Source organism: Glycomyces sp. YM15 (genome assembly GCF_016918015.1).
GTDB lineage: Bacteria > Actinomycetota > Actinomycetes > Mycobacteriales > Micromonosporaceae > Glycomyces.
In genome coordinates this window covers 121,264-177,761 of record NZ_JAERMK010000004.1, presented here as the reverse complement: position 1 = coordinate 177,761, position 56,498 = coordinate 121,264, and the positions used below count along the sequence as shown (strand labels likewise).

Here is a 56,498-nt window from a genome sequence, read left to right as displayed (position 1 = left end):
GACGTACCAGGTGAAGACGTACGGCTGTCAGATGAACGTGCACGACTCCGAGCGCATCGGGGGCCTGCTCGAAGCGGCCGGGTACGTGCCGGTCGCCGCCGACGCCGCGCCCGACCTCGTCGTGTTCAACACCTGCGCGGTGCGCGAGAACGCCGACAACAAGCTCTACGGCAACCTCAGCCACCTCGCCCCCGCGAAGCGTGAGAACCCGGACATGCAGATCGCCGTCGGCGGCTGCCTCGCCCAGAAGGACCGCGGCGAGATCGTCAAGCGCGCCCCCTGGGTCGACGCCGTGTTCGGGACCCACAACATCGGCTCGCTGCCGGTGCTCCTGGAACGCGCCCGCCACAACCAGGAGGCCGAGGTCGAGATCCTCGAGACCCTCGAGACGTTCCCCTCCGCCCTCCCCACCAAGCGTGACTCCAACTACTCCGGTTGGGTCTCGATCTCGGTGGGCTGCAACAACACCTGCACGTTCTGCATCGTGCCGAGCCTGCGCGGCAAGGAGAAGGACCGCCGTCCCGGCGAGATCCTCGCCGAGGTCCAGGCCCTCGTCGACGAAGGCGTCACCGAAGTGACCCTGCTGGGCCAGAACGTCAACACCTATGGCGTCGAGTTCGGCGACAAGCTCGCGTTCGGCAAGCTCCTGCGCGCGTGCGGCGCGATCGAGGGCCTCGAGCGCGTGCGATTCACCAGCCCGCACCCGAAGAACTTCACCGGCGACGTGATCGCCGCGATGGCCGAGACCCCGAACGTCTGCCACTCGCTCCACATGCCGCTTCAGTCCGGCTCCGACCGGGTGCTCAAGGAGATGCGCCGCTCCTACCGCTCCGAGAAGTACCTGCAGATCATCGCCGATGTCCGCGAGGCCATGCCCGACGCGGCGATCACCACGGACATCATCGTGGGCTTCCCGGGCGAGACCGAAGAGGACTTCCAGGCCACCCTCGACGTGGTCGAGAAGGCCCGCTTCTCCAGCGCCTTCACCTTCCAGTACTCGATCCGCCCCGGCACCCCGGCCGCGACGATGGCGGACCAGATCCCGAAGGCCGTCGTCCAGGAGCGCTACGAACGCCTCGTGGCCCTTCAGGAGCGCATCTCCTGGGAGGAGAACCGCAAGCTCGAGGGCACCGAGGTCGAAGTCCTCGTCACCGTCGGGGACGGCCGCAAGGACGCCGCCACCGGCCGCCTCTCGGGCCGCGCCCGCGACGGCCGCCTCGTCCACTTCAACGTGACGCCGAGCGAGACCGACCCGGCCGGCAACGCCGAAGGCGTGCGCCCCGGCGATGTCGTCACCACCGTGGTCACCTACGGCGCGCCGCACCACCTGGTCGCCGACGGCGAGGTCCTGACCCACCGCAAGACCAGGGCGGGCGACGCCTGGGCGGCGGGCAAGGCCACCAAGCTCCCCGGCGTCAGCCTCGGCATGCCGAGCATCGGCAAGAAGCCCCTCCCGAAGCAGGAAGGCCCCGGCTGCGCCTGCTGAGCAAGTGATATCAGGCCTCCAATAGTGCTATCATCGAGGTATGAAACAGCTGCTCTTGCGCGTTGACGACGATCTTCACGCTCGCCTCACCGAACGGGCGAAGCGTGAGCACCGTTCGGTCAACGCGATCGCGAACGAGATCCTCTCCGTCATCGGCGAGAAGGACGGCCGCACCGCGACTGAGAAAGTCCGGGCGAAGGCCGCGGCCCTCGGCATGCTCGCGCCGCCGCTGAAGGTCGCGAAGGAACCGACACCGGTCCGCGACGTCGAAGCGCTGCGCGCCCGCGTGCTCGACTCGATGCGCGGCGTCGGCCCGATCATCGACCAGATCTTCGAGGAAGACCGGGACCGCCTCCTGTGATCGTCTACGCCGACTCGTCGGTGCTCGCGCGCTCGTACCTGCCCGACGAACGCGGCCACGCCGAGGCCCTGAAACTCCTGCGCGACCCCGAGATCCTGGTGGTCACCGGCTCGTGGACCCGCATCGAAGTGGCCGGGGCCCTGGTCCGCACGGCCCGCGCCAAGCGCCGCGACAAGGACCAGCTGCTCGACATCTGGCGCGCCGACACCGGTCCCGACGGCCCGATCACGGTCATCTCCGCCCCGCAGGACGACGTCGAAGGCGAGGCCTTCGAGATCGTCGCGACCCACGGCATCCGCGCCATGGACGCCTGGCACATCGCCACCGCCACGCTCCTGCTCCCCGACCTGGCCGCCGGCGAACCCTACGCGTTCGCCTCCCGCGACAAGGAACAGGCGGCCGTAGCCGAACTGCGGGGCTTCACCCTCGTCTGAAGGGCAACAAAGAAACGGCAAGAAAGCCCACCGGCGCACCGCCGATGGGCTGGACGATCGCGGGGGAGCGTCAGTCCGCTTCTCCTGGGGGAACGACCCACTCGGTGGGCTGACCGGTGATCTTCGCGATCCGGTCGAAGTCGCGGTCGTAGTGAAGCAGGGGCACTTCATATCGCTCGGCGGTGGCGGCGATCAGGAGGTCCGGCATCCGGACGGTGCGGTGCTCGGCCGAAGGCACGAGCGCGGTCTGCACCTCGACGGCTCGTTCCATGATCTGGTCGGTCATGGGAAGCAGTTCGAAACCCAGCAGCCAGTCCTTGAGCGACGCGCAATGGTCGGGATTTCGCGCGCCGTAGATGATCTCCATTTCGACCGGGCGGCATAGCGCCAGCATCCCGCGTTGCACGAGGGGAACGGCCCGTTCGGCCACAGCCGGCTTCCTCATGCGACTGAGCACGCTGGTGTCGATGAGGTGCGTCGCTACCCCCACGCCTGCCTCCGCAGCTCATTGTGGTCTTCGAATTCGAGGCCGCCCTCGGCGAGCCAATCCAGGAACTGCTGGCGGCGCCGGCGGTCGACGATCTCCTTGAGCGCGGCGTTGACGGTACTGACCTTCGTCGAGGTTCCGAGGATCTCCGCCGCCTGGGCGCAGAGATCGTCGTCGAGGTTGATGACTGTTCGTGACATTGTTTTCACCCCCTCACCGTAGCTGTGTGTGAGGCCCAAGCATACCTACCGCGAGCGCGTGTCTCGACCGCTTATGTCGTGTTGCCGACATTTCATTTTAAGATTGATCGATATCGTGAATTGACTCACGTAGATATCGGATCGTTGGCTGCGGGTACGCGGCATCGGTGGAGGATGCGTGGATCACCCCATGCTTGACATTGACACGATGTCAAGGCGTTCACTGGTGTGCAGGAGGTGGTTCCCATCAACACGGAACGCACGAACGCCCAGGCCACGCAGCTGACCGAGGCGCTGGCCGCCGGCGCCTCGTCGACGCGGCTCAAGGCCGCGCTCACGATCGGCACCGACGCCGATCCGGCCGTGCTCGAGGCCCTCGTGGCCCGCTGCGCCATCGAACCGGACTTCTACGTGCGCGACATGCTCACCTGGGCCCTGACCCGGCTCCCGGCGGACCTCACGGTCCCGCGCCTGCTCGCCGAGCTCGACTCGGACCGCTCGCAGGCCCGGAGCCAGGCCCTGCACACCCTGTCCAAGATCGGGGACCTCCGCGCCTGGCCGGCGATGACCCCGGCGCTCATACGCGACCCCGACGACGAGGTCGCCCGCGCCGCTTGGCGCGCCGCCGTCGCGGTCGTCCCCGAGGACCAGATGCGGGACCTGGCCGAGGAACTGGCCGCGCAGCTCGGTCGCGGCGAGCGCGAAGTGCAGCTCAGCCTGAGCCGGGCCATGATCGAGCTGGGCACCGTCATCGAGCCGATCCTTCAGCGCGCCTCGACCAGCGACGACCCAGTCGTCGCAGCCCACGCCGCCGCCACGGAACGGCTCCTGGAGGACCCGGACGCCTCCTTCGAACCGGCCGTGAAGGCGGCGAAGCGGATCTTCGCCCTCGGTGGGGAACGGAGCTGACGGATGCTCATCGGTGAGGTCGCACGACGCTCGGGGGTGAGCGCCCGGATGCTCAGGCACTACGAGACCCTCGGGCTGGTGCGGCCCACCGGCCGCACCGTCAGTGGATATCGCGAATACGCCGACGCGGACATCCAGCGGATCTTCCACGTGGAGAGCCTGCGGACCCTGGGCCTGTCGCTGCGCCAGATCGGCCAGGTCCTCGACGACCCGGGGTTCACCCCGTCCGCGCTCATCGGCGACCTCATCCGCGAGACCGAACGGCGCCTGGCCCGCGAACAGGAACTCCTCAGGCGCCTCCGCGCGGTCGACGCGTCGGAACCCGCGGGCTGGGAAGGAGTCCTGCGGATCGTCGAACTCCTGCGAGGCCTCGGCTCACCAAGCGCCGCAAGACGACAGCAGGCCGTCCTCGCTCCGGCGTCCGACATGCCCGCCCCGGTGCTGGCCGAGGCGGTCCTCAACGAACCCGATCCCCACGTCGCCGGAGCCCTCCGCTGGGCGCTGGCCCGAGTCGGCGACGACGTGGTGTCGGATCTCGCGCTCGGCCTGGCGAGCCATGACATCGAGGTGCGCCGCCGCGCGGTGCAGATGCTCGCCGAGATCCCCGGCGATGAAGCGACCGCGATCCTCGCCGACGCGCTCGCCGACCCGGACCCTCAGGTCCGCTGGCGAGCCGCGCTGGCTTCGGGCGCACGCGGCGACACCGAGGCCGTGCCCGTTCTCGTCACCATGATCGTGGCCGGCGAGAACGACGTCGAAGCGGCCGAAGTGCTGGGGGCGTTGGCAAGCGACCCGGAGCGGGCGGAACCGATCACGCAAGCGCTGACAAGCGAACTCGCCGCCCCGTCAGCGGACCACGCGGTTCGGATGCGGCTGGTCCAGGCCCTCGCCGAACTGCCGAGTCCCATCGCCCTGGCACTGCTGAGCAACCTGACCGAGGACGCGGACCGCACGGTCGCCCGCACCGCCGCCGCCCTCGCCGGAGTGATCGAAGGCCGGGCTTCGGAGGACACCTGAGCCACCGGAGCGACAGTGGAACGACGGTTGGATTCGTGCCAGAATCAGACGGTATGGAACAGGAACTCGACGTTCAGGCGAAGCGCGATCTCATGTACGGCGAGCTGGACCTCGGCTCGCTCTCGATCTTCTCGGGGTCGTTCATCAACTACGGGTACTGGGGCGAACTCGACCCCGCCCGCGAGATCTCGATCGAGGAGCGGACCGCCAGCCAGGCCGAGCTGTACCGGCAGGTCGTCTCGCGGCTCGAGCCCCGCGCGCGGGAGGCGCTGCTCGAACTCGGATCCGGCCTCGGCGTCGGAGCGGCGCTCGTCGCCCGCGAATTCAGCGTGCACGTGTCCGGGCTCGACCGGTCGGCCGCGCAGCTCGCCCGGGCCGCCGAGACCAACGACTTCACCTTGAAGGAGATGCCCGACCGGCTCTCGTTCCACCGGGGATCGGTCACCGAAATCCCCTGGGGTGACGGGTCTTTCGACGGCGTCTACGCCGTCGAGATGCTCCAGCACGTCGACGACCTCGCCGCCGTCGCCCGCGAAGCGCACCGGGTCCTCAAACCGGGCGGGCGATTCGCCGCCGCGACGTTCTTCGCGCCCGACGGCGCGGACACCGTGCCGGTCGTCGATCTCCTCGAGACCGTCGCCTCCGGCGTCGACATCATCAGGCCGGTGGGGGAGTTCGCCGCCGACCTCACCGCAGCCGGATTCGAGGTCACCGTGACCGCGATCGGCGAGCACGTGTGGCGCCAGTTCGACCGCTGGGTCGCCCAGACCGAGTACCGCGACTCGTGGGGCCGCAACTGGCTGCGCTGCTACGAGAACGGCTGGGTCGACTACTACCTCGTCACCGGTCACCGGTGAGGCGGAGCGCCGCCCCACCGGATCGCTGACGCCTCACCGCCGGTTCGGGAAGCGAACCGGCGCCGCCCGCGCCGTCGAACACCACCGTCCGGCCCTCCGCGAGCCACAACGCCACCGGGAAGCGCACGGCGGGACAGAGAAGACCCGGGCGGGCCGCGGCCCGCCCGGGACTCAGACGAGGCTGTCCTCCCACTGGCGGTGCAGGGTCGCGTATTCGCCGCCGTGGTCGATGAGCTCGTCCGGGTGGCCGTCCTCGATGATGCGGCCGTGCTCGAGCACGAGCACCCGGTCAGCGATCTCCACCGTGGACAACCGGTGGGCGATGATGATCGCCGTCCGGTCGGCCAGGATCGTGCGCAGCGCGCGCTGCACGAGCCGCTCCGAGGGGATGTCGAGCGACGAAGTCGCCTCGTCCAGGATCAGCACCCGCGGATCGGCGAGGAACGCCCGCGCGAACACCACGAGCTGCCGCTGCCCGGCCGAGAGCCGCCCGCCGCGCTTGCGCACGTGCGTGTCGTAGCCGTCCGGCAGCGCGTCGATGAACTCGTGCGCCCCCACGACCTCGGCCGCCTCGATGATCCGCTCCCGGCTCGCCCCCGGCCTGCCGAGCTCGATGTTCTCCGCGATCGTGCCGTTGAACAGGAAGTTCTCCTGCGTGATCATCACGATGTGCTCGCGCAGGTCTCGCTCGGTCAGGTCCCGCAGGTCCACCCCGTCGAGCGAGACCGTTCCGGCCTTCGGATCGTAGAAGCGGCTCACGAGCTTCGCGATCGTCGTCTTCCCCGCGCCCGTGGCGCCCACGAGCGCCACGGTCTGGCCGCCCGGGATGCGCAGGTCCAGGCCCGGCAGCACCACCTGGTCCTCCCGGTACTGGAAGCGCACGTCGTCGAACCGCAGCTCCCCGCGAGGACGCTCGATCGTGCGCGGCTCCTCCGGTTCGGCGACCTCCACCTCCTCGTCGAGGACACCGGAGATCTTCTCGAGCGCCGAAGTCGCCGACTGCAGCACGTTGTAGAACTGCACCAGCTCGTTCAGCGGGTCGAAGAACCGCTTCATGTACAGCAGGAACGCCGCGAGCACACCGACCTCGGTGTTGCCCTGCATGACCTGCCAGCCGCCGAACACCAGCACCACGACCGTGGCGAGGTGCCCGATGCCGCGCATCCCGCCGGACATGAACGCGTTCTGCTGGTGGCCCCTGGCCTGCGCGAACCGGTTGTCGGTGTTCAGACCCGCGAACAGCTCCCGGTCGCGCTCCTCGCGCCGGTACGCCTGCACCGCGCGCACCCCGCCCATCGACTCCACGAAGTAGACGATCAAGAGCGCCACGGTCTCGCGCGCCCGCCGGTACGCCAGCGTCGACACCCGGTTGAACCAGCGGCCCAGCAGTATCATCAACGGGAACGTCAACAGCGTCACCGCCGCCAGGCGCGGGTCGATCACCAGCATGACCACCGTGATCGTGACGACGTTGAGCCCGGCGAGCACCAGATCGTCGACGCCGTTCTCGGTCATCTCCCGGATCGACTCCATGTCGGAGCTCTGCCGCGCCGTCACCCGCCCCGAGGTGAACCGCTCGTGGAACGACACCGAAAGGTCCTGGAACTTGCGGAACACCCTGCCCCGCAGCGCGAACAGCATCGCGTTGCCGACCTTCGCCGACTGCGCGATGTAGAGCCGCACGCACACGTACTTGAGCACCGAGACGACCGCGAACGCCACCGCGATGCCGATCAGCACCGAATAGTCCCCGCGGTCGCGGATCGCCGGGATCGCGTTGTCGATCCCGAACATGACCAGCAGCGGCGTGGCCATGCTCGTGAAGTTCTGCACCAGCAGGATCCCGCACAGGAACGCGATCGCCTTCTTATGCGGCCGGATCATCGAACCCAGCAGCTTCCGCGACCGGCTCCGCAGCTCCTTGATCGACGCCGCGTCGTCCGATTCGGCGCTCGTGCGATCGGCCTCGGCCGACTCGGCCTGTCCCCGCCAGGAAACGTGCTTGTCAGCAGGCTTGCCAGCGGTCTCTTCGGTCATCGTCACGCCGCCATCTCCTCAGACTCCGCAGAGAGCACCTCGACGTATTCGGGGCTCGTGGCCATCAGCTCGGAATGCTTCCCGAACGCGGCGATGCGGCCCTCGTGCAGCAGCGCAACGCGGTCCGCGAGCGCCACCGTCGACGGCCGGTGCACCACGACGAGCGCCGTGGTCTCCCGCAGCACCTGCGCCAGCGCCTTCTCCACCAGCTCCTCGGTGTGCACGTCCAGTGCCGACAGCGGGTCGTCGAGCACCAGCACCGCGGGCCGCACGACCACGGCGCGGGCGAGCGCGAGGCGCTGGCGCTGGCCGCCGGAGAGCGAGAGGCCCTGCTCGCCGATGCGGGTGTCGAGTCCGTACGGCAGGTCGTGCACGAATTCGGCCTGCGCGACCCGAAGGGCCTCTTGGAGATCGGCCTCGTCCGCGTCGGGGCGGCCGAGCGCCAGGTTCTCGCGCACGCTCATCGAGAAGAGCGTCGCCTCCTCGAAGGCCGTGGTCACCACGGATCGCAGGTTCGCGAGCTGCAGGTCGCGGAGGTCCGTGCCGTCGAGCAGGATGCGACCGCCGGTGGGGTCGTTCAACCGGGACGGCAGCGACACGAGCGTCGACTTGCCCGATCCGGTCTTGCCCGCGATCGCGACGGTCTCGCCGGGCTTGACCCGCAGGTCGACGCCGCGCAGGATGTCGCGCGAGTCGTCCTCGTAGCCGAAGCGCACGCCTTCGAAGACGAGTTCGCCGCGCACCTGGCCGCGGTCGAGCGCCTTCGCGCCGGGCCGGTCCTTGATGGCCGGTTCGGTGTCGAAGACCTCGTAGACGCGGTCGGCGGCGGTCATGGCCTCGTTGCCGTGGGCCATGACCCAGCCGGAGGCCTCGATCGGCCACAGCAGCGCCAGTTGCAGCATGACGAACGCGGTCAGGTCGCCCACGGTCATTCGCCCTTCGGCGACCATCACCGAGCCGAAGACGAGGACCGCGCCGATCGCGGCGGTCGCGATCGCGTCGTAGCCCGACCAGGAACGGGAGGCGATGAGGCTCTTGCGGATGCCCCGGTCGCGCAGTTCGGCGGCCTCCTTCTCGAAGCGCGCCGCCATGAGCGGGCCGCGCCCGAGCGCCTTGATCGCGCGGATGCCGAGCGCGGATTCCTCGGCGGCGCTGGAGACCTCGCCGGACTGGTCCTGCTCGGACCTGGCCGCGGGCAGGTAGCCCTTGAAGAACTTGCGGCCGATGAGGAACAGCGGCACGGCCGAGGCCGCGACGATGAGGGCCAGGCGCCATTCGATGAACAGCAGCTGGCCCATGATGATCACGATCATGCCGATCGAGGTGATGGCGAAGACCAGGCCTCCGGCGAAGAACCGCCGGATCATGCCGAGGTCGGAGGTGACGCGGGCGAGGAGCTGCCCGGTCTGCCAGCGGTCGTGGAAGCCGGTGTGGAGCCGCTGGAGGTGCTCGTAGAGCCCGGCCCGCATGTCCGCCTCGATCGCCATCGCGGTCGTGGTCTGCATGTAGCGCCGGGAGAGCTGGAGGATCGCGTCGGCCGCGCCGAGGAGGGCGATGACGCCGACGATGATCCACAGGCCCCGCATGTCGCGGTCTGCGATCGGGCCGTCGATGGCCCTGCCGACCAGCGGGGGGATGGCCAGGCCGGAGGCGATGTTCAAGAGCACCATCGTCCACAGCAGCGCCAGCCGGAACCGGTAGGGGTACAGGTACTTCTTGATGCGCCACAGGTTCGTCAGCGCCGTCGTACGGGCAGGTGCCGGACGCTGCGGCTCGAGATCGTCTGTTTCGGACAGTTCTGGAGTTTTCAACCGCTCTGAGCCCACTCATCCACCGTACGAGCAGGGTATGACACCGGGCAATCGAATTTCACCTGCCGACCGGTAGGCGGCCGGCAGGTGAACGGTCCGCGTCCTATTGGAGCAGCAGGTCGCGCAGGTCGTCCGCGCCCTTGAACCCGGTCGCCTCGGCGTACCGCTCCATGGAACCGAAGCGGGCGTTGATCTCCCTGATGGTCTGGAGCATCGCCTCGGCCGGGGTGGCCAGGCCGCCCTCGACCTCCGGCTTCCCGAACTTCTCGTCGCGCCATGCGCGCCAGCGCGCCGAGCCGAACGAGGTGAGGGCGTAATCCGCGGCGATGTCCTCGTCGTCGACCCCGAGGATCGAGAGCAGGACCGCCGCGACGATCCCGGTGCGGTCCTTCCCGGCCATGCAGTGGAACACCACCGGTTCGCCGCTCGCGATCACTTCGAGCGAGTTGCGCACGGACAGGTACCCGGACTCCATCATCCCGGTGTAGCGGTGCCGGAGGAACTCGATCACCTCGGCCTCGTCCGAGACGCCGTTCACCCGCATCCCGATCTGCTCCCACTTGATGTGGAGCAGTTCGAAGTGGTGGAAATCGACGCCGTCGAGGTCCGGGAACCGGCCGGACTCGTCCCACTCCTCGGCCCGGCGCAGGTCGATCACGTGCTTCACGCCGAGGTGGTTGACGACGTGGTCGATATCGGCCTCGGTCGCGTTGCCGAAGTTGTCGGAGCGGAAGACCTGACCGGTCTTGACCTTCTTGCCGCCCAGGGCGTTCCAGCCGCCGACATCGCGGAGGTTGAACACGTTCTCGGTCGGGACGAACTGCGGGGGGAGCGTCTCCAGTGCGGTGTTATCCATGGCCATGGGCGACTGCCTTCCTTTCGACGGGGTGCGCGGCGGGGAACGGCGGGCAAAGCGAACGGCGTGAACCGGATCGGTCCACGCCGTTGTAGCCCTGTCCCATTATCCCGTTCCGTCGGCGAACGCGCTCACGCGTTCCCGCGAATCCCGGGACAACGGCAGATTTCGCCTACTTGGTTCCCTCCGCAAGCTGCAGGAACTGCTTCTTGCTCGCCAGGTCCGCTTCCGCCTTCTTGATGCGGCTCGCGTTCCCGTCGGCCTTCGCACGCTCCAGCTTCTCCTCGGCCTCGGCGACCTGCTGGCGCATCTGGAGCAGCAGCGGGTTCTTCTCGACCGGGACCTTGCGCCAGGCGGTGTCCAGCGCGTCGCGGAGCTTGTCCTCGACGTTGCGCAGGCGCCGCTGCAGCTTGGCCTGGTTCTTGCGCGGGACCGCGCCGATGTCGTGCCAGCCGGCCTGCAGCTCGCGGAACGCGTTCTGCGCGGCCTTCGGGTCGGCCTCGATGTCCAGCGCCTCGGCCTGCTTCAGGAGCTCTTCCTTCGCGGCCTGGTTGGCCTCGAGTTCCGCGTCGCGGGCCGAGAAGACCTCGGAGCGGGCGTTGAAGAACACGTCCTGCGCGGCCCGGAACCGCTTCCAGGCCTTCTGCTCGGCGTCGGGCGCCAGTCGCCCGGCGTCCTTCCACTCGGCCATGAGGCCCTTGAGCGCGTCGGCGGTCGGTCCCCAGTCGGTCGAGGTCGAGAGCGCCTCGGCGCGCGCGATCAGCTCTTCCTTCTTCTGCCCGATCACCTTGCGCTCGGCGTCGAGCTGCGAGAAGTAGGCGCCGCGGTGGCGCGTGAACGTGTCGCGGGCGGCGGAGAACCGGCGCCACAGCTTCTGGTCGGTCTTCCGGTCGACCCCGTGGATCGCCTTCCACTCCTCGATGATCTCCGAGAAGCGGGCGCCCGAGGCCTTCCAGTGGCTGTCCTTCGCCGCGAGCTCCTCCGCCTCGGCCACGAGGGCCTCCTTGGCGGCGACCGCTTCGGCGCGCTCGGCGTCCTTCGCGGCCTTGAACTCGCCGAGCTTGTCCTCGGCGTGCTTGGACAGGCCGTCGAGGCGCGCGGCGAGGGCGTCGACGTCCCCGACCACGGCCGCGGTGTCGAGGCCTTCGCGGAGCTTGCGCAGCTGCGAGGCGGCCTGCTCGACGTCGGCGGACTCCGAGTTCAGACGGGCGGCGATGAGATCGACTTCGACCACGAGGTCGGCGTACTTGCGCGCGAAGTGCGCGAGGCCCTCCTCCGTGGAGCCGGCCTGCCACGAGCCGACCGCGCGCTCGCCGGAGGAGGTTTTCACATAGACCGTGCCGTCGGCGTCAACGCGGCCGAAGCTGGTCCAGTCTCCGAGGTCACTCATCGCGGTAATCTCAAATCCTTCACACGAACTTAGGGACGTACTTCCCGTACCTTACGGTGGTTGACGGGTCTCCGCCAGCCGGGTGGTCGCCGCTCGAACCGAAGGGGTCGTTCAGTTGGGCTCTGCAACGCACGCCGGCAGCCTCCCCACCCTACAGCCGCCGGTGATCGCCGTCGTAGGCCCCACCGCGGCGGGGAAGACCGCGCTGTCGGTCGCGCTGGCGGAAGCACTGGACGGCGAGGTGGTGAACGCCGACTCGATGCAGCTCTACCGGGGCATGGACATCGGGACCGCGAAGATCACCGAGTCCGAGAAGCGCGGTGTCCCCCATCATGTCTTCGACGTCCTGGACGTCACCGAACCGGCCGATGTGGCCAGTTACCAGCGCCTCGCCCGGGAGGCGATCGCGGACATCCGCTCCCGCGGGAAGCGCCCGGTCCTCGTCGGCGGCTCCGGACTCTATGTGCAGGCCGCGCTCGACGAGATGGACTTCCCCGGCACCGACCCGGTGATCCGGGCCCGGCTCGAGGCCGAATTGGAGCGGGAGGGCCCAGCGGCCCTCTGGGAGCGCCTGAAGGCGCTCGACGCCGCCGCCGCGAAGGCGATCCTGCCCTCGAACGGCCGCCGTGTCGTGCGCGCCCTGGAGGTCGTGGAGCTCACCGGCTCGTTCACCGCGAGCCTGCCCGTGCCGAAGGCCCATTTCGAGGCGATCCGCATCGGCGTCGACCTCGACACCGCGGTCCTCGACGAGCGCATCGAGCGCCGCGTGCGGCACATGTGGGACGCCGGGCTCCTCGACGAGGTCCGCGCGCTCGAGTCACGGGGCCTGCGCGAAGGCCGCACCGCGTCCCGCGCCCTCGGCTACCAGCAGGTCCTCGCCCATTTCTCGGGCGAATACGACGAAGCCGAAGCCTTCCGTCTCACGGTGCAGGGCACGCGCCGCTTCGTGCGCCGCCAGCGCTCCTGGTTCAGAAGAGACGGCCGCATCGAGTGGCTCGATGCGGCCGTTCCTGAGCTCCTACCGCTCGCACTCGCGACGATCGAGTCGCGGTCGGGCGTCGCGAAGCGCTCGTTACGCGCGGGGGTTCGGGGCGGTGGTCTCCTTCGGGTCGGTCACGGCGACCGGCTCGAGGAGCTTGTTGATCTCGTCCATGACCTCGGCGTCGAGCTTGACGCCGACGGCCTTGACGTTCTCGACGACCTGCTCGGGACGGGTCGCGCCGATGATCGCGGCGGACACGTTCGAGTGCTGCAGCACCCACGCGAGGCTCAGCTGCGCGATGGTGAGGCCCTGCTTCTCGGCGATCGGGCCGAGCTGCTGAACGCGCGTGAGCACGTCGTCGTTCATCCAGCCCTCGACGAAGCGGCCGAACTTGGGGTCGGCGCCGCGCGAGCCCGCGGGAGCGTCCTGGCCCGGCTTGTACTTGCCGGAGAGGACGCCGCCGGCCAGCGGCGACCAGACGATCTGGCCGATGCCGAGCTCCTCGGAGGCCGGGACGACCTCGGCCTCGATGACCCGCCACAGGGCGGAGTACTGCGGCTGGCTCGACACGAGCTGGATCTTCAGCTCCTTGGCGAGCGCCGCACCGGCGCGGATCTGGTCGGCGGTCCACTCGGAGACGCCGATGTAATGGGCCTTGCCGGAGTGCACGACGTCGGCGAACGCCTGCATGGTCTCCTCGAGCGGCGTCTCGACGTCCCAGCGGTGGGCCTGGTACAGCTCGACGCGGTCGGTCTGGAGGCGCCGCAGCGAGTTGTCGATCGACTCCTTGATGTGCTTGGTCGAGAGGCCGCGGTCGTTCTTGCCCGGGCCCATCGGCCAGTAGACCTTGGTGAAGATCTCCAGCCCGTCGCGGCGCTGGTCCTTCAGCGCGCGGCCGAGGACCTCTTCAGCGGCGCCCTGCGCGTAGACGTCGGCGGTGTCGAAGGTGGTGATGCCGGCTTCGAGGGCGGCGTTCACGCACGCGACGGCGGCGTCCTCTTCCACCTGCCTGCCGTGGGTGATCCAGTTGCCGTAGACCAGTTCGGAAATGACGAGGCCTGAACGGCCGAGATGACGAAACTCCATGTCCAAGAGATTACCTGCCGCGCGGCTAGCGTCAACGACTCGAGTGTCACAGGCAGGCGAACGGACGGTGCGGCTACAGCGGCCCGTCGTCGATCGAGACGGCCGCGTCGAGCATCCGCAGCGCCTCGGCCCGGTCGGCCCGCAGCGGCACGATCTCGTTGCCGTCCAAGCCGAGTGCGCCCCACGAGTACCCGTCGGAGGCGAGGAAGCCGGAGGGGTGCACCTCGACGCGCTGGTAGCGCGGGGGCACGACGACGCGCCCGGTCTTGTGCACGACGAGCACGCGCCCGCGCTGGGCGGCGACGGCGACGCCGTTGACGAACCCGGTGACGGTGCGCCCGTCGGCGGTGGGGGTCTCCATGGAGGTGTAGAGCATCGGGACGACGACGGTGCCGGTGCGGTCGATCGCGCCCCAGTCGGCCTGGCGCACGGCGGCCACACCGCCGCGGAAGTCCCCGGCCTGGCTGAACGCGGCCTGCACGACCGGCCGTCCGTCCACGCCGAGGTACCCGAAGCGCCCGGTCTGCGGGTCCTGGAACCGGTCGGGGGCGGGGTGCCCGGCGCGTTCGGGCCAGCCGCGCGGCGGCGGCCCGAAGCCGGCCTTCGCGGCGTGCTCCTCGATGAGCGAGAGGGCGGTCTCGACGATCTGCATGACGAACCCGTGCGGGTTCTGCTCGGAGGCGCGCTGCACGTGGATGAGCGATTCGGTGATGCGCCCCTGCGCGATGCAGGAGAGGCCGGCGTAGGCCCGCACGGCGCCGGTGAGCGTCCTCGGCAGCTCTCCGGCCTCGGCGAGCGCGAACAGCTGGTCGGCCTCCTCGAAGCGGCCGCGCACGCGCAGCACCTGCGCCAGCCGCGCCCTCGCGGGGGCCAGCAGGAGGTCGGCGCCGACCGCTTCGGCGTACTTGACGGCCGCGGCGGCGTCGACTTCGGCGCCGTCGAAGTCGCCGAGCACGCGCAGGATCACGGCTCGCACGCCGAGCAGCCGCGACTGGTCGGCCTCGACCGCGGACCGGGCGAGGCGCATGGTCGCCTCTTCACGGATCTGCTGGAGGGCGACGGTGTCGGCGATCGCGTGCCGCATGGTGGCGCGATCGAGTGGGCCGAGGGCGCGGAACAGCCCCGCCCGCAAGTCCGCCGCGACATCCACCACGTTGACTACTTTCCGGGGTCAGAGAGGGCTACGACAATTCGAGGGTAGGCCATGGGAGACCCGGGAACGACAGCAGAACGATCCCGGGCCGGACCGGTGCAAAGCGGACAGCCCCTCGACGACGCCTGCGAGTCGTGGAGCAGCCCGCGCCCGTCCTACTTGACGACCTTGCCGAGGTCGTCTTCCTTCGCCTTGTAGCTCATGCGCGGCCGCGGGTTGCGCATCGAGCGGGGCATGATGCTCCGCTGGATCGCGTACCAGTACAGGGCGCCCATGCGCTGCTCGGTCCTCGGGTGGCGCTTGGTCACGATCCGCTTCACGCGGCGCGCCAGCAGGACCGATTCGAACACGATGACGGCCGTCATCACGAGGAGCGCGATGAACAGGTAGCTCTGGAGCTGCACCGATCCGGTGGAGAGGATCAGGATCGCGAACGCGCCGAACATGTAGTACTGGCCGACGGACCAGCGCGAGTCCACGATGTCGCGCACCAGGAGCCGCTCGGCTCCGCGGTCGCGCGGCAGGTGGTACTTGTCGAAGAGCGGGTCGCCCTTCCACTGGCCCTCGGCGATGCGGGAGCGCTCGGCGCGGAGGTCGTCCTTCGCCTGCTTCTTCTGCTCCTTGGTGAGCGGCCCGGCCTTCTTCTGGGCCTCCCGCTTCTCCTTCGCGGTCAGCGGGGGGTTGGCCGGGGGGCGCGCCTTGGACTGGTTGGGCCGCTTGGGAGTGGCCTTCCCCTTCTTGTCGGTGGCGGAAGCCGGCTGGGTTTCCTCGGGGGCAGGTGTCTCCGCCTGCACGGACTTCTTCGCCACGGACTTAAGGCCTTCCTCGACTCGCTGCGGGATGCTGCCCTCCAAGCATACCTACGCGGATTCGCCTGACTCCGGCTCAGCTCGTCCGGACGGTCTCAGCTCGGTTACGGCTTGCGGACTGTGCCGAGGGCGATCGGCTACGGCCCGCAAGCCGCGCAGAGGGTGTTCGATCGCGGCTCGCGAGCTTCGCCGACGTGCTCGGCCTCGGCTACGCGAGCGTCGCCGAGGCCGGCCGTTCGATCTTCGCGCCGAGACCGACGAGCTTCGCCTCGAAGTTCTCGTAGCCGCGCGTGATGTAGCGGTCGACGCCGTAGACGCGCGAGGTGCCCTCGGCGGCCATCGCGGCGATGAGGTGGCTGAACCCGGCGCGCAGGTCGGGGATCTGGAGGTCGGCGGCGTGCAGCTTCGAGGGCCCGGCGATGACGGCCGAGTGCAGGAAGTTGCGGCGGCCCCAGCGGCACGGCGTGCCGCCCAGGCAGTCCGAGTACAGCTCGATGTTCGCGCCCATGCGGCGCAGCTCGGAGGTGTAGCCGAAACGGTTCTCGTACACCGTCTCGTGCATGATCGACAGGCCGTCGGCCTGCGTCAGCGCCACGACGATCGGCTGCTGCCAGTCGGTCATGAGCCCGGGGTGCACGTCGGTCTCGAGCGCGACCGGCTTGAGCGGGGTGCCCGGGTGCCAGAAGCGGATGCCGCCCTCGATCGGGTCGTCGTTCACGTCGTACGCGCCGCCGATGGAGCGGAACACGTTGAGGAACGTCATCATGTCGGCCTGCTGCGCGCCGCGCACGAACACGCTGCCCTGGGTGGCGAGCGCCGCCGAGGCCCACGAGGCGGCCTCGATGCGGTCGGGCAGGGCCCGGTGCGAGTAGCCCTTGAGCTCCTCCACGCCCACGATCTCGATCACGCGGTTGGTGTGGACCTTGATGATCGCGCCCATCTTCTGCAGGATGCAGATGAGGTCGATGATCTCCGGCTCGATCGCGGCGTTGCGCAGTTCCGTGGTGCCCTTGGCCATCACGGCGGTGAGCAGCACCTGCTCGGTGGCGCCGACGGACGGGAACTCAAGCTCGTAGCGAATGCCGTGGAGGCCGTTGGGGGCCGAGAGGTGCGTGCCGTCGGCGCCCTTCTCGACGACCGCTCCGAACTTGCGGAGCGCGTCGAGGTGGAAGTCGATAGGGCGACCACCGATGTTGCATCCGCCCAGGTCGGGGATGAAGGCGCGGCCGAGGCGGTGCAGGAGGGGCCCGCACAGGAGGATCGGGATGCGGCTCGTCCCGGCGTGGACGTTGATCTCCTCCACGCCGGCGGACTCGACCGAGGTGGGGTCCATGTAGAGCGTGTCGCCGTCGAGATCGACGTCGACGCCGTGGACGCGGAGGAGCCCCGTCACGACCTCGACGTCGCGGATGGCGGGCACCGAGCGCAGTACTGAGGGGGAGGTGCCCAGCAGGGCGGCGACCATGGCCTTGGAGACGAGGTTCTTCGCACCGCGGACCTGGACCTCGCCGTCGAGGGGGGTGCCGCCGTGGATGATCAGCATGTCTTCGGCGGGCGCGGTTTCAGGGGTGGCGTCGGTGCTGCTCAAGAGGTCTCCTCGGTGGGTGGAGTTCTGGGACTGAAGCCGGGAACTGGGAGTGAATCGTAAGGCGGTGGACGCCTCGATTGCACTCGGCGGACCAACGATAACGGAACGGGCACGGGGAAAACGCCCAGGTAGCGACATAACCCACGGTGATCATGCGCACCGGAAACGCCGCAACGCGCGAACCCGGCGAAGCCCCCGCTCATTCATGGCTTGGAAGCGGCGCTTCATGGCCGGGAAGCGGCGCCGAGGTGAACGCCCGACGCGGGCCGCTGCGAGCCCCTCCAGGGACACGCGGCGACCCGCGTCGGCGGTTGCACTTGTGACGGCACTCGCGCTACGGCAGCGCGAGCATCCGGTCGAGCGCCTCGCGCGCGTGACCGGCGGTCTCGGCGTCCACGGTGATCGTGTTCGGCACCCGCCCGGCCACGAGCTCCTCGAGCGCCCACACCAGGTGCGGCAGGTCGATCCGGTTCATGGTGGAGCAGTAGCAGACCGTCTTGTCCAGGAACGAGATCTTCTTGTCCGGGAACTGGTTCGCCAAGCGGCGCACCAGGTTCAGCTCGGTGCCGATGGCCCACGACGAGCCCGGCTCGGCCGCTTCGAGCTGCTTGATGATGTACTCGGTCGAGCCCACGAAGTCCGCGGCCTCGACGACCTCGTGCTTGCATTCGGGGTGCACCAGGATGTTGACCTCGGGGTCGAGGCGGCGCATCTCCTCCACGCACTCGAGCGTGAAGCGCCCGTGGACCGAGCAGTGGCCCTTCCACAGGATGATCTTGGCGTTCCGCAGCTCCTCGTCGGTGAGGCCGCCGTTCGGCTTGTGCGGGTTGTAGAGCACGCAGTCCTCGAGCGAATAGCCCATCTCGCGGACCATCGTGTTGCGGCCCAGGTGCTGGTCGGGCAGGAACAGGACCTTCTCGCCCTGGTCGTAGGCCCACCGCAGCGCCCGCTCGGCGTTCGAGGAGGTGCACACGAGGCCGCCTTCACGGCCCACGAAGCCCTTGATCGCGGCCGTCGAGTTCATGTAGGTCACCGGCACGGTGACGTCGGCGATCCCGATGCGCCCCAGGTCCTCCCAGCACTGCTCGACCTGCGAGGCGGTGGCCATGTCGGCCATGGAACAGCCCGCTGCCAGGTCGGGCAGGATGACCTGCTGGTGCTCGCCGGTGAGGATGTCGGCGCTCTCGGCCATGAAGTGCACGCCGCAGAACAGGATGTACTCGGCGTCGGGCCGCGCGGCGGCCTGCTGGGCGAGTTTGAACGAGTCGCCGGTGACGTCGGCGAACTGGATCACCTCGTCGCGCTGGTAGTGGTGGCCCAGGATGAAGACGTTGCCGCCGAGCGCCTCCTTGGCGGCGCGGGCGCGTTCGACCAGGTCGGGGTCGGAGGGCGCGGGCAGTTCACCGGGGCAGTCGACGCCGCGCTCGGAGCCGGAGTCGGTGCCGCGTCCCAGGAGCAGGAGCGCGGTCTGAGTGGAAGCAGGTTCGTTGAAGCCCGTCATGGCGGCAATGGTAAACCTTTTCGAGCCCTTCCCGGTCTCCCTGAATCCGCCATGCGGACAAGCCGTCCACAGGCTGGGCTCTCCGGTCACCCGGCAAGCGGTTACACCCTGGTTCGGGGCATCCACTAGGCTCTTGGTGTGCGCATCCTCATAGCTCCCGACAAGTTCGCCGGCACCATGAGCGCCGCCGAAGCCGCCGACGCCGTCGCCGCGGGCTGGCGCCGCGCCCGGCCCGACGACACCGCGGTCACGCTGCCGCTCGCCGACGGCGGCCCCGGCTTCGTCGACGTCCTCGCCCACGCCATCCCCGGCGCGCTCCGCCGCACCGTGGCGACCTGCGACCCGCTCGGCCGCCCCGTCAAGGCCGACTACCTGCGCGACGGCGAGACCGCGTACATCGAATCGGCCGCCGCCTGCGGACTCCACCTCCTCGAAGCGGCCGAACGCGACCCGCGCCGCACCACCACCTACGGGCTCGGCCTCATCGTCGCCGACGCGATCGAGACCGGCGCCCGCCGCATCGTCGTCGGCCTCGGCGGCTCGGCCACCAACGACGCCGGCGCCGGGATGCTCACCGCCCTCGGCCTCACCCTCCTCGACTCGACCGGCGCCGCACTGCCCTACGGCGGCGGCGTGCTCTCGGCCTGCACCGACATCGAAGGCCACGCCCGCACCCGCGGCGTCGAGTTCGTCGCGGCCACCGACGTCGACTCGCCGCTCCTCGGCCCCCACGGCGCGACCTACATGTTCGGCCCGCAGAAGGGCGCGAGCGGCAACGCGCTGCCGTTCCTGGAGATGTCCCTCTCGTCCTTCGCCGAACTCGCCGAGCGCCGTCTCGGCCCGGTCGGCGCCTCCGAGCTGCCCGGCGCCGGAGCCGCCGGCGGGCTCGGCTTCGCGTTCTTCCTCCTCGGCGGCCACCGTGAATCGGGCGCCCGCCTCACCTGCGACGCAGTCGGTCTCGACGCCCAGATCGCCGAAGCCGACCTCGTCATCACCGGTGAGGGCTCCTTCGACGCCCAGAGCCTGCGCGGCAAGCTCGCCGCCGAGGTCGCCTCCGGCGCGAGCGCCCACGGGAAGCCCTGCCTGGTCATGGCCGGCCGGTCCGACGTCGAGGGCCACCCCGACCTCGCGGGCGTCCATTCGGTCACCGACCTCCTCGGCAGCTCCGAGGCCGCCATGCGCGAACCCGTGCAGGGCCTCACTTCACTCGCCGAGAAGGTGGCGGAGGAATGGCAGGAGTAGGTACGGTCGAGGACTGGTCATCAGGACACGTCACACCTCCGGGTATGTGACCTCCGGAATAACGACACACGCGAAGCCGTTGGGTACTGTTGACCTGTCGAAGAGACCCGATCGACTTGGATCTCGCACACACACGAGGGAGTTGCCAGTGAGCGCCACCCAGCAGGCCGACGACGTCAAGGACAACGCCACCAAGGTCGGCGTCGTGCTCACGGAAGCGGCCGCCACCAAGGTCAAGGCCCTGATCGAGCAGGAAGGCGAGGAAGGCCTGCGCCTGCGCGTAGAGGTCAGCCCCGGCGGCTGTTCCGGCCTGCGCTACGGCCTGTACTTCGACACCGACGTGCGCGAGGGCGACACCGTCCAGGACTACGAAGGCTTCGGCGTCGTGGTCGACAAGATGAGCATCCCCTACCTCATCGGTGCCAGCATCGACTTCGCCGACCGCATCGACGCCCAGGGCTTCACCATCGACAACCCGAACGCCCAGGGCTCCTGCGCCTGCGGCGACTCCTTCCACTAAGGGGTAAGGGTCCGCTGTGGCCCGGCAGGGACTCCTGAGAGAAGAACTGGACTGCGGTTCACGCCTCGCACGTGCCGCTTCGCTCAAAGCACGAGCTTCGCTACGAAGCCTTGCCAGTCTTCCACTCAGAAGCCCCCTATGGCCCGGCTGGTGACCCGACCGCCGTTCTACTCCAGCCCGGTCGCACGCTCTGCGTCGACCGGGCTGCGTTATTGTTTGTCGCTTTCCGCATGTCCCCGACCATTAACGAGGACTCTCCCAGTGCCACTTGTCGTGCAAGGCATGAAGACCGCCGTCACCGGATCGACCGCTGAAACGGTCGGCCACGGCATGAGCCGACTCGGCCAAGCGCCGGTCGTGATCGACGGCGAAGAACTCGACCTCATCGAGGTCATGGAGCGCGGCGGCACCCTCCGCCTCGTCCACATCGGGCCTGGCGAGGCCAAAGCCATGCACGCCTACGCCGACCAGTGCCGCGACCTCGGCCTCGAGTTCAGCGCCGACCCCGGCGAGCTCGAAGGCGAAGAGGCCGTGGACTTCCTGACCGGCGCCAAGTTCCTCGTCACGAGCCAGGACCGGTACCAGCTGCTGCAGGCCACCACCGGCCTGAGCGACGACGAGATCCTGGAGCGGGTGCGCGTCCGCGTGACCACACTCGACCAGGACGGCGTCGAGATCGCCGGCCACGACATCGAACGCGTCCGCGTGCCCTTCCCGCGCGCCCGCGAGATCATCGACCCCGCCGGTGCGGGCGACGCCTTCACCGCCGGCCTCCTGGCCGGCCTGGGCTGGGGGATGGGCCTGCGCCGTGCGGCGGAGGTCGGCTCGCAGATGACCGCGCTCGCCCTCGAATCCATAGGGCCGCAAGGTTATGCCGTGAACCCGGTCGAGTTCGTGCACCGGCTGGAGCAGTCCTACGGCCCGGCCGCCGCGGCCGAGGCCTCCGCGTACCTGCTGCCGGAGTGATCCCCAAGCGCCTCTTGAATGTTCAGAGGAAACACGCGTCTCAGAAATTGGGATTACAGAGGCAATACGGACGAAACAATTGCAGCCCAAGGTCTCTGCCAACCGTCTGCACGGTAACGATTTCACAACGCACTCTATCTTTTAGGGGTGTTGTACGCCATGGTGTGAGTTATCCCACGACCCACTCACACGCTCTGGAGACCCTGGTGAAACGAATCCGGACAGCGGCCGCCGTCTGCGCGGCGGCCGCACTCGCACTGACCGCATGCACAGGCGACCCGAACGACGTAGGAGACGGCGGCGGCGACGGCGGCGGCACCGTCGACATGCAGATCGGCGAAGTTCCGACCCTTGTGGTCAGCGACTGCGACGACTCGGAGTGCTACCGCATCGTCAAGAACATCTACGACGGCCTCGTGTACTACGACAACGAGACCGGCGAGCCGATCAACCTCGTGGCCGAAGCGATCACCAGTGAGGACAACCAGACCTGGACCATCACGATCAAGGAAGGTCTGCAGTTCCAGAACGGCGAGCCGGTGGACGCCGAGGCCTTCATCCGCTCCTGGAACAACACCGCCTACGGGCCCAACGTGGCCGGCCTCAACTACTTCTTCGGCCGCTTCCAGGGCTACGCCGAGATGAACCCCGCGCCGCTGCCCGAGGACCAGTGGGCCGACCCGGAGGTCCCCGAGTTCCCCGAACCCGAGGCCGACACCCTCTCCGGCGTCACCGCGATCGACGACCTCACCATCGAGGTCAAGCTCACCCAGCAGTTCAGCGGCTTCGCCACCATGCTCGGCTACGCGGCCTTCCTGCCGATGGCCGAGGAATGCCTCGCCGACCTCGAAGCCTGCATGTGGAACCCGATCGGCAACGGCCCCTTCATGCTCGAAGGCGAATACGACCCTGAGGCCGGTGCTTCCGCCGTCCGCTGGGAGGACTACGAGGGCGGGATGCCCGCCAAGATCGACAAGGTCAACTGGCACCCCTACCTCGGCGAGTCCGACTGCTGGAACGACTTCAAGACCGGTGACATCGACGTCTGCTCGCCCCGCGCGGCCGACTTCGAGACCGCGATGGCCGATCCGGAGCTCACCGAGCGCCTCGTGAGCCAGCCGGGCACCACGTTCACCGCGCTCGGGTTCCCGCTGTGGATGGAGGAATGGCAGGACGTCAACCTCCGCCGCGCCTTCTCCACCGCCATCGACCGCGAAGCCGTGCTCACCGTCATCGGCCAGGCCCGCGGCGTCCCCGCCGACGGCTTCATCCCCGAATCGATCTTCGGCGGCGGCACCGGCAGCTGCGAGTACTGCGAGTACGACCCCGAGGAGGCCAAGCGGCTCCTCGAGGAGGCCGGCGGCTGGCCCGAGGGCGAGGTCTTCGAGCTCTGGTACAACGAATCCGCCGACAACCAGACACTGTTCCGGGCCGTCGGCGACTCCATCAAGGAGACCCTCGGCATCGAGTACGAGCTCGTCCCGCTGGACTGGCCCGAGTTCCTGACCGCCCGCGACGAGCACACGGTCGAAGGCCCGTTCCGCTACGCGTGGGGACCGGACTACAACCTCAACGAGAACTTCCTGACGCCGGTCTACGGCGGCGGCGAGGCCATGAACGTCTTCGGTTACGCCAGCCCCGAGTTCGACGCCGCGATCCTCGCCGCCGACCAGGCGCCGACCCTCGAAGAGGCCGTCCCGCTCTACGCCGAGGCGGAGAAGCTCATCGCCGACGCCATGCCGGCCGCACCGGTCCTCTACTCCTCCGACAACGTGTTCTACAGCGAAGACGTCGAGAACGTCGTCCTCAACCCGATCTATGTCGCCCCCGGCGGCGACTGCGAGCTCCGTGAGATCACGGTAGTCCAGTAGCCGAACGGATTGCGGCACAGCCGAAGCGGGCCGGGTCCACACGAACGACGCCTCCGTCGTCCGTGGGACCCGCCCGCCCCGAACCCGGCCGTGCCGCCCCAATGGAACGGGAACAACTTCAATGGGACGCTACGTCATTCGCCGCCTGCTGCAGGCACTCCTGACACTGGGCCTGGTGCTCTTCCTGATGCACTGGCTGATGGCCCTCTCGGTCCAGGTCCGCGGGAACCCGGCCCGCCTCTTCTTCGGCGACCGCACGCCCAACGCCGCCGCACTGGCCCAGGTCGAAGCCATGTACAACCTCGACAACCCGTGCTATGAACGCACCGGCGACCCCTGCATCGCCCCGTTCATCGAACGGCTCCAGGCCTACGCCGCGGGCGACTTCGGCACCACCCTCCGCGGCAACCGGGACGTCGGCGAACTCCTCGCCATCTCCATCCCGAACACCTTGCGGCTCTTCGCCTTCTCCATCGTCACCCTCGTGGTGCTCGCGATGGTCTTCGGCTCCTGGGCCGCCCGCCACCGCAATCGCTTCCAAGACCACTTCGTGCGCGGCGGCACCATCCTCGTCGACTCGGTGCCGGTCTTCCTCATCATGCTGATCTACTCGTCGCTCATCGCCGTGCCCCTGACCCGCTGGGTCAGAGGCATATTCGGCGGCGACTCCGCCATAGGCCAGCTCTTCAGACCCACCTACGACGTCGACCATCCATGGATGACGATCATCATCCCGGGCCTGCTCCTCGGCACCGCCGGGCTCGCCAGCATGACCCGCCTCGTACGGGCCAGCCAGCTCGAGAACTACCACGCCGACTTCGTGCGCACCGCACACGCCAAGGGCCTCAGCAGAAGACGCGTCGCCAACGTCCACATCGTCCGCAACTCGCTCATCCCCGTGGTGACCGCGATCGGCTACAACTTCGCGTTCATCCTCACCGGGGCCGTCGTCACCGAGGGCATCATGCAGATCCCCGGCATGGGCCAACTGCTGTGGAACGCGCTGCTCGGCACCGAAGTCAGCATCGTGATCACCTCGTTCGTGGTCATCGCCGTCGTCGTGCTCGCCGTGAACCTCGTCGTGGACCTCATGTACGCCCTACTCGACCCGAGGATTCGCTATGCCTGACCGCACCGAACCCCTCCCCGAGCCCGTACCCGGCGCCGTCAAGAGCCCCGACGCCCCGCAGGCCTCGCTGTGGAAGGACGCCTTCCACCGCATGGTCCGCCGCGTCGACGTCATCATCGCGGCGCTCCTCATCCTCGTCGCGGTCGCCATGGCGCTCTTCCCGACCCTGTTCACCGACGCCGACCCGCGCAGCTGCTCCGGCCGCCTCGCCCGCCAGCGCCCCGACACCTGGTTCACCGGCGACCACCCGCTCGGCACCGACGCGTTCGGCTGCGACTTCGCCGCCAAACTCGTATACGGCACCAGGCCGACCCTGCTCCTCGCGGTCTCCGTGATCGTCCTCAGCGTCCTCATCGGACTCGTCATGGGGATCCTCTCGGGCTACTACGGCGGCTGGACCGACGCGGTGATCTCCCGCGCCCTCGAGGTGTTCATGGTCGTGCCGTTCCTCCTCGGCGCCCTGCTGCTCCTGGCCCTGTTCCGCGGGCGCAGCAGCTCCGAAGAGCTCATACCAGCGGTGGCCCCGGCGGCGCTCGCGCTGGCGGTGTTCGGGTGGATGGAGTTCGCCCGGTACGTGCGGGCGGCGACCATCGAGACGCGCAACCTCGACTACGTGGCGGCGGCGCGCTGCCTGGGCGCCCGGGACCGGCGGATCATGTTCCGCCACATCATGCCCAACGCGATCGTTCCGGTGACGGCGATCGTGCCGACCACCGTCGGCGGGATCATCGTCACCGAGTCGGTGCTGGCCGTCCTGGGCCTGGGCATCCGCCCGCCCGCGACGAGCTGGGGCATCCTGCTGGCCGAGGGCACGGGCTGGGCCGCCGGCGGGTACCTGTACCTGCTGCTGTGGCCGATGGCGTTCCTGCTCATCACCGTGTTCGCATTCGCGACCTTCGGCGACGCCCTGCGCGACGCCCTTGACCCGAAACTGAGGTGAGCGAGCGATGGTCACGCAAATCCGAGTCATCGGCGACACGCTGCCGGGCATCGACCAGAACCAGCCGCTGCTCGAAGTGGACGATCTGCACGTCGAGTTCCGGCTGCGCGGCGTCAGGATCCCTGCGGTGCGCGGGGCGAGCTTCACGCTCGAACTGGGCCGGACCCTCGCCATCGTGGGCGAATCCGGTTCCGGCAAGTCCGTGACGAGCCAGGCCGTCATGGGCATCCTCGACACGCCGCCCGCGCGGATCACCGCGGGGGAGGTGCGGCTGCAGGGCGTCGACCTCCTCAAACTCGACGCCGAGTCCCGCCGCGGCGTGCGCGCCAACCACATCGCGATGGTCTTCCAGGACGCCCTCTCGGCCCTCAACCCGGTGTGGTCGGTCGGTTTCCAGATCGGCGAGCTGTTCCGCGTGCACCGCGGGCTCAGCCGCGCCGAGGCGAAGGCGAAGGCGATCGAGCTCCTCGACCTCGTCGGCATCCCGGACGCGAAGCGCCGCGTCGGGCACTACCCGCACCAGTTCTCCGGCGGTATGCGCCAGCGCGTCATGATCGCGATGGCGCTCGCGCTCGACCCGGAGATCCTCATCGCCGACGAGCCGACCACCGCCCTCGACGTCACCGTCCAGGCCCAGATCATGCGGCTGCTCAAGGACATCCAGACCGAGCGGAACATGGGCCTGATCCTCATCACCCACGACCTCGGGGTGGTGGCTGACGTCGCCGACGAGGTCGCCGTCATGTACGCCGGGGAGGTGGTCGAGCGCGCGGGCATCCGCGACGCGTTCAAACGCCCGGCCCACCCCTACACGAAGTCCCTGCTGCGCTCGATCCCGCGCGTCGACACCGTCGGGCAGGAGCTCGAGGTCATCCGAGGGCTCCCGCCGAACCCGGCGAACCTGCCGAGCGGGTGCCCGTTCCATCCGCGCTGCTTCGCCGCCGAAGACGAATGCGTCACGGACGTGCCGCCCTGGCTCGAGCCGGCCGACGGGCACGGCAGCCGCTGCCATTTCGCCGAGGAGGTCTACGCCGATGAACGCTGAACTCGGCCAAGCGAACACGAGTACCGAGCCGGCCCTGGAAGCGAAGGACCTGGTCAAGCACTTCCCGATCCAGCGGGGCGTCGTCATCAAACGCACCGTGGGGCAGGTGCAGGCCGTCGACGGCGTGGACCTCAAGCTCTACCCGGGCAAGACCCTCGGCGTCGTGGGCGAATCGGGCTGCGGCAAGTCGACGCTCGCGAAGCTCCTGGTGGGCCTGGAAACCCCGACCTCAGGTTCGATCAAACTGCAGGGCAAGGAGATCGGTAATCTCTCGGCCCGCCGCATCCGGCCGTTCCGGCGGGACATCCAGCTGGTCTTCCAGGACCCGTACACCTCGCTCAATCCGCGGATGACCGTGGGCGACATCGTGGGCGAGCCGTTCGAGATCCACCCCGAGGTGATCCCGAAGCAGCAGCGCGCCGCCGAGGTCAAGGACCTGCTCGACATGGTCGGCCTCAGCCCCGACCACGTGAACCGCTACCCGCACCAGTTCTCCGGCGGGCAGCGCCAGCGCATCGGCATCGCCCGCGCGCTGGCGCTGCGCCCGCAGGTGCTCGTCTGCGACGAACCGGTGAGCGCCCTGGACGTATCGATCCAGGGGCAGGTCATCAATCTCCTCGAGCGCCTGCAGGACGAGCTCGGACTGGCGTACGTGTTCATCGCGCACGACCTCTCGGTGGTGCGCCACATCGCCGACGAGGTCGCGGTGATGTACCTCGGCAAGGTGGTCGAGCGCGGCACGGGCCGTGAGATCTACGACCACCCCCGGCACCCGTACACGCAGGCCCTGCTCTCGGCGGTGCCCGTGCCGGACCCGGACCTGCGGGGCCAGCGCGACGAGATCATCCTGCAGGGCGACGTCCCGTCCCCGATCAATCCGCCCTCGGGCTGCCGGTTCCGCACCCGTTGCTGGAAGGCCACGGACCACTGCGCGGAGGAGATGCCCTCGCTTGAGGTGGGGGACAAGGGAACGCACCCGACGGCCTGCTTCTACGCCGAGGAGCGGGATGTCACGCACGCCGTGAAATAATCGATCCCCGGCGGGGGGGGGGGGGGGGGGCCCCCCCCCCCCCCCCCCCCCCCCCCCCCCGCGACATCGATGTCGGCGGCTTCCGCGCTGCCAGTACTCGTGGCCGCGAAGCGGTCCCGGGTCTACCCTGCTCGGGTGCACCAGGACCCTTACCCCGCCGCCCCGACCGACCTCGACGCCCTGGCCTCCGCCTACCTGCTCGGCGGGCTCCGCGAGATCCGTCACCTCACGGACGGCCGCATGAACCGGAACTGGTACCTCGATTCCGACCGCGGCCGCTTCGCGCTCAAACACCTCACCGACCGCGACCCGGCCGCGGTCCGCCGCAACCTCGGCCTCCTCGAACGCCTTGCCGCTGGGGGCATCCCGGTCGCCGCGCCCGTCGCCGACAGCACCGGCGACCTGGTCCACGAGATCGAGGGCAACGCGTACTACCTCTGCGAATGGGTCGACGGCACTCACCCCGGCGCGGAGTTGTCCCTCGCCCAGGCCGGGCACATGGGCGCCGTGATCGCCCGCATCCATGACGCGCTCGCCGACCCCGACTCGGGTCTCCCCGCGCCCCAGCAGTCTCCGACGGACGTTTCCGATCCGGACGCGGCCCTCGCCGAGACCGGACGCTTTCTCGAACTCGCCGCCGAGCGCCCCTCTCAGAACGAGTTCGACCGCGCCGCCGTCCCGGTGCTCCAGCAGCGCCTCGACCTCATCGCCGCCAACGCTCACCTCCGCCCCGGCCCGGACGCGGCCACCGGCCCCGGCGGCTGGACGCACGGCGATTGCCAGAACTACAACCTCGTCTGGTCGGGCGGGCGCATCGGCGCCGTCATCGACTGGGACCGCGTCCGGGTCGGCTCCTACGCCGAGGAACTCGCCCGCACCGCGGCCTATCAGTTCTGCACGCCCGACGCCCGGATCGACCTGCCCAAGGTCGCCGCCTTCCTCGCCGGCTACCGAAGCGTCCGCCCGATCGACCCCGTAGACCTGGCGAGGGCTTCCCGCCTCCGCTGGTGGAAGATCCTGGCGCACTGCTGGCAACTCGACTTCCACTACGACCGCGACGACGCCGGGTGCGACGACCTGTTCTTCCGGGACCACCGGCTCATCACCTGGTGGACGGCGAACCTCGACGCGGTGGAGGCGGCCTTCCGCGCGTGACCACTGCCTCGAATTGCGGTTGCGATGTCGCCGGAGTCCGATACGTTCGGGCGCATGACGAACAGTGAAGCCCCGAGTCGGGCGCTCAGCGACCGCATCGCCGTCTCGGCCACGGTCGCGGGCGCGTTCATGACCGATGCCGAAGGCCGCGTGCTGCTGGTCAAGGCGACGTACCGGGACGAGTGGGGCTTCGCGGGCGGCTGGGTGGACCGCGGCGAGTCGCCCCACGAAGCCTGCGCCCGCGAGATCCGGGAGGAGATCGGCCTCGACCTGACGGTCGGCGACCTGCTCGTCCTCGACTGGCTGCCCGACCCCGGTTACGCCGGGCTGCCGATGACGTTCTACCTCTTCGATGCCGGCGTCGTCGCGGACCCTCGAGGCATCCGGCCCCGAGCCGGAGAGATCGAGGCGTTCGAGTTCCTCGCCCCCGCGGCCGCGATGGCGCGCTGCGGGGAGTTCAACCGTGCGAGGCTCGGCCTTGCGATGGAGGCGCGGCTGACCGGGAGGACGGCGTATCAGCCCTATCGCCAAGCGGCGTAAGGCGGCTGCGCTCACCTGCGGGGCTTGTGGCTCACGGACTTCTTGAGGGTGCCGTCGGGGTTGTAGTAGTGCCACTCGCCGACCTTCTTGTCCTGCTCGTAGCGCCCGCTGTCGATGAGGGCCCCGTCGGCGGTCCACCGTTCCCAGAGCCCTTCGCGCTTCTCGTGGTCGAAGTCGCCGCGCTGGAGGACCTGGCCGTTGGCGCGCCACCAGGTCCACTGGCCGTGCAGGAGGCCGTCGGCGTAGCCGCCTTCGGACCGGAGGCGGCCGTCCCTCGCATAGTGCCGCCAGATGCCCTCGCGCTGGTCCGCGACGTACTCGCCGACGACGAAGCCGCCGCGGGCGTCCTCCTCCGACCACAGCCCGGTCTTGCGGCCCTCGTCGTCGAGGCGGTTCTCGGCGTCCTCGGGTCGCGGCCTTTCCTGCCGTCCCATGCTCGACCTCCCGTCTGCTCGGTGGGCCGCCCGGCGGGCGGCCCACCGCTGAGCCTAGGCGCTCCGCGGGGCGGGCACTCAGGCTTCGAGGAGGTCCTGCGCGGTTTTCAGCGCCTCGCGGAGCCGGTCCTGGTAGGCGAACAGGTCCGTTTCGATCGCCTCGTACGACGCCAGCTCCTCCGCGTCCATCGCCGCGATGACCGCCTCGCGGTACCCGACCTCCTCCGAGCAGTCGCTGAAGGCGACGGCCATCTCGATCTCGTACGCCTTCTTGCCCTCGAAATCGCCGGGGAGGTCGGCGGGCGGGTCGGGGATCGTCACCTCGGGCGGTTCGAAGCCCTCCTCATAGCGCTCTTCGTGGTCCTCGCCCAGGTAGACCCGGTAGAAGTACTCGGACACCGGCAGCCAGCCGCCTTCCTGGAACTCCCATTCGCCGTGTCCGGCCTCGGCGACGCAGGTCAGGAACGCGGCCGACACGTCGGCGGTCGCCGCGTCGATCGACGCCTGGTCCGTCGGCGGGACCGGGGGCTCCTCGGGCCGGAACTTCCAGGTGAAGATCGCCAGCCCCTCCTCGACACCCTCGCCCAAGTCCTCTTCGATCAGCTGCGGCTCGCCGTACAGCGCCTCGATCGTCGCGAGTTCGCAGCCGCCCGGCTTCGGCGGGATGATCTCGAGGTCGCCTCCGATGGAGCCGTCGTCCTCGCGGTTCTGGATCTTGGAGAGCCGCTGCGAGACCTCCTCGTCAGACGCGTCGGGGTTGCGCAACTGCCAGGCGCGGTCCTCGTACGTCATCTTCTCCTCGCCCATGAACGCCGTGTACCAGGCGATCTTGTCCTCGGCGTCGAGCGCCTCGAACGCCGAGTTGTCCGGGTACTCCTCTTCGACCGGCTGGGGCTCCTCGGGGTACCGAAGCTCGTTGTACTCGGTGATCAGGTCGTCCGATTCCCCTGCCTGGTAGACCCACTGGCCGAAGCCCCATTGGGCGGCCAGGTCGGGCTCGGGGAGCCATTCGCTGAAGCTGTAGTAGTCCTCCTGGAGCCCGCCTTCATCGACACCGATCACCTGGAACTGGTACAGCGCCATCTCGTCGTGCACCGAGAACCCCTCGTTCTCGAGGCACGCGCGGGTGATGTCCGGTTCGATCTCATAGAGCTCCTTGAAGAGCCGGTCGTTCTCGTTCAGCAGCGCCACGAGGTCGACCTTCGTCTCCTCCGGCGGCTGCTCCCGCTCGGGCCCGCCCTCCGTGCAGGCGCCCAGGGCCGCAAGGGACGTCAGCATCGCGGCCGTTCCGGCCGCGGCTCTCAACGGTGTGATGGGGGACCGTCGCATCGGGGGTTCCTCTCGAGCGCAAAGGGGTGCAAGAGGAATACGCGGTAAACCGCGGCCGGGTTGCCCGCGGCGCAAGGATTTCTACGCGAGGGACTTCGCGTAGCAGACCGAGAGGTCCCAGTCGGCGTAGTGCCCGAAGCGGGGGATCCGGTGGTAGCCCTCGCGCTCGTAGAAGCGGATCGCGTCGGGCTGGGCGACGCCGGTCTCGAGTTTCACCGTGACCCAGCCACGTTCGCGGGCGGCGTCCTCCAGTGCGGCGAGCAGCGCCGGGGCCACGCCGGAGCCGCGCGACCCGGGGACGACGTACATGCGCTTGACCTCGGCCGACTCGGCGTCGAGTTCGCGGAGCGCACCGCACCCGATCGCCGCTCCGTCGGGGCCGAACGCCATGAGGAATACCGAGACGTCCTCGGCGGACGGCAGCGGACCGGGTTCGTGGTCGTCGCAGCCGTACCGCTCGTCGAGTTCGGCGCGCTGGCTCGTGCGGAGTGCGACGCCTTGCGGGTCTTCCCAGTCGCGGGCCTCGATGGTCCAGGTGGCGGTGGTCGGCATGGCGGGTCCTCGTCGTCGGGAGTGTCGTAACAGATGTTACGGTAACACTTGTTACGACAACGAGGGGAGCGGGCCATCGCACGCAGGGCGGATCACGGGGCGCAGCAGGAGCGCATCTCGAAGGCGGTCTGGAGCATCCTGGCGGGCAAGGGGATCGAGCACCTGACGATCCGCTCCGTCGCGGCCGAGGCGGGCTGCACCACCGGCCTGGTCATGCACCGGTTCCCCGGGCGCAAGGCACTGCTCGCCCACGCGCGCGACCTGCTGCACGCACGCACCCGAGTGCGCGTCGAACGCCTCGAAGCCGAGACCGGGACGCCGCGCGCGGCACTGCGCGCGATCCTCGCCCAGGGCATGGCGCTGAACGAGGACTCGGCGCAGGAAGCCCTGGTGTGGATGGGATTCCTCGCGGCCTCAGTGGGCGACGACGACCTGATCGCCCTGCACCGCAAGAACAACCGCGCCTGGCGCGACCGCGTCGAGCGCCTCGTGGCGGACGCCGCCCCGGACTGGGGGCCCGCCCGGGTCCGCGCCGCCGCCTTCGCCCTCGTCGGCGCCGCCGAAGGCGCGGCCCAACTCGCCTGCTTCGACCCCGAGTCCTACAGCGCCGAGACCCAGGAGGCGATGCTCGACTCCCTACTGGACGCTTACGGCCTCGCCTGATCCGAGGCGCCCGCGAACACGGCGAGCCGCGCCGTCAGCGGATACGCCCGTTCGACCGGCAGCAGTCGGCGGACCTCCTCGCCGCGCCCTGCCCGGGCCGCCGCACCGGCGCGCACGGCGAGATCGGTGACGTCCTCGATCGCGGTGATCCACTGGTCGACATACCGGTCCACCGCCTCGCCCGAGAGGCCGATCTGGATCGACCGGTGCTCCAGCCGCTCCAGACCAGGACCCCGCTCGGGGTCCCACTGGATCCGCACGGGCGACGCGGCGAGCCGGGCCTTCCAGGCCGCTACGGTCTCGCCCTCGGCCGGCCGGCTGCCGCACGAATGCGCCAGCGCCCACTCGAAGCCCTCCCGGGCGATCCGCACCGCGAGGACCCGCTCCTGACCGGGCTTCGAGGCCCAGCCGCAGCGGTACATCATCCACAGGAACGAAGGCTTGATCCAGGTCATGCGCTCGCGCTTGAACGGCGGTGCGAACCGCTGCGCGGCCAGCGCCGGTTCGGCGATCGCGGGGGAGTACGCCTGGTAGACGGTGATCGCGTCCGCGTCGAAGACGGCGCGGATCTGGCGTGAGGGGGCCGACATGGCCCGCATCCTGCCAGGAGCCGCCCGGCACGGCAATCCGATTCGCGCCGCCGGGGTCGCGACCGCACCGAGCCCCGGGCCGCTACCTCGACAGCCGCCGAATGCCCTCGACCAGGCCCGGCAGCACCTCCAGGAACCGGTCCACCTCGTCCTCCGTGGTCTCCCGGTGCAGCGACACCCGCACGTTCCCGTGACTGAGCACGCCCATCGCCTGCAGCACATGCGAAGGCCGCAACCGCGTCGACGCGCACGCCGAACCCGACGACACCGCGAACCCGGCCCGGTTCAACTCCGTCAGCAGCACCTCGCCGTCCACCCCGAGACAGGAGAACGTCACGATGTGCGGCAGCCGGTCCACCGGATCGCCCGGCAGCTCCACCTCCTGAATCGTCTCGGCGATGTGCTCCCTGATCCGCTCCGTCATCGCCCGCGCCCGCTTCGACAGCGCGTCACGCTCAGCGGTCACCGCACGCAGCGACGCCGCCGCCGCCACCGCCGCCGGCACGTCGATCTCGCCGATCGCCTCCCGGATCGAGGAGTCCTCCCCGGGGAACGGATTCCGCCAACGCGTCCCCTTGCGCACCACGAGGATCCCGGCCCCGGACAGCCCGCCCCACTTCCGGGCGCTGGCGGCCAGCACCGACCACCCCTCGGGTACGGGCTCCCACGGCAGGCTCGCGGCCGCGTCGCACACCAGCGGCACGCCGCCCGCGTTCGCCGCGATCTCGGCGATCGGCTGCCTGGTGCCGACCTCGTGGTTCGCGCTCTGCACGACCAGCACCGAGGCGTCCTCGACCCCGGCCAGAGGATCGGCGTCGACGCGCCCGAGCCGGTCCACCGGGACCGCCACCGCCGTCCCGCCCGACCGCTCGTGCCACGCTGCCGCGTGCAGCACCGACGAGTGCTCCACCGCGCTGTGCACCAGCGGCCCCGGCTCGCTCCGGGCCGCGATGACGCCGAGTACGCCAGCGTGTACGGCCTGTGTCCCACTCGATGTGAAAGTGACCTCATCAGGACTCACGCCCAAGGAGGCGGCCGCCGACCGGCGGGCGGCCTCCAGGAGCATCCGGGACCTCCGGCCCAATGTGTACAGTCGGCCGGGACCCGCCCAGCCCTCCGACAAAGCCGCAGCATAAGCATCGCGGGCCGCCGGATGGGGCGGCTGCGCGGTCGCGCCGTCGAAGTACGTGTCGGTCACCTGTCAAATGTAGAAGACATCTCGCCGCGAACCCAACCCCTTGCACTTCCGGGCCCGGGCCAAGCAGTAGGCTCTTGCCGTCAAGATCTGCGCCTTGCCGCCCGCCCGGCGGCGGACGCGGAGCCGAGCGCTGAGAAAGGCATGAGACAGGTGGTCGGAAAACCGTCCCGAGTACGTCGCGGCCGAGCCCGCCGCGCGATAGGTCTCACCGGGATCGCCGCGCTGCTCCCGATCGTGCTCGCGGGGTGCAGCCTTGACGACGCGTTCTACCTGGGCTGGCCGCGCACGCGCCCCACGACCCAGTCCGAGCAGATGTTCGATCTGTGGATCGGCTCCACGGTCGCCGCGCTCGCGGTCGGCGTCATCGTGTGGGGTCTGACCTTCTGGTGCATCGCCGCCTACAAGAAGAAGGACAGCGACACCGAGCTGCCCCGCCAGACCAAGTACAACCTGCCCGCCGAGCTCACCTTCACGGCGCTGCCGTTCGTGCTCATCGGCATCCTGTTCTACTACACGGTCATCGTGCAGGACAACGTCACCGAGATGAGCGACGAGCCCAGCAACTGCACGAACGTCACCGCGTTCAAGTGGAACTGGCAGTTCACCTACTCCGACGAGCAGTGCGAGCCGCTCATCGGCGCCGACGGCCAGCCCGTCACCGAGACCGGCGACTCGGACTACATCCCGATCATCGTGGTCCCCAACCAGGAGGACGTGCGCTTCGTCGGCAACGCCGAAGACGTCATCCACTCCTTCTGGGTCCCCGACCTGCTCTTCAAGCGCGACCTCATCCCGGGCTCGGACGCGCAGACCACCCGCTGGGAGGTCGACTTCGAGTCCGAGGGCACCTTCGTGGGCCGGTGCGCCGAGCTCTGCGGCGCCTACCACGCCTTCATGAACTTCGAGATGCGCGTGGTCTCGCCGGAGGACTACGAGACCTTCGTGAACGCCCGCGTCGAGGGCATGACCACGCCGGAAGCGCTTGAACTCATCGGCTTCACCGGCGACGACAGGTACGCGACCACCACCCACCCGTTCGACACCGACCAGGCCACTGGCGAAGCGAGCTAGGGGAGACCGCCATGAAGACCGAGAACCGCCTCTTTTTCATCGTGATGATCTCGATGTTCATCTTCGCGGCCATCTACGGATACGTCACCTGGATCAACGACAACCCGGCCTACGGCGTGCCGAACCAGGTCGAATGGGTCGGCACCGTCGCCCTCATCTTCTCCGGTCTGCTGACCGGCATGGTGTGGCTGGTGTTCTGGGTGATCTCCCGCCGCATCGACCCGCGCCCGGAGGACCGCCCCGACGGCGAGATCTCCGACGTCTCGGGCGAGGTCGGCTTCTTCAGCCCCGGCTCGTACTGGCCGCTGGGCCTGGCGCTCACCGCCGTGCTCGCCGGTGTGGGCGTCGTGTTCTGGCTCCCGTGGCTCATAACCGCGGGCGGCGTCGCGATCCTGTTCGCCGTGGGCGGCCTGACGTTCGAGTACTACACGGGCACGCGCAAGCTCGGCCCGCAGTAACACGCTCCGCACGACGGCCCGGCGCTTCGGCGCCGGGCCGTCGTCGTGTCCTCCCGCGCCCCAAGGGGTTCGCCACGCCACCCGCAGGCGCGATCGGACCTTCTGGGTAGGGTGTGGCGGTGACTCCCTCTGTGCAGCGCCGGAAGGCGCCGCTGCTGCGGCGCCTCGCCGGAGTGGTGTTCTACAACCTGCCGCACCCGATGCGGCGCCGGATCGTGCGGATCGCCACGCCCACGTACACGCTCGGCTCCGTCGTCCTCGTCATGGACGAGCCTCGCGAGCGCCTGCTCATGCTGCGCCAGCCACCCGGGAAGCGCTGGTCCCTCCCCGCGGGCCTGCTCAACCGCCTCGAGCAGCCCATCGAAGGGGCCCGCCGCGAACTCGCCGAGGAGACCGGCATCGAGGCCGAACTCGACGAGCTCGTCCCCGCGAACCCCTGCGCGGTCGTCCACACCTCCGGCCGCTGGGTCGACAACGTCTTCCACCTCGAACGCGACCCCGAGACCACCCAGATCCTCGTCGACGGCCACGAAGTCTGGGACGCCGGCTGGCACTCCGTCGACAACCTCCCCGAGATGACCCGCGCCACCGCGAAACTCCTGGCCCACTACGAACTCGGCCCGCTGGCGGACTAGAACCGCACGTGCACCCCGGTCGCGTCGTCATGCCGCTTCGCCTCCGGGTGGAGCCGTGTATCCCGCTCCCCGCACTCCCTGACGAGCTCGACCAGGCCCTCGACACCGCCGTCCGCGACCCGCTCGAACAACTCCGGCCACGAGTAGCCGTACCGGTCGACGAGCCGCGTCAACCCGTCGGTGCAGAGCAGTACCTCGCTCACCTCGCGCAACGCCAGCGACCCGCTGAGCGCCTGCGAAGCGGCCCTGGAATCGGCGGCCGCCACCCAGTACCCGTCCTCACGATTCCGCACCGACTCGACAAACGCGACCGGCCAGCGCCGCACCCCGCCCACCGACTCGGCCGGCACACCGGCGATTCGCGCCAACCGGTCGTCCGACCGGAACCCGACCCGGCCCTCGCGATCACGCCAGGCCACCGTGCAATCGCCGAGGAGCAGCCAACCGAGCCGATCCCCCTCACGCCGGACCATCCCCACCGTCGACCCCGGCGTCACGGGATTGCCCAGATCGCAGGTCCCGGCCGCACCGTGCGATTCGCCGGTCGCCGCGATCGCCTCCGCGAGCACCCGCCGCAACCCGTTCCCCACCACCCCGATCCGCCGCTCGACCGCAGCCCCGAGCCGCCGCACGTACCAGGGCACGTCATGAACGCAACCGTCGTCCGGATACCGGGTGATGCCATCGAGCACCACCGCCGACTCGGCCGAGACCACGAAATGATCCTCATTCGGGGCGCCACCGCCGGGCGAGGAGAACGCGGAGATCTGCATACGGCCATCCTGCCGTGCGGCAACTGGGAACGAGATGGCCGATACGCCGGGTTCTGTCGTTGAGCGGTCATCCATCTAGGCGCGCCATCGCTGACGCGCTCGAGCGGTCTACCCGCGAAGGCGCTCCTGCGAGCTCGGGCGGGCCGCCCTCGAACCTCCGCGCAGAGCCTCACGGCTCCTCTTGACCTTGCTCCGGGTGGGGTTTACCGAGCCGCCGCCGTCACCGACGGCGCTGGTGGTCTCTTACACCACCGTTTCACCCTTACCGGCCCGAAGACCGGCGGTCTGCTTTCTGTGGCACTGTCCCGCGGGTCGCCCCGGGTTGCCGTTAGCAACCACCCTGCCCTGTGGAGCCCGGACGTTCCTCGCCGGATGTGGTCTCCCGCATCCGCCGCGACCGCCTGGCCATCTCGTTCCAGCGCTCAAGCGTACGCTGCCTGAGTCATGAATCTGCTCCAGGTCTCCGCCCTGCTTCTCGCCGGCCTCGTCGGCGGCGGGCTCAACGCCGTTGCCGGAGGCGGCTCGCTCATCACCTACCCGACCCTGATGGCCGTGGGGGTGCCGCCGCTCCAGGCGAACGCCACCAACGGCATCGCGGTCGCACCCGCCTACGCGGCCGCCGCGGTCGGCTCACACGAGAACCTCCGCGGCCAGAAGCGCCGGGCGCTGATGCTCATCCCCACCGCGCTGGTCGCGTCGGTCTGCGGCGCGCTGCTGCTGCTGAACACGCCGCATTCGGTGTTCGAGTCGATCGTGCCGTTCCTGGTGCTGGCGGCGACGCTGCTCATGGCGATCGGCCCGTGGGTCAACCGGAGGGTGACCGAACTCAACGGCGGCCGCGCGCTCCATCCGGTGGTCCTCCACATCGGCGTGTTCGCCGGGTGCCTCTACGGTTCCTATTTCAACGCGGCCCTCGGCCTGATCCTCATGGCCGTGATCGCCATGGGCGTCTCCGAGACGCTCGGCCGCGTGGGCGCGCTGAAGAACTTCTGCACCATGCTCGTCGGCGTCGTCACCAGCGTCATGTACGGGGTCTGGGCCGACGTCGCGTGGGGGGCGATCGGCGTACTGGTGCCCGCGACGTTCATCGGCGGGTACATCGGCGCTCGGGTGTTCCAGCGGATTCCCGAACGGCCGCTGCGGATCGCGATCGTCGTCTACGGTCTCGTGCTCTCCGCGGTCCTGCTGGTCCGCTCACTCTGATCCAGACCACTTCCCGGAACTCCCGTGACGGGAGGACCGCGGGCGCGGAAGAATAGGCGTATGCCGACGCTCCGAATCGCACTCGCCCAGGACAACCCCATCGTGGGCGACCTCGACCACAACGCCGACCTCGTCCGCCGGGCCGCCTCCGCGGCCACGGCCGCCGGGGCGCACCTGCTCGCGACCGGCGAGCAGTCCCTCACCGGCTACCCGGTCGAGGACCTCGCGCTGCGCCACTCGTTCGTGGAAGCCAGCCGCGACCGCCTCGTCCGCCTCGCCGAAGAGATCGCCGCGGACGGGAACGGATCGCTGCCCGTCGCCGTCGGATATCTGGACGCGGACGGACCCATCGGTTCGACCACAGGTCACGGCATCCGCAATGCCTTGGCGCTGCTTCAGGACGGCAAGGTCCTGTTCCGCTACTACAAGCACCATCTTCCGAACTACGGGGTGTTCGATGAGGACCGTTGGTTCGTCGCGGGCCACGAACTGCACCTCGCGCGCATCGGCGGGGTCGACGTGGCGTTCACCGTGTGCGAGGACGTGTGGGGCGGCGTGCCGTTCACCGTCGCCGAAGAGGCCGGCGCGGGCCTCGTGGTCAACATCAACGCCTCGCCTTACGAACAGGGCAAGCACGAGCGGCGGCTCGCGGTCGTCAAGGAGCGGGCCGCCGGGCTGGGCGCGCCGATCGCGTACCTGAACACCGTGGGCGGCCAGGACGACCTGGTGTTCGACGGCGGTTCGATGATCTGCGCCGCCGACGGCACGATCCTCTCCAGCGCCAAGCGCTTCGCCTCGGAGCTGCTCGTCACCGATGTCGAATGCCCGGCCTCGTCCGGTCGCGACATCGCGAATCACTCCTCGTCGCTCATGAGCACCTCGCTCCACGTCCTCTCCGCCGAGCCGAAGGCCCTTGAGACGCGCATCGAGCCGTCGTTCGCGCCCGAGCTCAGCCGCCACGAGGAGGTCTGGGAGGCCCTGCGCCTCGGCCTGGCCGACTACGTGAACAAGAACGGCTTCCCGTCGGTGCTCATCGGCCTCTCCGGCGGCATCGACTCGGCGGTCACCGCCGTCCTCGCCCGCGACGCGATCGGCGGCGATCGCGTCTACACGGTCGCGAACCCGAGCCAGTTCTCGTCGCAGCACTCGCTCGACGACGCCGCCGACCTGGCGGCGCGCTGCGGCATCACCCACGTCGTGGAGCCGATCCAGCCGATCGTCGACGCGTACCTCTCGGAGATAGCCGTCTCGGGTCTCGCCCTGGAGAACCTGCAGGCCCGCGTGCGCGGCGTGATCTGGATGTCGCTGTCGAACCAGCACGGGCACCTGGTGCTCGCGGCGGGCAACAAGAGCGAGTACGCCGTGGGCTACTCGACGCTGTACGGCGACTCCTGCGGCGGCTTCGCGCCGATCAAGGACGTGCTGAAGACCCTCGTCTACGAGCTCGCGAACTGGCGCAACGAGAAGGCCCGCAGCCTCGGCGAGACCGAGCCGATCCCCGAGAACATCATCATGAAGCCGCCGAGCGCGGAGCTGCGGCCCGACCAGCTCGACTCCGATTCGCTGCCGGACTACGCGGTGCTCGACGGCATCCTCGTCGGCTATGTAGACGGCGACGCGGGACGCGAGGACCTCGTCGAGCAGGGCTACCCCGCCGAGGTCGTCGAGCGGATCGCCGGGCTGGTGGACCGCGCCGAGTACAAGCGCCGCCAGTCCGCTCCGGGCACGAAGATCACCGTGAAGTCGTTCGGCCGCGACCGGCGCCTGCCGATCACCAACCACTTCCGTGGGAAGCCCGGCCGTGGGAAGCGCAGCGGGGGCGCGTAGCCGTGCCGATTCGCGGCTCGCAAGCTCGGCCGAGCGGGGGAATTTGTCACAGCAAGCGCTTCGCCGGATGACAGGGACATCGATGAGCGTTAGTTTGGATCGGTATTACCCGGGGACCGGCGCAGCCGGCCACGAGGAGATTCTGGAGCACCGACGATGACGTCCTCATCGAATTCTTCCCCTGACGAGATCCCGAGCCTGTACGGGCCGGGCAAGAACGTCAAGCGCGTCCGCACCCGCCACCTCGTCGAAGCCAAAGAGCGCGGCGAGAAATGGGCGATGCTGACCTCCTACGACATGTACACGGCCGCCCTCTTCGACGAGGCCGGCATCCCGGCGCTGCTCGTCGGCGACTCGGCGGCCAACAACGTCTACGGCTACGAGACGACCCTCCAGGTCTCGGTCGACGAGCTCGTGCCGCTGGTCGCGGCCGTCGCCCGCTCGACCCAGCGGACGCTCGTCATCGCCGACCTGCCGTTCGGGTCCTATGAGACCGGTCCGGCCCAGGCCCTCGAGACCGCCGTGCGGTTCATGAAGGCCGGGGCCCACGCGGTCAAGCTCGAAGGCGGGCGCCGCATGGCCGCCCAGATCCGGGCCCTCACCAACGCGGGCATCCCGGTGATGGGCCACATCGGGTTCACGCCGCAGAGCGAGCACGCGGTGGGCGGCTACCGCGTGCAGGGCCGCGACGCCCAAGCGGCCGAGGTCGAGGCCGACGCGCACGCCGTGGCCGAGGCGGGCGCGTTCGCCGTGGTCCTGGAGATGGTCACCTCCTCGGTGGCCGCCGAGATCACCAAGCAGCTGCCCATACCGACGGTCGGCATCGGGGCCGGGCCCGACACGGACGCGCAGGTCCTCGTCTGGCAGGACATGGCCGGTCTCCGGCGCGGCCGCCCGCAGCGGTTCGTCAAGCGCTACGCCGAAGTCGCGGACGTGCTGCAGGACGCCGCGAAGGCGTTCGCGGACGAGGTGCGGTCCGGGGAGTTCCCCACGAAGGCCCACAGCTTCGAATAAGTCGTGAGTCTGGTCGCCTTGCCCTTTGGGCGAGGCGACCTTTCGCGTAGCGTCTCAGTACGTGAACGACGCGATCCTGCTGTTCGACTACGACGGCACCGTGCGGCTCGGCTCCGAGCACGCGACCCATTACGCCCGTCTCGTGGCCTCCCACCTCGACGCCGCGGACGAGCGCGCCTTCCTGGCCGCGCACGCCGCGTTCGTCGCGGGCAAGCCCACGACCGCCTCCACTTTCGACGCCTACGACGCCGACAACGCGGTGCGCCGCCTCGCGGGCGAGTACGGCGTCGACGAGGCGATCCGCCACGACGCCTACGTCGAGACGCGCAAGCGCATGGCCGCCGGCGATTTCGAGATCTGGGCCCCGAAGGGCTTCCAGGAGTTCATCTGGAGCCTGCCGCGCGGCGTGGAGGTGGCGCTGGTGACGAACGCCCCCGCCGCGGGACTGGAGGACACCCTGGAGCGACTGGGGCTCGACGGTCTCTTCGATCACGTGATAGGCGACGCCGGAAAGCCCGAAGGCCTCGACGCGATCATCGACGAGTTGCTGGAAGAGCGCCCCGCCGAGGCGCTGCTGAGCATCGGCGACATCCCCCGCAACGACCTCGCGCCCGCCGCCGACCGCGGCTGCGCGACCGCGTACATCGACCACTACGGGCGGCCGTGGCCGCGCGCCACGGTCTCGGCTGTGTCCCTTGAGGAGCTGTACCCGTTCATCCACCGCTGGGTGACCGAGCGCGAGTGACGTCCGCCGGGAAGCGCAGCGCGTGAACCCAGCTTGTCGCACCCACGCTTTATGCTGGGACTGCGCCCTGAGCCGACCGATCCCCGGCTCAGGGCGTCCTTTCGTTCAGCGGCGCTTCACGCGGCGATCGCGTCGCCGACCTTGACCGTCACCGGATCGCTGATCCGCAGGTAGATGCCGAAGTGGTTGTCCAATTCGGTGATGATGTGCTTGTGCAGCTCCATGTCGCGCACATTGGCCCCGGCCGGGTCCCAGCTCGGGAGCACGCACCGCTCGCACGGCTTCTGCACCGTGAACTCGTGGTCGCCCAGCCGGATCCCGGTGCCGCGTTCGATCGCGTACTCGGCGAACGGCGCCAGGTCGGCGTCCACGATCACGTTCGGTCGGAACCGGGAGGCCTCGATCTCGCGGCCCAGCTGCTCGCTCAGCCTCCGCACGCTGGCCTCGAAGACCACCAGGATGCGGCCGTAGTCGCGTTTGACCTTCCGCAGTTCGACGCCCTTCTCGGCGTCGACGGTCTCGGCCAGCCGCTCGGGGAGCCCGGCCTCGTCGGCGCCCCATGCGGCCCCGCCCGGCTCGTACAGCACCGGCTCGCCCGACACCGCGTCGGCGCAGCCGCACTGCGCGGGCCAGGCCGCCTCCCAGCCCATCAGCTTCGGGTGGCTGCCGCCCCACACCGACTTGTCCGAGCCCGGCTCGAACAGCCCGAACAGCCGGTCGCCGGCCAGCCCGTCGAAATCGATCACCGCCGACCGGAGCGACTCGCCCCGAAGCCCCTTGACGGGGTAGCGCCACAACTCTTTGATCTCGCCTGCGAACATGCTCACCAATGTACCCAGCCTCACGTTTCGGCAGCCATCCGCGGAGCACGGTTATGCCTCGCACGCTCGCCAAGTCCGGTTAACGTCGGTGACATAAACAGGTGAGACAATTGCGGCCCCAGGACCTAGGAGGACACACCATGGAACGCCAGAAGGAGTTCGTGCTTCGCACGCTCGAAGAACGCGACATCCGCTTCGTGCGGCTGTGGTTCACGGACGTCCTCGGCACGCTCAAGTCCGTGAGCGTCGCGCCCGCCGAGCTCGAATCCGCCTTCGACGAGGGCATCGGCTTCGACGGCTCCGCCATCGAGGGCTTCGCGCGCGTCTACGAGTCGGACATGGTCGCCATGCCCGACCCGACCACGTTCCAGGTCTTCCCGTTCGAGGGCCGCGGCATCGGCGAGTCCGCCCGCATGTTCTGCGACATCCTCACCCCCGAAGGCGCACCGTCCTGGGCCGATCCGCGCCACGTGCTGCGCCGCGCGCTCTCCAAGGCCGCCGACCGCGGGTTCACCTTCTACGTGCACCCCGAGATCGAGTTCTTCCTGTTCAAGGACATCTTCCCGGAGACCGGCGCCAAGCCCGAGCCCGTCGACGACGGCGGCTACTTCGACCACACCACGCACTCCGTGGCCCGCGACTTCCGCCGCCAGGCGATCCTCGCCCTCGAGCGCATCGGCATCTCCGTCGAGTTCTCGCACCACGAGGTGGCCCCCGGCCAGCAGGAGATCGACCTCCGCTACGCGGACGCGCTCACCACCGCCGACAACATCATGACGTTCCGGCACACCATCAAGGAAGTGGCGCTGACCTCCGGCGTCACCGCCTCCTTCATGCCCAAGCCGTACAACACGCAGCCCGGCTCCGGCATGCACAGCCACCTCTCGCTCTTCGAAGGCGAGGACAACGCCTTCCACGACCCGGGCGACGAGCAGCGGCTCTCCAAGACCGCCAAGGCCTTCATCGCCGGGCTCCTGCGCCACGCGCCCGAGTACACCGCGATCACCAACCAGTGGGTCAACTCGTACAAGCGCCTGTTCACCAGCCCGCAGCCCGGCCAGATCTCGGAGGCGCCCTCGTACGTCTCCTGGGGCAAGGCCAACCGCTCCGCGCTCGTGCGCGTCCCGGCCTACGGCAAGCCGAACTCGGCCCGCGTCGAGATCCGCTCGCTCGACTCCGCGACCAACCCGTACCTCGCCTACGCCGTGCTCCTCGGCGCCGGCCTCAAAGGCATCGAAGAAGGCTACGAGCTGCCCCCGGGCACCGAGGACGACGTCTCGGCGCTCACCAGCGCCGAGCGCACCGCCGCCGGTTACCAGCCGCTCCCGGCGAACCTCTCCGAGGCCCTCGACAAGATGGAGTCCTCCGAGCTCGTCGCCGAGGTCCTCGGCGAGCACGTGTTCGACTACTTCCTGAAGAACAAGCGCCAGGAGTGGGAGGACTACCGCACGTTCGTGACGCCTCTCGAACGCAAGCGGTACATCAACCTGTGACCGCCTCCCCTCCTGAGGGGGATACACGAAGCGACGGGCCGGGCGGCCCCCGCCGGGCCCGGCGCGGGGCCCGCCGGGGCGCCACACCCCCGCCGCCGGCCCCGGCCCCCCGGCCGCCCCCCCCCCCCCCCCGGCCCCCCCCCCCCGGCCCGAGTCGTGAGCGGAGGCGTTCAGGTGCGGCCGCCCGCACCTGAACGCTGGTCGCGGAGCGGATCCCGGCCCGGCGCGGGCTTCGCCGCCTCGCCGGGAGGGCCGGGATCCGACCAGGGCGCGGCCTACGCGTAGGGGTCGTCGTCCTCGTCTTCGGGCATACCGCCCCAGACGTCGTCCTCCTCCACGAGCCAGGTCTCGGTGCCTTTCGTCTCCTCGTTGGCGCCGGCGCCCCTGGCGCCGACGCCGGGCGCCATGCCGTGCGCACCGGCGCCCGCGGCGCCGGCGGTGCGACCGGCCGCGCCGCCGATTCCGCCCGCACTGCGTCCGGCTCCGGCTCCGCTGCCCATGCCGCCCGCGCCGCGTCCGACTCCGCCGCCGAGACCGCTCGGGGTCCGGCCGCCGCCGGGAGCCGACCCCGATCCGCCTCTGAGCCCGCCGCCGATGCTGCTGGGACGCTTGGAAGTGTGACCGCTGGCTCCGGTCGTCAACCCGCGGACGGCCGGCGTGGAGGGCGTGCGTCCGCCGACTCCGCCGAGCCCCACGGGCGGGTTGAGCCCCGTGCCTCCGCCGCCGAGGCTGTTGGGTCCCCCGACACCGCCGGGGATCTGGCCGCCGCCGCCGGAGGCGAGACCGCCGCTCACGTCGTCCGGATCGGGCAGTTCGCTCGAGGTCCACGGGTCGTCGTCGAGGCCGCCGAGGTCGCCGCCGCCGGTGTACTCGCCCGGGGTGCTGCCGGTGTACCCCGGCGGGTTGCCGCCGGTGGTCGACAGGTCCGGGCCGCCGTACGATCCGTGCGGCTGTCCGCCGAGGTCGTCGGGGTCGGTCACGCCGGAGGAGAACGGGTTCTCCTCGTCGAGGCCGCCGAGGTCGCCGCCGCTGTACGCGTCGGGGGTGGGTCCGCCGCCGGACTGGCCGCCCGGACCGCCGAGGCCGTCCGTGCTGAGGCTGGTGAGGTCCTCGGGTTTGCCCATCCCGTCCAGGTCGCCACCGCCGCCGCCGAGGTCGGGCATGCCGCTGCCGCCGTCGCCGATGTCGAGCCCGCCGGTGTCGGGGAGGTCGGTCTGGCCGTCGTTGAAGGTCGTGGGCTCGCTCGGCTTCGCGTCGGGCTGGATCTCGGTCACCTGCGCCTCCACATTGGAGTGCCGCTCGGTCACCTCCTCGTTGACGATCGCGGCCTGCTCCTCGAGCTGATCGGAGCCCTTGGCGCCCATGGCGACCAGCTGCCGGTCGGCGTACTCGTCGGCCTTCGACCGCGCCAGCGCCTCGCCTTTGAGCCCGTTCTGCTCGTAGTCGGGATTGGCGGTGACGTACTCCATCCACCGGTCGTAGGTGGACTGGCGGCCCTCCTGGACCTCGTCGACCACGGTCGGGTCGAATCCGGCCAGCTCGACGGCGTGCTTGATCTCGTCGTTGGCCTCGATCACGCAGTTCTTGAAGAACGGGGGCCTGATGTGGATGCGGTGCGAACCGCAGGAGGTGCCCTCCATGTAGAACTTCGGCGCCGGGTAGACGCACGCGGTCCCGCCCTGCTGCTCGAAGATCTCCAGCTGCTTGTCGTCCAGGATCTTGATGATCCCCTCGGTCCCGTCCTCGCCGCCGATGTCGTCCTGGAGGGTCTGGCAGTTCTTGACGACGGTCTCGGCCTGCTCTTCGAACGCGTCGAAATCGTCGCCCTTCCAAGCGCTCGACAGGGCCGTGAGGCCCTGCTGGAGCTTCGGCCCGATGACGCGGAAGTCCTCGTAGAAGTCCTTCCACTCGTCGCGGATGGTGTCGAGGGCGTAGTCGGCCTCGGGCTGAGGCCGGATCGAGGAGACCATGGACTGGATGGTCTGGCCCTCCGGGAGCATCATGGTGCCCTCGCGGGCGGCCCGCAGGTTGTTGATCTGGTTCGCTTGGGGGACGGCCGACATGAGTTTGACCCAGGCCGCCTCGGCCGGCTCCTCGGTCTTGCAGGTGCAGGAGTCGGTGCCGCATTGCGGCTGGACCAGGAGCGCGTTCTCGGCCACCTGGTATTGAGAGCCGGTCATGCCCTCGGTCGTCTTGCCGTACTCAGTGCGTTCGAAGTCGTCTGCTTCGGCCATGGCCGCTACTCGCCTCCGGCTCGGTCGAGGATGTCGGTCTGGATCTGCGGCAGGTGCTCCTGCGCGAGCCAGTCGGTGAACTGTGCGGTTGTGAAGGGGTACACGGCGAGCTGCTCGGCGCTGGAGTCCGGGTAGAACTCGGGGGCGGACTCGTAGGCGCCGACGCCGGGATCGTGCAGGTAGTCGACGGACACGTAGACGACCCATGACCCGTACCGGCCGTATACGTCCAGGTAGGTGCGGTGCTCGGTCTCGGCGGTGATGGTGAGGCTCTCGTCCCATGCGCCGCCGAGTGCGCCTTCGACCTCGTCGAGGTAGTCGATGCCGGGAAGGTTCCGGCGGCGCTGGTCGACGCGGTCGGAGAAGTTCGCCTCGGCTTCGGCCTCGGTGCTCCAGGGGGCGAGTCCGGCGCGGACGGCGGCGTCCCCGGTGGACCGGTATTCGAACGTCCCCTGGGTGTCCTCGAAGGTGGCCAGGTCGAACAGTCCGGAGCAGCCGGCGGCCTCGGCGTCGATGCCTTCGCCCAGGCCGTCGCTCTGGAGCTCGCCGTCGATCGCGGTGACGCCCAGGCGGTCCTGGATCGCCGCGAGGTCGGCGAACACGTCGCAGCCGTCCCAATCGGACATCACGGCCAGCGATCCGGGCGGCGTGTCGCCGGTGGCGGGGGCTTCGCCGCCGCAGGCGGCGGTCGCGGCCAGCGTCACCGCGAGTACGGCCGCCGCGAGGGCGCCGCGGCTGTGGGGCGCGCGCCGGGACCGGTCAGAGCTGCGACTCATAGTCCAGCATTTCGGCTTCGGCGTCCGTGTCGGCCTCCTCGGCGAGCTCCGCGGAGTCGTTGAGGGTGGTGATCATGCCGTGCAGGGATTCGCGCAGGTTCTGCAGGTTGGTCCAGGTCGTCTCGTGGAAGGTCGTGTAGTGCTGCCGGGCGCTCACGGCGCCGTCGAGCTGGCCGAACGCGGGCAGGCGGCCGAGCGGCTGCCCGTTCTCGAGCCTGCCGACGATGGCGTCGAGGAGGTCGAGCTGCTCGCGGATGACCGCTCGGTACTCCTCCAGGGCTTCGGGGTCGATCGTTCTCTCGGCCATGCTCAGGCTTCCTCCGCCTCGTCCTCGGGGTATTCGTCGGGGTCGCGCCACTGGGGAGCGGTGTCGTCCTCGCGGGCCCGCTCCTCGAAGGTGTTGGGCATGAAGTCGAGGCCGCCGAAGTCGACGCCGGTCTGCCGGTCCCATCGCTCGGCGTCGCCTTCGGGGTTGACGTCGCCGTTGATGTTGTTGCCGATGTTGTAGACGCCCTGGCCGCCGGTGAAGTTGGTCAGGGCGGGGTTCCCCTTCGCCAGCATCCCGTCGAGTTTGGGGGAGAACTTGCCGATGGTGCCGGTGCCGGTGCGGCCGGGGGCCATGAGGTTGCGCAGCGCCATCTGCGAGAGCCCTTGGAGCAGGCTGAACCCGGTCGAGCCGATCGTGTCCAGGGGGTTGATCATGTTGCCCTTCGAGGCCAGCGCGCCCCAGGAGGCGGTCATGTTGCCGCCGATGAAGGCCGCCAGCGTCTGCGCGGCCGCGGTGATCGCCTTGTCGAGGGTCTCGAGCACGGCCAGGCAGCTCATGCCGACGGTGGTGGCGATGACGCGGACGTTCTCGGACACCGCCAACCCGATGACGGGAACGAACTTGACGGCCAGGTAGAAGACCGACAGCGCCATGAGCGAGGTGGCGACGGCGAGCATGAGGGGGACCATGACGGCGAGCATCGCGGCGATGATGAACAGCGAGATGCCCACGTGCATTGCGAAGGCGGCGATGATGACGAGCTGGGCGTCCATCTTGTCGGCCTTGTCGTCGAAGGCCGTGCGGTCGTCGCCCGACCAGTCCTGCTCGGTGATCTCGCCGGTCTTCTCCTTGAGTTTCGCGCTGGCGGCCAGGTACTTCTCGGCGAGCTGGAGCCAGGAGGCGCCGACCTGCATGATGAGGCCGGGATTGCACTGGTTCATGTAGATGATGCGGGAGATCTGGGTGGTGGGTCCCGCGAAGGTGAACGCGGGCATGACGATCTGGACGGCGGCCAGGGGCGCCATGTACGAGTAGGCCTGTTCCATTCCGGCGAACTGCGCGGGATCCGGGGCGGTGTAGGACATGCGGTGAAGCTCCTCAGGGAGGCGGGGCGGTGGTCAGGTGAGGTCCTTGGCGGCGGCGTCGTCGGCGTCGTTCCAGGCCTGCACGGACGCGGTCAGGTCTTCGTTGAGTCCCGTGAAGCACTCCGCGGCGCCCTGCACCATGGAGCTCATGTAGCTGGTGGCGAGCGTGTAGGCGACCGCGAGCGAGACGTCGACGGAGGTGTAGAGCGTCTGGTCGAGGGTGCGGAACACGGGGATGATCTCGTTGGCCTCGACGAGGATGTCGCCGACTTCGCGCTCGATGTCGTCGCCGAGCCGGTCGATGCGGGCGCCGTCGATCTCAGGCAAAGTAGCCTCCCTGGTTGAACAGTCGTGTCATGTGGCGTTGCTGGTCCTGGAGCGTGGCGAGGTCCTGCGAGGCCCGGTCGCTCCGGGCCTGGTTCTCCTCGGCGAGCGGGGTGAGGTCGCCGGGGCTGAGGGGGAGGCCGAGGCCGGAGAAGTAGTCGTCCTCCCGGGTCGCCAGGTCGGCGGCGGCCGCCGCGGCGGTCTCGTTCAACTCCCGGGTGAGGGCCCTCGGGCCGATCTCGAAGGCGCGCTTGCTCAGCCAGACGCTCGCGATGGGGTAGGCCATGGTGGACTCGATGGCGACGAGCTTGCTCTCGCTCTTGGCGGTGCCCGTGGGCTCGGGGTTCTGGTCGTCCTTCCCGCTGCCCGGCGGCCGCTTGCTGAAGCGCTCCAGCAGTGCGATGGAGTCGGACAGGAGTTCGTCGGCGAAGGGGGGCATGGCCAGACCGGTCGGGCCGCCGGTGAGCCGCTCGTCGCGGTGGTCGCGTTCGCCGGGGGGAACGGCCTCGTCCCGTCGCTGCTCGATGGTCGCCTGCAGGCCCTTGTCGCGCAGGTCGCCGCGCAGTCCGGCGAGCACGGCGATCGTGTCCTCGACCGATGGCGCGGCTTCGGGTGCGGGGGCGGCGGCCCGGTCGGCGTCGGCGGCGGCGCGGGCGGTCGTCGCGATGAGCTCGGCCAGATCGCGGGTGTACAGGCGTTCGGCGCCGTCGGCGAGCGCGATCTCGGGGAACCGCCCGGGGGCGGTGATGACGGAGACGTTGCCGCAGGAGCTGTTGTGAGAGCGCTCCCCGGATTCGGTGTCGGTCAAGGGATCTCCTGGTGGGTGGGGGAATGATCCGAGAAGAAGGCAATATTTAGCACAGTTCTCTGAAACATCGGTTAACCACTCGAACGCACTATATGTGCACGTGTGAATATCGATTCGTGATTGCTGGGTTTCCCACCTGCGGGGACGAGGCCCCCGCGGAGTCTCGGGCGGCGGCGAATTGGCGAAGAACCAAAACTGTTTCGCACGCGCGCAACGGCTTTCGACACAAAAGCGACCGAATCGTTATCGAATCCGCCGCGCGGGCGCCGGGCCGCGCACCTGCCGCCGCCGACCCGGACGGGCGGTGGCGGTGGAGCGCGACGTGGCGATCACGCGACGGATTAGCATGGGGGAGTGACCACCGCACTCGTCGTCGAGAACGATCCCGCGCAAGGGCTCGGGCGGGCCGCCTCATGGCTCGCCGAAGCCGGTATGGAATTCGACACGGTGCGGCCCCACCTCGGTGAGGCCGTGCCGAACTCCGCCGGGGGGCACGACGCCCTCATCGCCCTCGGCGGCGGCCGCGGCAAGGACTGGGCCGACGACCTCACCGGGCTCATGGAGACCGCGGTCGCCGACACCACCCCCGTCTTCGCCGTCTGCTCCTCCTCGCGGATGCTCGCCACCGCCTTCGGCGGCACCGTCGAGGATCGCGATGAGCCCTTCGGGCCCCGGATGCTCGCCAAGCGCGACGCCGCCGGACGCGACCTCATCTTCGGCCCCGCGCCGATGACCCTCGACGTGATCCGCTGGCGTCGCCAGGAGCTCGTCGAACTCCCGCCGGAGGCCACGCTCCTCGCGGCCTCCCCGCAGGGTGCACTCGAGGTCTTCCGCATCGGCGACACCGCCTGGGGCGTCCAGTCCCACTTCGAGTTCACCCCCGAGCAGCTCGCGGGCTTCGGCGCCTTCGACGAGGCCGCCCTCGCGAAGGCCGCGGCGGTGGACGAGCACATCGTCGCCACCTGGAAGCCGATCCTCCAGCGGTTCGCGCGCGTCACCGCGGGCGAGCGGAAGGCGCTGCCGGTACTCGATGCCTGAATCGGAGAAGAGCGCGAACACTGACGAGGCACGACTCGCCGTCATCGAGGCGAGCAACGCGCTGGGCGACTTCATGCGCGCCCACCCCGAGACGGAGGCCGCGCTCACCGAGGACGAGGAGTCCGGGCTCGCGCGCATCCGCGAGGCGGGCGCGTTCGAGCTCAACGCCGCGTGGAAGACGAACCTGCTGCGGATCGCCGCGCGCGACCTCACCGGCGGAACGGACCTGCGCGCCACCTCGGCCGCCCTGTCCCGCCTGGCGGACGCGGTGCTCGCCCGCGGCCTCGAACTCGCCCGCGAAGACCTCCCCGGTGAGACCAGGCTCGCGGTCGTCGCCATGGGCAAGACCGGCGCGGAAGAGCTCAACTATGTGTCCGATGTGGACGTGGTGTTCGTCGCCGACGGCGACCTCGACCTCGCCACCCGGCGGGCCGCCCGTATGATCCAGATCGTCGGGCCCGCGACCTGGCCCGTCGACGCGGGGCTGCGGCCCGAGGGCCGCCACGGCGCGCTCGTGCGCTCGATCGACTCGTACCTCGCCTATCTCAAGGACTGGGCCCGCACCTGGGAGTTCCAGGCGCTCTTGAAGGCCCGGCCCGCCGCGGGTGACCTGCAGCTCGGGCTCGACTGGCTCGCGGCCGTGCAGCCGTTCATCTGGGGCGCGGCCGACCGGCCCGGCGTCGTCGCCGACATCCGCGACATGCGCCGCAAGGTCGCCGAGTCGGTGCCGAGCGCCGAGCGCCGCTTCGAGATCAAACTCGGCCCGGGAGGCCTTCGCGACATCGAGTTCGCGGTGCAGCTGCTCCAACTCGTGCACGGCCGCGGCGACGCGACCCTCCGCGTCCGATCCACATTGGAAGCACTCGAAGTCCTCGTGGCCGCGGGCTTCCTCTCCCGGCGCGACGGCGACGAGCTCGCCGACACCTACGTCTTCCTGCGCACCGTCGAACACCGACTGCAGCTCCAGCGGCTGCTGCGCACCCACCGGGTCCCCGAAGGCGGCGAACCGCTCCACCACCTCGCCCGGACCCTCGGCTACAAGACCGAGGAGGCGTTCCTCGCGGCGTGGCGCGCCCACGCGGCCACCGCCCGCCGCCTGCACGAGAAACTGCTGTACAAGCCGCTGCTCGATGCCGTGACGCGCGTGCCCACCCACGAACTGCGCATGACCGAATCCGAGGCCGCCTCGCGTCTGGCCGTGCTCGGTTTCGCCGACCCCGCGAGCGCGCTCACCCACATCAAGCAGCTCACCGCCGGCGTCTCCCGCACGGCCACAGTGCAGAAGGCCCTGCTGCCGGTCGTGCTCCACGAACTCGCCGACTCGCCCGAACCCGACCGAGGGCTCCTCGCGTACCGGCAGGTCTCCGACAAGCTCGGCTCCACCCCTTGGTACCTGCGGCTGCTGCGTGACGGCGGCCCGGCGGCGGTGCGCCTCGCCCGGCTCCTCGGCACCTCCCGCTACTTCACCAGTCTGCTGCTCCATGTGCCGCAATCGCTTCGGTACCTCTCGGACAACGCCGACCTCACGCCGCGCTCGCGCGCCGAACTCGCGATGGGCATGAGCCAGGCCGCCGCGCGGCACGCCGAGCCGGCCGCCGCGATCGGCGCGGTGCGCGCGATCCGCCGCCGCGAGCTCATCCGCGTCGCCGCCGCCGACCTCCTCGGGCTCCTCGACGACCAGGCTGTCGGCCTCGCGCTCACCGACCTCACCGACTCGGTGCTCGACGCGGCCCTCCACATCGCCTCACGAGACGTCCCCGACGCCCCGCCGATCGCCGTGATCGGCATGGGCCGCTTGGGAGGACGGGAGACCGGCTTCGGCTCCGACGCCGACGTCGTATTCATCCACACCGGAGAGGGCGAAGGCTCCCCGAGGGCTGCCACCAAGATCGTCGAATCGGTGCGCACCCTCCTCGCCGCCCCGACCGCCGACCCTCCACTCCAGATCGATCTCGACCTGCGGCCCGAGGGCAAGGGCGGCCCGATCGCGCCGAGTTTCGCCGCGTACCAGCGGTACTACGCGGACCGGGCGAGACTGTGGGAGCGCCAGGCGCTGCTGCGGGCGCGGCCGGTCGCCGGAGATCCGGACCTGTGCCAGGCCTGGATCGCGTTCGCGGACAAGGTCCGGTACCGGCCCGGCGGGCTGACCGAAGCCGAGCGGATCGAGTTCCGGCGGGTGAAGGCCCGCGTCGACTCGGAGCGGCTGCCGCGAGGCGCGGACCCCAACGGCCACACCAAACTCGGCCGCGGGGGACTGGTCGACATCGAGTGGACCGCGCAGCTGCTGCAGCTCGAACACGGGGCCGACGTCTCGCTGCGCACGACGCGGACGGTGCCGGCATTGGAGGCCGCCGCAGTGGCCGGGTACCTGAGTCGCGACGACCTGGCGGCGCTGCGCGAGGCCTGGGAGTTCGTGTCACGGGTGCGCAACGACATGACGCTCGCGCGGGGCGTCCCGCGCGACGACCTGCCGCGTTCGGGCCCCGAACTCGCGGCGCTGGCGCAGACCCTCGGCTTCGGCGAGGACACCGAGCGGTTCCTCAACCACTACCGCAGGCTCACCCGCCGCGCCCACGACGCGGCGCACCGGATCGTCTACGAGTCCTGAGCGGGGAACGGCGCCGGTCGTCCGCTCGAGCCGGATCGCCTGAGCGCCCGAGCCGTTCGCCGGCCCCACTCTTCACCCGATCCCGATCCCGATCGCTCGCACGGCCGGGCCGTTCGCCCTCACCGACCCGCTCTCGCACTCGATCGGCTCCGAGACTCGGATTTCACTCGATCCGGTGAACTTCGGCCGCTAGGGTTCGTTCGGCGGCGGTTTTCGTCGGTCGGGCGCGACATGATCGCGGCAGACGACTCGCTTCCCCTCTAGTGGTGGGCGGGGGTTGTGGACGGCAATTGCCGCGAGCCGAGATCGGAGGTGCGGATGATCGAGTACACCGTGATCGGTCCCGATGGGGCCGTGGACGAGCGCGGCAGCGCCGAGGACCTCCGCGCGGCCGCGGCTTCCGAGGGCACTTTCGTCTGGGTCGAGCTCGACGCCCCCGACTCCGAACTGCTCAACGCCGCTCTCGAGGCCCTCGGACTCGACCGCTTCAGCACCGACCCCGCGCACCCGATCCACCGACGCCCCAAGGTCGAGACCGTCGGAGACGCGGTGCTCGTCCTCGTGAAGACCGTCTGGTACATCGAGCAGACCCGGCAGGTCGAGACCGGCGACCTCACCTTCTACAGCGACGGCCGCTCGCTCGTGACCGTCCGCCGCGGCGTCGTCGATCCCGTTCCCGGCGTCCGCCGCCGCTACGCCGCCGAACCCGAGTTCCGCGCCGAGGGCCTGCCGGGGCTCGTCCACGCCCTGTTCGACGCGATCGTCGAGCAGTACGACGGCGCGGTCGAGGATCTCGCCGACGACGTGGGCGACCTCGAGCGCGCGGTCTTCTCCGGCGAGCGCATCGACCGCAACCAGGAGATCTACTTCCTCATCCGCGAGACCCTCGAGTTCCAGAACGCGGTACGCCCGCTCGTGCCGTTCGCCCGTTCGCTCAAGCAGCGGCGCGACGGCGCGGGCGCACTGCGGCACAAGGGATTCGGCACGGTCGCGGGCCGCCTCATCCGCGTGGACGCCGCGATCGAGACCTGCATGAGCCTCTTGACGACCGTGCTCACCGCCCATCAGGGACAGATCGGCACCTGGCAGAACGAGGACACGAAGAAGATCTCGTCCTGGGCCGCGATCGCCATCGCGCCCACCATCATCGCGGGGATCTACGGCATGAACTTCGAGGACATGCCCGAGCTGCACTGGGTGATCGGGTACCCGTTCGCGCTGCTCCTGATGGTGACCGTCTGCGTCCTGCTGTACCGCGGCTTCCGGCGCAACGGCTGGCTCTGAGGCACCGCACCGCGCACGCGCCCTTTGGAGACGAGCGAGGGGCGGTGCCGTCGCGTCCGCGCTCGACTCGCGAGTGCCGCCGCGAGGCCACCGCCCCTCTGGCCCTGCCTGCCTTCGCAGACCACTGTAGCGGTGCCGCGCGAAACGAAAGTGTGGAGGCAATGGTCGCGCTGCGTTGCAATAGAACGCTCCCATTTCAGACCTACCGGGCTATTGAAATTTTTCAATCCAGATACTTGACTTCATTGGACGTTCCCGCAATGATAAAGAGACCTTTTAGTTAAGTCTCTTTACTTTTCGGGAGGAACGTTGAGACGACTGAAAACGAGACGGATGATCGCAGCGCTCACCGCGGCCCTGGCCGTGATGACCGCAGGAGTGATCTACACCGTCGCCAACCCCTTCACGGCCTCCGCCGCCACCGCCTGCTCCGCCGCATGGTCCTCGTCCAAGGTCTACGTCGGCGGCGACACCGCCAGCCACAACGGCACGGAGTACCGCGCCAAGTGGTGGACCCAGGGCGAGACCCCCGGCACCACCGGCGAATGGGGCGTCTGGGAGTCCAAGGGCGCCTGCGGCGGCGACACCGACCCCACCCAGTCCGAGAGCCCCACCGAGACCCCCACTGAGCAGCCCACCGGCGACCCCGGCCAGGGCGGCAAGATCAACGCGGCCTACTTCACCGAGTGGGGCGTGTACGGACGCGACTACCACGTCAAGAACATCGTCTCCTCCGGCTCGGCCGAGGACCTCACCCACATCGTGTACGCGTTCGGCAACGTCAAGAACGGCCAGTGCACGATGGACGACTCGTACGCGGCGATCGACAAGGCCTACACGGCCGACCAGTCGGTCGACGGCAAGGCCGACACCTGGGACCAGCCCCTCCGCGGCAACTTCAACCAGCTCAAGAAGCTCAAGGAGAAGTACCCCGACCTCCAGATCCTCTGGTCCTTCGGCGGCTGGACCTACTCCGGCGGCTTCGGACAGGCCGCGCAGAACCCGGCGGCCTTCGCGGAGTCCTGCTACAACCTGCTGCACGACCCTCGCTGGAACGGCGTGTTCGACGGCATCGACATCGACTGGGAATACCCCAACGCCTGCGGCCTGACCTGCGACGCCAGCGGCACGAACGCGTACCCGAACCTGATGAGCGCCTTGAGAACCAAGTTCGGCGACGAACTGGTCACCTCGGCGATCACCGGCGACGGCACCTCGGGCGGCAAGATCGACCTCGGCGGCTACGGCAAGGCCGCCCAGTACGTCGACTTCTACATGGTCATGACCTACGACTACTTCGGCGCCTGGGACAAGGACGGACCGACCGCCCCCCACTCGCCGCTGAACGGCTACAGCGGACAGCCGATCGCGGGCTTCGACGGCGCCACCGCCATCGCCAAGCTCAAAGCCCTCGGCATCCCCTCCGAGAAACTCCTGCTCGGCTTCGGGTACTACGGCAGAGGCTGGACCGGCGTCACCCAATCGACGCCGGGAGGATCGGCGACGGGCCCTGCGACGGGCACTTACGAGGCCGGCATCGAGGACTACAAGGTCCTCGTGAACAAATGCCCCGCAACGGGAACCGTCGGCGGCACCGCTTACGCCTACTGCAACGGCGAATGGTGGAGTTACGACACCCCGGCCACGATCGCGACCAAGACGGCCTGGGCCGACAGCCAGGGCCTCGGCGGCGCGTTCGCCTGGGAACTCTCCGGCGACACGAGCGACGGCGCCCTCGTCAGCGCCATCGCCAGCGGGCTGAACAGAACCCGAAAGAGCTGACCCGCCAGGCCGGGGGGGGCCCCGGGGGCCCCCCGCCCCCCCCGCGCGCAGCCGGCCCGCATCACCCACCGCCCGGCCACGCG

Annotated in this window: 53 protein-coding genes, 1 other RNA gene and 1 pseudogene (1 of these 55 running past the window's edge); 30 read left to right on the top strand and 25 right to left on the bottom strand. The window is 69.6% G+C overall.

The genetic code is table 11. The features are described 5' to 3' along the window. The 3 genes in view from miaB to JHY01_RS06495 are tightly spaced (at most 40 nt apart) and all read left to right on the top strand, a layout consistent with a single transcriptional unit that may run on beyond the window. Positions 1-1,486, top strand: partial view of a tRNA (N6-isopentenyl adenosine(37)-C2)-methylthiotransferase MiaB gene (gene miaB, locus JHY01_RS06505; protein WP_307814282.1) — the 3' portion only. 20 nt of this gene lie to the left of the window's left edge; only the last 1,486 of its 1,506 coding nucleotides appear in the window; its start codon lies off the left edge, out of view; the stop codon is at positions 1,484-1,486. Between the two features lie 40 nt (positions 1,487-1,526). Further along, positions 1,527-1,847, top strand: coding sequence for a toxin-antitoxin system HicB family antitoxin (locus tag JHY01_RS06500; RefSeq protein WP_205324794.1), 321 nt, complete (start codon positions 1,527-1,529; stop codon positions 1,845-1,847). Next, positions 1,844-2,281, top strand: a complete 438-nt coding sequence (locus tag JHY01_RS06495) for a type II toxin-antitoxin system VapC family toxin (RefSeq protein WP_205324793.1) — start codon at positions 1,844-1,846, stop codon at positions 2,279-2,281. Before JHY01_RS06500 ends, JHY01_RS06495 begins: the two co-directional genes overlap by 4 nt. 70 nt (positions 2,282-2,351) lie before the next feature. On the opposite strand, the gene JHY01_RS06490 is transcribed toward JHY01_RS06495, so the two are convergent. Together JHY01_RS06490 and JHY01_RS06485 are read right to left on the bottom strand one after the other, a co-directional pair. Then, positions 2,352-2,771 carry a PIN domain nuclease gene (locus JHY01_RS06490; RefSeq protein WP_205324792.1) on the bottom strand — a complete coding sequence of 140 codons (420 nt, stop codon included), beginning with the start codon at positions 2,769-2,771 and terminating at the stop codon, positions 2,352-2,354. Beyond that, a complete protein-coding gene (locus tag JHY01_RS06485; protein WP_205324791.1) occupies positions 2,762-2,968 on the bottom strand; it encodes a type II toxin-antitoxin system VapB family antitoxin in 207 nt (68 codons plus the stop codon). Before JHY01_RS06485 ends, JHY01_RS06490 begins: the two co-directional genes overlap by 10 nt. Before the next feature lie 228 nt (positions 2,969-3,196). On the opposite strand from JHY01_RS06485, the gene JHY01_RS06480 reads away from it, so the two are divergent. Genes JHY01_RS06480 through JHY01_RS06470 form a run of 3 tightly spaced genes read left to right on the top strand, consistent with a single transcriptional unit; the run spans position 3,197 to position 5,751 of the window. Next, complete coding sequence (locus JHY01_RS06480) at positions 3,197-3,877, top strand: HEAT repeat domain-containing protein (protein ID WP_240192461.1); 681 nt, start codon at positions 3,197-3,199, stop codon at positions 3,875-3,877. 3 nt (positions 3,878-3,880) lie between these two features. Continuing rightward, on the top strand, positions 3,881-4,894 hold the full coding sequence (locus JHY01_RS06475) for a HEAT repeat domain-containing protein (protein WP_205324790.1): 1,014 nt from the start codon (positions 3,881-3,883) through the stop codon (positions 4,892-4,894). 53 nt (positions 4,895-4,947) lie between these two features. Next, positions 4,948-5,751 carry a class I SAM-dependent methyltransferase gene (locus tag JHY01_RS06470; protein WP_205324788.1) on the top strand — a complete coding sequence of 268 codons (804 nt, stop codon included), beginning with the start codon at positions 4,948-4,950 and terminating at the stop codon, positions 5,749-5,751. Between the two features lie 171 nt (positions 5,752-5,922). Here the strand turns inward: JHY01_RS06470 and JHY01_RS06465 are convergent, their stop codons facing one another. The 4 genes from JHY01_RS06465 to JHY01_RS06450 all read right to left on the bottom strand — a co-directional run bounded on the left by JHY01_RS06465 (position 5,923) and on the right by JHY01_RS06450 (position 11,845). Then, a complete protein-coding gene (locus tag JHY01_RS06465; RefSeq protein ID WP_205324893.1) occupies positions 5,923-7,788 on the bottom strand; it encodes an ABC transporter ATP-binding protein in 1,866 nt (621 codons plus the stop codon). A 2-nt stretch (positions 7,789-7,790) separates the two neighbouring features. Further along, complete coding sequence (locus JHY01_RS06460) at positions 7,791-9,614, bottom strand: ABC transporter ATP-binding protein (protein ID WP_307814280.1); 1,824 nt, start codon at positions 9,612-9,614, stop codon at positions 7,791-7,793. Between the two features lie 88 nt (positions 9,615-9,702). After that, positions 9,703-10,461, bottom strand: coding sequence for a tyrosine-protein phosphatase (locus JHY01_RS06455; protein WP_205324787.1), 759 nt, complete (start codon positions 10,459-10,461; stop codon positions 9,703-9,705). Between the two features lie 166 nt (positions 10,462-10,627). Continuing rightward, positions 10,628-11,845 (bottom strand): DUF349 domain-containing protein, encoded by a 1,218-nt coding sequence (locus JHY01_RS06450; protein ID WP_205324786.1) that lies wholly within the window; start codon positions 11,843-11,845, stop codon positions 10,628-10,630. 115 nt (positions 11,846-11,960) lie between these two features. Here JHY01_RS06450 and miaA point away from each other — a divergent pair. Next, positions 11,961-12,887 (top strand): annotated as a pseudogene (miaA, locus tag JHY01_RS06445) (tRNA (adenosine(37)-N6)-dimethylallyltransferase MiaA); the annotation flags it as partial. 30 nt (positions 12,888-12,917) lie between these two features. On the opposite strand, the gene JHY01_RS06440 reads toward miaA, so the two are convergent. The 5 genes from JHY01_RS06440 to nadA form a co-directional block, all read right to left on the bottom strand. After that, positions 12,918-13,913 carry an aldo/keto reductase family protein gene (locus tag JHY01_RS06440; protein ID WP_205324785.1) on the bottom strand — a complete coding sequence of 332 codons (996 nt, stop codon included), beginning with the start codon at positions 13,911-13,913 and terminating at the stop codon, positions 12,918-12,920. A 73-nt stretch (positions 13,914-13,986) separates the two neighbouring features. Further along, positions 13,987-15,066, bottom strand: coding sequence for a WG repeat-containing protein (locus JHY01_RS27640; protein WP_205324784.1), 1,080 nt, complete (start codon positions 15,064-15,066; stop codon positions 13,987-13,989). Positions 15,067-15,221: 155 nt separating this feature from the next. Beyond that, on the bottom strand, positions 15,222-15,875 hold the full coding sequence (locus tag JHY01_RS06430) for a DUF3043 domain-containing protein (RefSeq protein WP_205324783.1): 654 nt from the start codon (positions 15,873-15,875) through the stop codon (positions 15,222-15,224). A 208-nt stretch (positions 15,876-16,083) separates the two neighbouring features. After that, positions 16,084-17,418 carry a UDP-N-acetylglucosamine 1-carboxyvinyltransferase gene (gene murA / locus JHY01_RS06425; protein WP_205324891.1) on the bottom strand — a complete coding sequence of 445 codons (1,335 nt, stop codon included), beginning with the start codon at positions 17,416-17,418 and terminating at the stop codon, positions 16,084-16,086. 379 nt (positions 17,419-17,797) lie between these two features. After that, on the bottom strand, positions 17,798-18,964 hold the full coding sequence (gene nadA / locus JHY01_RS06420) for a quinolinate synthase NadA (protein ID WP_205324782.1): 1,167 nt from the start codon (positions 18,962-18,964) through the stop codon (positions 17,798-17,800). 138 nt (positions 18,965-19,102) lie between these two features. On the opposite strand from nadA, the gene JHY01_RS06415 reads away from it, so the two are divergent. The 10 genes from JHY01_RS06415 to JHY01_RS06370 all read left to right on the top strand — a co-directional run bounded on the left by JHY01_RS06415 (position 19,103) and on the right by JHY01_RS06370 (position 29,402). Further along, the gene (locus JHY01_RS06415) at positions 19,103-20,206 is read left to right on the top strand and encodes a glycerate kinase (RefSeq protein WP_205324781.1); all 1,104 of its coding nucleotides are present in this window, start codon (positions 19,103-19,105) and stop codon (positions 20,204-20,206) included. 148 nt (positions 20,207-20,354) lie between these two features. Next, on the top strand, positions 20,355-20,726 hold the full coding sequence (gene erpA, locus JHY01_RS06410) for an iron-sulfur cluster insertion protein ErpA (RefSeq protein WP_205324780.1): 372 nt from the start codon (positions 20,355-20,357) through the stop codon (positions 20,724-20,726). Positions 20,727-20,987: 261 nt separating this feature from the next. Beyond that, a complete protein-coding gene (locus JHY01_RS06405) occupies positions 20,988-21,692 on the top strand; it encodes a PfkB family carbohydrate kinase (RefSeq protein WP_205324779.1) in 705 nt (234 codons plus the stop codon). Positions 21,693-21,898: 206 nt separating this feature from the next. After that, a complete protein-coding gene (locus JHY01_RS06400; protein ID WP_205324778.1) occupies positions 21,899-23,563 on the top strand; it encodes an ABC transporter substrate-binding protein in 1,665 nt (554 codons plus the stop codon). A gap of 121 nt (positions 23,564-23,684) precedes the next feature. After that, entirely contained in the window at positions 23,685-24,692 is a 1,008-nt protein-coding gene (locus JHY01_RS06395) for an ABC transporter permease (RefSeq protein ID WP_205324777.1), read from the top strand. Next, complete coding sequence (locus JHY01_RS06390; RefSeq protein ID WP_205324776.1) at positions 24,685-25,632, top strand: ABC transporter permease; 948 nt, start codon at positions 24,685-24,687, stop codon at positions 25,630-25,632. The genes JHY01_RS06395 and JHY01_RS06390 overlap by 8 nt, the downstream gene beginning before the upstream one ends. 7 nt (positions 25,633-25,639) lie before the next feature. Continuing rightward, entirely contained in the window at positions 25,640-26,677 is a 1,038-nt protein-coding gene (locus tag JHY01_RS06385; RefSeq protein ID WP_205324775.1) for an ABC transporter ATP-binding protein, read from the top strand. Beyond that, positions 26,667-27,707 (top strand): ABC transporter ATP-binding protein, encoded by a 1,041-nt coding sequence (locus JHY01_RS06380; RefSeq protein ID WP_205324774.1) that lies wholly within the window; start codon positions 26,667-26,669, stop codon positions 27,705-27,707. The genes JHY01_RS06385 and JHY01_RS06380 overlap by 11 nt, the downstream gene beginning before the upstream one ends. A gap of 135 nt (positions 27,708-27,842) precedes the next feature. Next, positions 27,843-28,862: a phosphotransferase gene (locus tag JHY01_RS06375; protein WP_205324773.1), complete on the top strand. Its 1,020-nt coding sequence runs from the start codon at positions 27,843-27,845 to the stop codon at positions 28,860-28,862. Between the two features lie 54 nt (positions 28,863-28,916). Further along, positions 28,917-29,402 carry an NUDIX hydrolase gene (locus JHY01_RS06370; protein ID WP_205324772.1) on the top strand — a complete coding sequence of 162 codons (486 nt, stop codon included), beginning with the start codon at positions 28,917-28,919 and terminating at the stop codon, positions 29,400-29,402. Between the two features lie 11 nt (positions 29,403-29,413). Here JHY01_RS06370 and JHY01_RS06365 read toward each other — a convergent pair whose 3' ends face one another. The 3 genes from JHY01_RS06365 to JHY01_RS06355 all read right to left on the bottom strand — a co-directional run bounded on the left by JHY01_RS06365 (position 29,414) and on the right by JHY01_RS06355 (position 31,717). After that, entirely contained in the window at positions 29,414-29,836 is a 423-nt protein-coding gene (locus tag JHY01_RS06365; RefSeq protein ID WP_205324771.1) for a toxin-antitoxin system YwqK family antitoxin, read from the bottom strand. 78 nt (positions 29,837-29,914) lie between these two features. Next, positions 29,915-31,165: a hypothetical protein gene (locus JHY01_RS06360; protein WP_205324770.1), complete on the bottom strand. Its 1,251-nt coding sequence runs from the start codon at positions 31,163-31,165 to the stop codon at positions 29,915-29,917. An 81-nt stretch (positions 31,166-31,246) separates the two neighbouring features. Further along, a complete protein-coding gene (locus JHY01_RS06355) occupies positions 31,247-31,717 on the bottom strand; it encodes a GNAT family N-acetyltransferase (RefSeq protein WP_205324769.1) in 471 nt (156 codons plus the stop codon). 48 nt (positions 31,718-31,765) lie between these two features. Here JHY01_RS06355 and JHY01_RS06350 point away from each other — a divergent pair, with 48 nt between their 5' ends. Then, positions 31,766-32,380: a TetR/AcrR family transcriptional regulator gene (locus JHY01_RS06350; protein ID WP_205324768.1), complete on the top strand. Its 615-nt coding sequence runs from the start codon at positions 31,766-31,768 to the stop codon at positions 32,378-32,380. On the opposite strand, the gene JHY01_RS06345 is transcribed toward JHY01_RS06350, so the two are convergent. Next, positions 32,365-32,970 (bottom strand): DUF4291 domain-containing protein, encoded by a 606-nt coding sequence (locus JHY01_RS06345; RefSeq protein WP_205324767.1) that lies wholly within the window; start codon positions 32,968-32,970, stop codon positions 32,365-32,367. The two genes, JHY01_RS06350 and JHY01_RS06345, sit on opposite strands and share 16 nt — an antisense overlap. Positions 32,971-33,052: 82 nt before the next feature. Further along, positions 33,053-34,168, bottom strand: a complete 1,116-nt coding sequence (locus JHY01_RS06340; RefSeq protein WP_205324766.1) for an aminotransferase class V-fold PLP-dependent enzyme — start codon at positions 34,166-34,168, stop codon at positions 33,053-33,055. A gap of 141 nt (positions 34,169-34,309) precedes the next feature. Between JHY01_RS06340 and JHY01_RS27635 the strand changes: the two genes are divergently transcribed. From JHY01_RS27635 to JHY01_RS06325, 3 genes are all read left to right on the top strand, one after another. Beyond that, complete coding sequence (locus JHY01_RS27635) at positions 34,310-35,239, top strand: cytochrome c oxidase subunit II (RefSeq protein ID WP_374199502.1); 930 nt, start codon at positions 34,310-34,312, stop codon at positions 35,237-35,239. Positions 35,240-35,250: 11 nt separating this feature from the next. Continuing rightward, positions 35,251-35,697 carry a cytochrome c oxidase subunit 4 gene (locus tag JHY01_RS06330; RefSeq protein WP_205324764.1) on the top strand — a complete coding sequence of 149 codons (447 nt, stop codon included), beginning with the start codon at positions 35,251-35,253 and terminating at the stop codon, positions 35,695-35,697. A gap of 131 nt (positions 35,698-35,828) precedes the next feature. Then, on the top strand, positions 35,829-36,332 hold the full coding sequence (locus JHY01_RS06325; protein WP_374199505.1) for an NUDIX hydrolase: 504 nt from the start codon (positions 35,829-35,831) through the stop codon (positions 36,330-36,332). Here JHY01_RS06325 and JHY01_RS06320 read toward each other — a convergent pair. Together JHY01_RS06320 and rnpB are read right to left on the bottom strand one after the other, a co-directional pair. Then, on the bottom strand, positions 36,329-37,105 hold the full coding sequence (locus JHY01_RS06320) for a protein phosphatase 2C domain-containing protein (RefSeq protein WP_240192458.1): 777 nt from the start codon (positions 37,103-37,105) through the stop codon (positions 36,329-36,331). The two genes, JHY01_RS06325 and JHY01_RS06320, sit on opposite strands and share 4 nt — an antisense overlap. Positions 37,106-37,131: 26 nt before the next feature. Beyond that, positions 37,132-37,518: RNase P RNA component class A (rnpB, locus tag JHY01_RS06315), an RNA gene on the bottom strand. Positions 37,519-37,549: 31 nt separating this feature from the next. Between rnpB and JHY01_RS06310 the strand changes: the two genes are divergently transcribed. The 4 genes from JHY01_RS06310 to JHY01_RS06295 all read left to right on the top strand — a co-directional run bounded on the left by JHY01_RS06310 (position 37,550) and on the right by JHY01_RS06295 (position 41,894). Continuing rightward, positions 37,550-38,308 carry a sulfite exporter TauE/SafE family protein gene (locus JHY01_RS06310; RefSeq protein WP_205324761.1) on the top strand — a complete coding sequence of 253 codons (759 nt, stop codon included), beginning with the start codon at positions 37,550-37,552 and terminating at the stop codon, positions 38,306-38,308. A 60-nt stretch (positions 38,309-38,368) separates the two neighbouring features. Next, on the top strand, positions 38,369-40,135 hold the full coding sequence (locus tag JHY01_RS06305; protein ID WP_205324760.1) for an NAD+ synthase: 1,767 nt from the start codon (positions 38,369-38,371) through the stop codon (positions 40,133-40,135). 156 nt (positions 40,136-40,291) lie between these two features. After that, positions 40,292-41,149: a 3-methyl-2-oxobutanoate hydroxymethyltransferase gene (gene panB, locus JHY01_RS06300; protein ID WP_205324759.1), complete on the top strand. Its 858-nt coding sequence runs from the start codon at positions 40,292-40,294 to the stop codon at positions 41,147-41,149. A 61-nt stretch (positions 41,150-41,210) separates the two neighbouring features. Beyond that, positions 41,211-41,894, top strand: a complete 684-nt coding sequence (locus JHY01_RS06295) for an HAD family hydrolase (RefSeq protein WP_205324758.1) — start codon at positions 41,211-41,213, stop codon at positions 41,892-41,894. 116 nt (positions 41,895-42,010) lie between these two features. Here JHY01_RS06295 and JHY01_RS06290 read toward each other — a convergent pair whose 3' ends face one another. Continuing rightward, positions 42,011-42,715, bottom strand: a complete 705-nt coding sequence (locus JHY01_RS06290) for an MOSC domain-containing protein (protein ID WP_205324757.1) — start codon at positions 42,713-42,715, stop codon at positions 42,011-42,013. A 140-nt stretch (positions 42,716-42,855) separates the two neighbouring features. Between JHY01_RS06290 and glnA the strand changes: the two genes are divergently transcribed. After that, entirely contained in the window at positions 42,856-44,208 is a 1,353-nt protein-coding gene (glnA, locus tag JHY01_RS06285) for a type I glutamate--ammonia ligase (RefSeq protein WP_205324756.1), read from the top strand. Between the two features lie 275 nt (positions 44,209-44,483). On the opposite strand, the gene JHY01_RS06280 is transcribed toward glnA, so the two are convergent. The 6 genes from JHY01_RS06280 to JHY01_RS06255 are packed head-to-tail and all read right to left on the bottom strand — an operon-like array spanning position 44,484 to position 49,703. Next, positions 44,484-46,442: a hypothetical protein gene (locus JHY01_RS06280; protein ID WP_205324755.1), complete on the bottom strand. Its 1,959-nt coding sequence runs from the start codon at positions 46,440-46,442 to the stop codon at positions 44,484-44,486. A 5-nt stretch (positions 46,443-46,447) separates the two neighbouring features. After that, positions 46,448-47,218, bottom strand: a complete 771-nt coding sequence (locus JHY01_RS06275) for a hypothetical protein (RefSeq protein ID WP_205324754.1) — start codon at positions 47,216-47,218, stop codon at positions 46,448-46,450. Continuing rightward, positions 47,202-47,525, bottom strand: a complete 324-nt coding sequence (locus JHY01_RS06270) for a hypothetical protein (RefSeq protein ID WP_205324753.1) — start codon at positions 47,523-47,525, stop codon at positions 47,202-47,204. Before JHY01_RS06270 ends, JHY01_RS06275 begins: the two co-directional genes overlap by 17 nt. A gap of 2 nt (positions 47,526-47,527) precedes the next feature. Next, a complete protein-coding gene (locus tag JHY01_RS06265; RefSeq protein ID WP_205324752.1) occupies positions 47,528-48,571 on the bottom strand; it encodes a hypothetical protein in 1,044 nt (347 codons plus the stop codon). Between the two features lie 33 nt (positions 48,572-48,604). Then, the gene (locus JHY01_RS06260) at positions 48,605-48,898 is read right to left on the bottom strand and encodes a hypothetical protein (protein WP_205324751.1); all 294 of its coding nucleotides are present in this window, start codon (positions 48,896-48,898) and stop codon (positions 48,605-48,607) included. Then, positions 48,891-49,703, bottom strand: a complete 813-nt coding sequence (locus tag JHY01_RS06255) for a hypothetical protein (protein ID WP_205324750.1) — start codon at positions 49,701-49,703, stop codon at positions 48,891-48,893. The genes JHY01_RS06260 and JHY01_RS06255 overlap by 8 nt, the downstream gene beginning before the upstream one ends. A gap of 354 nt (positions 49,704-50,057) precedes the next feature. On the opposite strand from JHY01_RS06255, the gene JHY01_RS06250 reads away from it, so the two are divergent. From JHY01_RS06250 to JHY01_RS06230, 4 genes are all read left to right on the top strand, one after another. Then, positions 50,058-50,741 (top strand): type 1 glutamine amidotransferase, encoded by a 684-nt coding sequence (locus JHY01_RS06250; RefSeq protein WP_205324749.1) that lies wholly within the window; start codon positions 50,058-50,060, stop codon positions 50,739-50,741. Then, the gene (locus tag JHY01_RS06245; RefSeq protein ID WP_205324748.1) at positions 50,734-53,349 is read left to right on the top strand and encodes a bifunctional [glutamine synthetase] adenylyltransferase/[glutamine synthetase]-adenylyl-L-tyrosine phosphorylase; all 2,616 of its coding nucleotides are present in this window, start codon (positions 50,734-50,736) and stop codon (positions 53,347-53,349) included. The genes JHY01_RS06250 and JHY01_RS06245 overlap by 8 nt, the downstream gene beginning before the upstream one ends. Positions 53,350-53,667: 318 nt before the next feature. Continuing rightward, complete coding sequence (locus tag JHY01_RS06240; RefSeq protein WP_205324747.1) at positions 53,668-54,633, top strand: magnesium and cobalt transport protein CorA; 966 nt, start codon at positions 53,668-53,670, stop codon at positions 54,631-54,633. A gap of 333 nt (positions 54,634-54,966) precedes the next feature. After that, positions 54,967-56,415, top strand: coding sequence for a glycosyl hydrolase family 18 protein (locus tag JHY01_RS06230; protein WP_240192456.1), 1,449 nt, complete (start codon positions 54,967-54,969; stop codon positions 56,413-56,415). The last annotated feature ends 83 nt before the right edge of the window (positions 56,416-56,498 follow it).

Excerpts from the sequence above, each read along its gene's own strand:
- JHY01_RS06500 (WP_205324794.1), top strand. The coding sequence starts at position 1,527 with ATGAAACAGCTGCTCTTGCGCGTTGACGACGATCTTCACGCTCGCCTC.
- JHY01_RS06485 (WP_205324791.1), bottom strand. The coding sequence starts at position 2,968 with ATGTCACGAACAGTCATCAACCTCGACGACGATCTCTGCGCCCAGGCG.
- JHY01_RS06475 (WP_205324790.1), top strand. The coding sequence starts at position 3,881 with ATGCTCATCGGTGAGGTCGCACGACGCTCGGGGGTGAGCGCCCGGATG.
- JHY01_RS06470 (WP_205324788.1), top strand. The coding sequence starts at position 4,948 with ATGGAACAGGAACTCGACGTTCAGGCGAAGCGCGATCTCATGTACGGC.
- JHY01_RS06465 (WP_205324893.1), bottom strand. The coding sequence starts at position 7,788 with ATGACCGAAGAGACCGCTGGCAAGCCTGCTGACAAGCACGTTTCCTGG.
- JHY01_RS06455 (WP_205324787.1), bottom strand. The coding sequence starts at position 10,461 with ATGGCCATGGATAACACCGCACTGGAGACGCTCCCCCCGCAGTTCGTC.
- JHY01_RS06450 (WP_205324786.1), bottom strand. The coding sequence starts at position 11,845 with ATGAGTGACCTCGGAGACTGGACCAGCTTCGGCCGCGTTGACGCCGAC.
- JHY01_RS06440 (WP_205324785.1), bottom strand. The coding sequence starts at position 13,913 with ATGGAGTTTCGTCATCTCGGCCGTTCAGGCCTCGTCATTTCCGAACTG.
- murA (WP_205324891.1), bottom strand. The coding sequence starts at position 17,418 with ATGCTGATCATCCACGGCGGCACCCCCCTCGACGGCGAGGTCCAGGTC.
- nadA (WP_205324782.1), bottom strand. The coding sequence starts at position 18,964 with ATGACGGGCTTCAACGAACCTGCTTCCACTCAGACCGCGCTCCTGCTC.
- JHY01_RS06395 (WP_205324777.1), top strand. The coding sequence starts at position 23,685 with ATGGGACGCTACGTCATTCGCCGCCTGCTGCAGGCACTCCTGACACTG.
- JHY01_RS06390 (WP_205324776.1), top strand. The coding sequence starts at position 24,685 with ATGCCTGACCGCACCGAACCCCTCCCCGAGCCCGTACCCGGCGCCGTC.
- JHY01_RS06385 (WP_205324775.1), top strand. The coding sequence starts at position 25,640 with ATGGTCACGCAAATCCGAGTCATCGGCGACACGCTGCCGGGCATCGAC.
- JHY01_RS06380 (WP_205324774.1), top strand. The coding sequence starts at position 26,667 with ATGAACGCTGAACTCGGCCAAGCGAACACGAGTACCGAGCCGGCCCTG.
- JHY01_RS06370 (WP_205324772.1), top strand. The coding sequence starts at position 28,917 with ATGACGAACAGTGAAGCCCCGAGTCGGGCGCTCAGCGACCGCATCGCC.
- JHY01_RS06365 (WP_205324771.1), bottom strand. The coding sequence starts at position 29,836 with ATGGGACGGCAGGAAAGGCCGCGACCCGAGGACGCCGAGAACCGCCTC.
- JHY01_RS06360 (WP_205324770.1), bottom strand. The coding sequence starts at position 31,165 with ATGCGACGGTCCCCCATCACACCGTTGAGAGCCGCGGCCGGAACGGCC.
- JHY01_RS06355 (WP_205324769.1), bottom strand. The coding sequence starts at position 31,717 with ATGCCGACCACCGCCACCTGGACCATCGAGGCCCGCGACTGGGAAGAC.
- JHY01_RS06345 (WP_205324767.1), bottom strand. The coding sequence starts at position 32,970 with ATGTCGGCCCCCTCACGCCAGATCCGCGCCGTCTTCGACGCGGACGCG.
- JHY01_RS27635 (WP_374199502.1), top strand. The coding sequence starts at position 34,310 with ATGAGACAGGTGGTCGGAAAACCGTCCCGAGTACGTCGCGGCCGAGCC.
- JHY01_RS06330 (WP_205324764.1), top strand. The coding sequence starts at position 35,251 with ATGAAGACCGAGAACCGCCTCTTTTTCATCGTGATGATCTCGATGTTC.
- JHY01_RS06320 (WP_240192458.1), bottom strand. The coding sequence starts at position 37,105 with ATGCAGATCTCCGCGTTCTCCTCGCCCGGCGGTGGCGCCCCGAATGAG.
- JHY01_RS06310 (WP_205324761.1), top strand. The coding sequence starts at position 37,550 with ATGAATCTGCTCCAGGTCTCCGCCCTGCTTCTCGCCGGCCTCGTCGGC.
- JHY01_RS06305 (WP_205324760.1), top strand. The coding sequence starts at position 38,369 with ATGCCGACGCTCCGAATCGCACTCGCCCAGGACAACCCCATCGTGGGC.
- panB (WP_205324759.1), top strand. The coding sequence starts at position 40,292 with ATGACGTCCTCATCGAATTCTTCCCCTGACGAGATCCCGAGCCTGTAC.
- JHY01_RS06290 (WP_205324757.1), bottom strand. The coding sequence starts at position 42,715 with ATGTTCGCAGGCGAGATCAAAGAGTTGTGGCGCTACCCCGTCAAGGGG.
- glnA (WP_205324756.1), top strand. The coding sequence starts at position 42,856 with ATGGAACGCCAGAAGGAGTTCGTGCTTCGCACGCTCGAAGAACGCGAC.
- JHY01_RS06280 (WP_205324755.1), bottom strand. The coding sequence starts at position 46,442 with ATGGCCGAAGCAGACGACTTCGAACGCACTGAGTACGGCAAGACGACC.
- JHY01_RS06275 (WP_205324754.1), bottom strand. The coding sequence starts at position 47,218 with ATGAGTCGCAGCTCTGACCGGTCCCGGCGCGCGCCCCACAGCCGCGGC.
- JHY01_RS06270 (WP_205324753.1), bottom strand. The coding sequence starts at position 47,525 with ATGGCCGAGAGAACGATCGACCCCGAAGCCCTGGAGGAGTACCGAGCG.
- JHY01_RS06265 (WP_205324752.1), bottom strand. The coding sequence starts at position 48,571 with ATGTCCTACACCGCCCCGGATCCCGCGCAGTTCGCCGGAATGGAACAG.
- JHY01_RS06245 (WP_205324748.1), top strand. The coding sequence starts at position 50,734 with ATGCCTGAATCGGAGAAGAGCGCGAACACTGACGAGGCACGACTCGCC.
- JHY01_RS06240 (WP_205324747.1), top strand. The coding sequence starts at position 53,668 with ATGATCGAGTACACCGTGATCGGTCCCGATGGGGCCGTGGACGAGCGC.
- JHY01_RS06230 (WP_240192456.1), top strand. The coding sequence starts at position 54,967 with ATGATCGCAGCGCTCACCGCGGCCCTGGCCGTGATGACCGCAGGAGTG.